This window comes from Rhizobium sp. AC27/96, assembly GCF_001692325.1.
Classification (GTDB): Bacteria; Pseudomonadota; Alphaproteobacteria; order Rhizobiales; family Rhizobiaceae; genus Rhizobium.
Genome location: NZ_LXKN01000015.1, coordinates 1 through 57,267, shown reverse-complemented (window position 1 = coordinate 57,267; position 57,267 = coordinate 1). Strand labels below are relative to the sequence as shown.

54 protein-coding genes (1 of these 54 only partly in view) are annotated in these 57,267 nt (G+C 58.0%); 26 read left to right on the top strand and 28 right to left on the bottom strand.

Annotated elements, in window-relative coordinates:
* From A6U86_RS12475 to A6U86_RS12465, 3 genes are all read right to left on the bottom strand, one after another.
* Positions 1–1,853, bottom strand: partial view of a TRAP transporter large permease subunit gene (locus A6U86_RS12475; RefSeq protein ID WP_244509900.1) — the 5' portion only. The gene continues 34 nt to the left of window position 1, outside the view; the window shows 1,853 of its 1,887 coding nt (coding positions 1–1,853); the start codon lies at positions 1,851–1,853; the stop codon falls past the left edge of the window.
* Positions 1,850–2,863 carry a TRAP transporter substrate-binding protein gene (locus A6U86_RS12470; RefSeq protein WP_068391339.1) on the bottom strand — a complete coding sequence of 338 codons (1,014 nt, stop codon included), beginning with the start codon at positions 2,861–2,863 and terminating at the stop codon, positions 1,850–1,852. The genes A6U86_RS12475 and A6U86_RS12470 overlap by 4 nt, the downstream gene beginning before the upstream one ends.
* A gap of 66 nt (positions 2,864–2,929) precedes the next feature.
* A complete protein-coding gene (locus A6U86_RS12465; protein ID WP_083196820.1) occupies positions 2,930–3,649 on the bottom strand; it encodes a 2-keto-4-pentenoate hydratase in 720 nt (239 codons plus the stop codon).
* A gap of 173 nt (positions 3,650–3,822) precedes the next feature.
* On the opposite strand from A6U86_RS12465, the gene A6U86_RS12460 reads away from it, so the two are divergent.
* Positions 3,823–4,497 carry a GntR family transcriptional regulator gene (locus A6U86_RS12460; RefSeq protein WP_077467301.1) on the top strand — a complete coding sequence of 225 codons (675 nt, stop codon included), beginning with the start codon at positions 3,823–3,825 and terminating at the stop codon, positions 4,495–4,497.
* A 119-nt stretch (positions 4,498–4,616) separates the two neighbouring features.
* Here A6U86_RS12460 and yjfF read toward each other — a convergent pair whose 3' ends face one another.
* The 5 genes from yjfF to A6U86_RS12435 all read right to left on the bottom strand — a co-directional run bounded on the left by yjfF (position 4,617) and on the right by A6U86_RS12435 (position 9,901).
* Positions 4,617–5,585 carry a galactofuranose ABC transporter, permease protein YjfF gene (gene yjfF, locus A6U86_RS12455; protein ID WP_068391330.1) on the bottom strand — a complete coding sequence of 323 codons (969 nt, stop codon included), beginning with the start codon at positions 5,583–5,585 and terminating at the stop codon, positions 4,617–4,619.
* Positions 5,582–6,610, bottom strand: coding sequence for an ABC transporter permease (locus A6U86_RS12450; protein ID WP_068391327.1), 1,029 nt, complete (start codon positions 6,608–6,610; stop codon positions 5,582–5,584). The genes yjfF and A6U86_RS12450 overlap by 4 nt, the downstream gene beginning before the upstream one ends.
* Positions 6,607–8,130 carry a galactofuranose ABC transporter, ATP-binding protein YtfR gene (gene ytfR / locus A6U86_RS12445; RefSeq protein ID WP_068391324.1) on the bottom strand — a complete coding sequence of 508 codons (1,524 nt, stop codon included), beginning with the start codon at positions 8,128–8,130 and terminating at the stop codon, positions 6,607–6,609. The genes A6U86_RS12450 and ytfR overlap by 4 nt, the downstream gene beginning before the upstream one ends.
* Before the next feature lie 130 nt (positions 8,131–8,260).
* Positions 8,261–9,223 carry a galactofuranose ABC transporter, galactofuranose-binding protein YtfQ gene (gene ytfQ, locus A6U86_RS12440; protein WP_068391321.1) on the bottom strand — a complete coding sequence of 321 codons (963 nt, stop codon included), beginning with the start codon at positions 9,221–9,223 and terminating at the stop codon, positions 8,261–8,263.
* A gap of 195 nt (positions 9,224–9,418) precedes the next feature.
* A complete protein-coding gene (locus A6U86_RS12435) occupies positions 9,419–9,901 on the bottom strand; it encodes an Lrp/AsnC family transcriptional regulator (protein ID WP_068391318.1) in 483 nt (160 codons plus the stop codon).
* A gap of 169 nt (positions 9,902–10,070) precedes the next feature.
* Between A6U86_RS12435 and A6U86_RS12430 the strand changes: the two genes are divergently transcribed.
* The 5 genes from A6U86_RS12430 to A6U86_RS12410 all read left to right on the top strand — a co-directional run bounded on the left by A6U86_RS12430 (position 10,071) and on the right by A6U86_RS12410 (position 14,163).
* Positions 10,071–10,850: an ABC transporter ATP-binding protein gene (locus tag A6U86_RS12430; RefSeq protein ID WP_068391315.1), complete on the top strand. Its 780-nt coding sequence runs from the start codon at positions 10,071–10,073 to the stop codon at positions 10,848–10,850.
* A 46-nt stretch (positions 10,851–10,896) separates the two neighbouring features.
* A complete protein-coding gene (locus A6U86_RS12425) occupies positions 10,897–11,670 on the top strand; it encodes a transporter substrate-binding domain-containing protein (protein ID WP_068391312.1) in 774 nt (257 codons plus the stop codon).
* Between the two features lie 12 nt (positions 11,671–11,682).
* Complete coding sequence (locus A6U86_RS12420) at positions 11,683–12,408, top strand: ABC transporter permease (RefSeq protein WP_068391309.1); 726 nt, start codon at positions 11,683–11,685, stop codon at positions 12,406–12,408.
* 12 nt (positions 12,409–12,420) lie between these two features.
* A complete protein-coding gene (locus A6U86_RS12415; protein WP_068391307.1) occupies positions 12,421–13,110 on the top strand; it encodes an ABC transporter permease in 690 nt (229 codons plus the stop codon).
* A gap of 63 nt (positions 13,111–13,173) precedes the next feature.
* Positions 13,174–14,163, top strand: coding sequence for a homocysteine S-methyltransferase family protein (locus A6U86_RS12410; RefSeq protein WP_083196819.1), 990 nt, complete (start codon positions 13,174–13,176; stop codon positions 14,161–14,163).
* A gap of 68 nt (positions 14,164–14,231) precedes the next feature.
* Here A6U86_RS12410 and A6U86_RS12405 read toward each other — a convergent pair whose 3' ends face one another.
* The 3 genes from A6U86_RS12405 to A6U86_RS12395 are packed head-to-tail and all read right to left on the bottom strand — an operon-like array spanning position 14,232 to position 16,724.
* Positions 14,232–14,816 (bottom strand): TadE/TadG family type IV pilus assembly protein, encoded by a 585-nt coding sequence (locus A6U86_RS12405; RefSeq protein ID WP_068391304.1) that lies wholly within the window; start codon positions 14,814–14,816, stop codon positions 14,232–14,234.
* Position 14,817: 1 nt separating this feature from the next.
* Positions 14,818–15,348, bottom strand: coding sequence for a TadE/TadG family type IV pilus assembly protein (locus tag A6U86_RS12400; RefSeq protein ID WP_068391301.1), 531 nt, complete (start codon positions 15,346–15,348; stop codon positions 14,818–14,820).
* Positions 15,345–16,724, bottom strand: a complete 1,380-nt coding sequence (locus A6U86_RS12395) for a TadE/TadG family type IV pilus assembly protein (protein WP_068391298.1) — start codon at positions 16,722–16,724, stop codon at positions 15,345–15,347. The genes A6U86_RS12400 and A6U86_RS12395 overlap by 4 nt, the downstream gene beginning before the upstream one ends.
* A gap of 989 nt (positions 16,725–17,713) precedes the next feature.
* Between A6U86_RS12395 and A6U86_RS12390 the strand changes: the two genes are divergently transcribed.
* From A6U86_RS12390 to A6U86_RS12380, 3 genes are all read left to right on the top strand, one after another.
* Entirely contained in the window at positions 17,714–17,932 is a 219-nt protein-coding gene (locus A6U86_RS12390) for a hypothetical protein (protein ID WP_068391296.1), read from the top strand.
* Positions 17,933–17,992: 60 nt separating this feature from the next.
* Positions 17,993–20,086, top strand: a complete 2,094-nt coding sequence (locus A6U86_RS12385; protein WP_068391292.1) for a bifunctional diguanylate cyclase/phosphodiesterase — start codon at positions 17,993–17,995, stop codon at positions 20,084–20,086.
* Between the two features lie 61 nt (positions 20,087–20,147).
* Positions 20,148–21,395, top strand: a complete 1,248-nt coding sequence (locus tag A6U86_RS12380) for an ABC transporter substrate-binding protein (RefSeq protein ID WP_068391289.1) — start codon at positions 20,148–20,150, stop codon at positions 21,393–21,395.
* An 88-nt stretch (positions 21,396–21,483) separates the two neighbouring features.
* On the opposite strand, the gene A6U86_RS12375 is transcribed toward A6U86_RS12380, so the two are convergent.
* A complete protein-coding gene (locus tag A6U86_RS12375) occupies positions 21,484–22,482 on the bottom strand; it encodes an AraC family transcriptional regulator (RefSeq protein ID WP_068391286.1) in 999 nt (332 codons plus the stop codon).
* 61 nt (positions 22,483–22,543) lie between these two features.
* Positions 22,544–23,575, bottom strand: a complete 1,032-nt coding sequence (locus A6U86_RS12370) for an AraC family transcriptional regulator (RefSeq protein WP_068391283.1) — start codon at positions 23,573–23,575, stop codon at positions 22,544–22,546.
* A gap of 229 nt (positions 23,576–23,804) precedes the next feature.
* Between A6U86_RS12370 and A6U86_RS12365 the strand changes: the two genes are divergently transcribed.
* From A6U86_RS12365 to A6U86_RS12360, 3 genes are all read left to right on the top strand, one after another.
* Complete coding sequence (locus tag A6U86_RS12365; RefSeq protein ID WP_068391281.1) at positions 23,805–24,956, top strand: ROK family transcriptional regulator; 1,152 nt, start codon at positions 23,805–23,807, stop codon at positions 24,954–24,956.
* A gap of 193 nt (positions 24,957–25,149) precedes the next feature.
* Positions 25,150–25,284: a hypothetical protein gene (locus tag A6U86_RS36010; RefSeq protein WP_267552291.1), complete on the top strand. Its 135-nt coding sequence runs from the start codon at positions 25,150–25,152 to the stop codon at positions 25,282–25,284.
* A 234-nt stretch (positions 25,285–25,518) separates the two neighbouring features.
* A complete protein-coding gene (locus tag A6U86_RS12360) occupies positions 25,519–26,553 on the top strand; it encodes a sterol desaturase family protein (protein ID WP_068391278.1) in 1,035 nt (344 codons plus the stop codon).
* Positions 26,554–26,599: 46 nt separating this feature from the next.
* On the opposite strand, the gene A6U86_RS12355 is transcribed toward A6U86_RS12360, so the two are convergent.
* Positions 26,600–27,637 (bottom strand): LacI family DNA-binding transcriptional regulator, encoded by a 1,038-nt coding sequence (locus A6U86_RS12355; protein ID WP_068391275.1) that lies wholly within the window; start codon positions 27,635–27,637, stop codon positions 26,600–26,602.
* 137 nt (positions 27,638–27,774) lie between these two features.
* Here A6U86_RS12355 and A6U86_RS12350 point away from each other — a divergent pair, with 137 nt between their 5' ends.
* The gene (locus A6U86_RS12350; protein WP_068391272.1) at positions 27,775–28,092 is read left to right on the top strand and encodes a MocE family 2Fe-2S type ferredoxin; all 318 of its coding nucleotides are present in this window, start codon (positions 27,775–27,777) and stop codon (positions 28,090–28,092) included.
* On the top strand, positions 28,089–29,327 hold the full coding sequence (locus A6U86_RS12345; RefSeq protein ID WP_068391269.1) for an NAD(P)/FAD-dependent oxidoreductase: 1,239 nt from the start codon (positions 28,089–28,091) through the stop codon (positions 29,325–29,327). Before A6U86_RS12350 ends, A6U86_RS12345 begins: the two co-directional genes overlap by 4 nt.
* A 157-nt stretch (positions 29,328–29,484) precedes the next feature.
* On the opposite strand, the gene A6U86_RS12340 is transcribed toward A6U86_RS12345, so the two are convergent.
* Genes A6U86_RS12340 through A6U86_RS12330 form a run of 3 tightly spaced genes read right to left on the bottom strand, consistent with a single transcriptional unit; the run spans position 29,485 to position 31,970 of the window.
* The gene (locus A6U86_RS12340) at positions 29,485–29,922 is read right to left on the bottom strand and encodes an SRPBCC family protein (RefSeq protein ID WP_068391268.1); all 438 of its coding nucleotides are present in this window, start codon (positions 29,920–29,922) and stop codon (positions 29,485–29,487) included.
* Positions 29,923–29,931: 9 nt separating this feature from the next.
* Complete coding sequence (locus A6U86_RS12335) at positions 29,932–30,765, bottom strand: phosphoenolpyruvate hydrolase family protein (RefSeq protein WP_068391267.1); 834 nt, start codon at positions 30,763–30,765, stop codon at positions 29,932–29,934.
* The gene (locus A6U86_RS12330) at positions 30,762–31,970 is read right to left on the bottom strand and encodes a Tm-1-like ATP-binding domain-containing protein (protein WP_198929058.1); all 1,209 of its coding nucleotides are present in this window, start codon (positions 31,968–31,970) and stop codon (positions 30,762–30,764) included. Before A6U86_RS12330 ends, A6U86_RS12335 begins: the two co-directional genes overlap by 4 nt.
* 105 nt (positions 31,971–32,075) lie before the next feature.
* Between A6U86_RS12330 and A6U86_RS12325 the strand changes: the two genes are divergently transcribed.
* The gene (locus A6U86_RS12325) at positions 32,076–33,476 is read left to right on the top strand and encodes a PLP-dependent aminotransferase family protein (protein ID WP_068391264.1); all 1,401 of its coding nucleotides are present in this window, start codon (positions 32,076–32,078) and stop codon (positions 33,474–33,476) included.
* Positions 33,477–33,522: 46 nt separating this feature from the next.
* On the opposite strand, the gene A6U86_RS12320 is transcribed toward A6U86_RS12325, so the two are convergent.
* Entirely contained in the window at positions 33,523–34,239 is a 717-nt protein-coding gene (locus A6U86_RS12320; protein ID WP_083196818.1) for a GntR family transcriptional regulator, read from the bottom strand.
* Between the two features lie 144 nt (positions 34,240–34,383).
* Here A6U86_RS12320 and bioB point away from each other — a divergent pair, with 144 nt between their 5' ends.
* The 5 genes from bioB to A6U86_RS12295 are packed head-to-tail and all read left to right on the top strand — an operon-like array spanning position 34,384 to position 39,413.
* Entirely contained in the window at positions 34,384–35,373 is a 990-nt protein-coding gene (gene bioB / locus A6U86_RS12315) for a biotin synthase BioB (protein WP_068391261.1), read from the top strand.
* A complete protein-coding gene (locus A6U86_RS12310; RefSeq protein WP_068391258.1) occupies positions 35,370–36,515 on the top strand; it encodes an 8-amino-7-oxononanoate synthase in 1,146 nt (381 codons plus the stop codon). Before bioB ends, A6U86_RS12310 begins: the two co-directional genes overlap by 4 nt.
* Positions 36,512–37,150, top strand: a complete 639-nt coding sequence (bioD, locus tag A6U86_RS12305; protein ID WP_068391256.1) for a dethiobiotin synthase — start codon at positions 36,512–36,514, stop codon at positions 37,148–37,150. The genes A6U86_RS12310 and bioD overlap by 4 nt, the downstream gene beginning before the upstream one ends.
* On the top strand, positions 37,147–38,406 hold the full coding sequence (locus A6U86_RS12300) for an adenosylmethionine--8-amino-7-oxononanoate transaminase (RefSeq protein WP_068391252.1): 1,260 nt from the start codon (positions 37,147–37,149) through the stop codon (positions 38,404–38,406). The genes bioD and A6U86_RS12300 overlap by 4 nt, the downstream gene beginning before the upstream one ends.
* Positions 38,403–39,413 carry a beta-ketoacyl-ACP synthase III gene (locus A6U86_RS12295; protein ID WP_068391249.1) on the top strand — a complete coding sequence of 337 codons (1,011 nt, stop codon included), beginning with the start codon at positions 38,403–38,405 and terminating at the stop codon, positions 39,411–39,413. The genes A6U86_RS12300 and A6U86_RS12295 overlap by 4 nt, the downstream gene beginning before the upstream one ends.
* A 64-nt stretch (positions 39,414–39,477) precedes the next feature.
* Here A6U86_RS12295 and A6U86_RS12290 read toward each other — a convergent pair whose 3' ends face one another.
* The 5 genes from A6U86_RS12290 to A6U86_RS12270 form a co-directional block, all read right to left on the bottom strand.
* Positions 39,478–40,515 (bottom strand): ABC transporter ATP-binding protein, encoded by a 1,038-nt coding sequence (locus tag A6U86_RS12290; RefSeq protein WP_068391247.1) that lies wholly within the window; start codon positions 40,513–40,515, stop codon positions 39,478–39,480.
* 18 nt (positions 40,516–40,533) lie between these two features.
* A complete protein-coding gene (locus A6U86_RS12285; protein WP_068391244.1) occupies positions 40,534–41,334 on the bottom strand; it encodes an ABC transporter permease in 801 nt (266 codons plus the stop codon).
* A 10-nt stretch (positions 41,335–41,344) separates the two neighbouring features.
* Positions 41,345–42,229, bottom strand: a complete 885-nt coding sequence (locus tag A6U86_RS12280; protein ID WP_198929057.1) for an ABC transporter permease — start codon at positions 42,227–42,229, stop codon at positions 41,345–41,347.
* A 5-nt stretch (positions 42,230–42,234) separates the two neighbouring features.
* Positions 42,235–43,275: an ABC transporter substrate-binding protein gene (locus A6U86_RS12275; RefSeq protein WP_068391504.1), complete on the bottom strand. Its 1,041-nt coding sequence runs from the start codon at positions 43,273–43,275 to the stop codon at positions 42,235–42,237.
* Positions 43,276–43,349: 74 nt separating this feature from the next.
* Positions 43,350–44,927: an aromatic amino acid lyase gene (locus A6U86_RS12270; protein WP_083196816.1), complete on the bottom strand. Its 1,578-nt coding sequence runs from the start codon at positions 44,925–44,927 to the stop codon at positions 43,350–43,352.
* Between the two features lie 175 nt (positions 44,928–45,102).
* On the opposite strand from A6U86_RS12270, the gene A6U86_RS12265 reads away from it, so the two are divergent.
* Positions 45,103–45,867: a DNA-binding transcriptional regulator gene (locus tag A6U86_RS12265; RefSeq protein ID WP_068391239.1), complete on the top strand. Its 765-nt coding sequence runs from the start codon at positions 45,103–45,105 to the stop codon at positions 45,865–45,867.
* A gap of 12 nt (positions 45,868–45,879) precedes the next feature.
* Here the strand turns inward: A6U86_RS12265 and A6U86_RS12260 are convergent, their stop codons facing one another.
* Genes A6U86_RS12260 through A6U86_RS12250 form a run of 3 tightly spaced genes read right to left on the bottom strand, consistent with a single transcriptional unit; the run spans position 45,880 to position 48,234 of the window.
* The gene (locus A6U86_RS12260) at positions 45,880–46,746 is read right to left on the bottom strand and encodes an amidohydrolase (RefSeq protein ID WP_158008755.1); all 867 of its coding nucleotides are present in this window, start codon (positions 46,744–46,746) and stop codon (positions 45,880–45,882) included.
* A 14-nt stretch (positions 46,747–46,760) separates the two neighbouring features.
* Complete coding sequence (locus A6U86_RS12255; RefSeq protein WP_068391502.1) at positions 46,761–47,573, bottom strand: hypothetical protein; 813 nt, start codon at positions 47,571–47,573, stop codon at positions 46,761–46,763.
* Between the two features lie 10 nt (positions 47,574–47,583).
* Positions 47,584–48,234: a flavin reductase family protein gene (locus A6U86_RS12250; protein WP_068391233.1), complete on the bottom strand. Its 651-nt coding sequence runs from the start codon at positions 48,232–48,234 to the stop codon at positions 47,584–47,586.
* A gap of 250 nt (positions 48,235–48,484) precedes the next feature.
* Here A6U86_RS12250 and A6U86_RS12245 point away from each other — a divergent pair, with 250 nt between their 5' ends.
* Positions 48,485–49,294, top strand: coding sequence for an HpcH/HpaI aldolase/citrate lyase family protein (locus A6U86_RS12245; protein WP_068391230.1), 810 nt, complete (start codon positions 48,485–48,487; stop codon positions 49,292–49,294).
* A 303-nt stretch (positions 49,295–49,597) separates the two neighbouring features.
* Here the strand turns inward: A6U86_RS12245 and A6U86_RS12240 are convergent, their stop codons facing one another.
* The gene (locus A6U86_RS12240; protein WP_068391500.1) at positions 49,598–50,248 is read right to left on the bottom strand and encodes a TetR/AcrR family transcriptional regulator; all 651 of its coding nucleotides are present in this window, start codon (positions 50,246–50,248) and stop codon (positions 49,598–49,600) included.
* A 187-nt stretch (positions 50,249–50,435) separates the two neighbouring features.
* Between A6U86_RS12240 and A6U86_RS12235 the strand changes: the two genes are divergently transcribed.
* The 4 genes from A6U86_RS12235 to A6U86_RS12215 all read left to right on the top strand — a co-directional run bounded on the left by A6U86_RS12235 (position 50,436) and on the right by A6U86_RS12215 (position 56,306).
* Complete coding sequence (locus A6U86_RS12235; RefSeq protein ID WP_244509898.1) at positions 50,436–52,556, top strand: TonB-dependent siderophore receptor; 2,121 nt, start codon at positions 50,436–50,438, stop codon at positions 52,554–52,556.
* A 10-nt stretch (positions 52,557–52,566) separates the two neighbouring features.
* A complete protein-coding gene (locus A6U86_RS12230; protein ID WP_068391224.1) occupies positions 52,567–53,688 on the top strand; it encodes an ABC transporter substrate-binding protein in 1,122 nt (373 codons plus the stop codon).
* Positions 53,689–53,707: 19 nt separating this feature from the next.
* Positions 53,708–54,829 (top strand): siderophore-interacting protein, encoded by a 1,122-nt coding sequence (locus A6U86_RS12225; protein WP_068391221.1) that lies wholly within the window; start codon positions 53,708–53,710, stop codon positions 54,827–54,829.
* A 373-nt stretch (positions 54,830–55,202) separates the two neighbouring features.
* Positions 55,203–56,306, top strand: coding sequence for a hypothetical protein (locus A6U86_RS12215; protein ID WP_141683695.1), 1,104 nt, complete (start codon positions 55,203–55,205; stop codon positions 56,304–56,306).
* On the opposite strand, the gene A6U86_RS35175 is transcribed toward A6U86_RS12215, so the two are convergent.
* Positions 56,265–56,954 (bottom strand): DUF6012 family protein, encoded by a 690-nt coding sequence (locus tag A6U86_RS35175; RefSeq protein WP_141683694.1) that lies wholly within the window; start codon positions 56,952–56,954, stop codon positions 56,265–56,267. The genes A6U86_RS12215 and A6U86_RS35175 overlap by 42 nt on opposite strands.
* Positions 56,955–57,267 lie beyond the last annotated feature (313 nt).

The following is a 57,267-nucleotide window of genomic DNA, read 5'->3' as shown; positions in this document are numbered from 1 at the left end:
TTCGTGATATCGGGCACGAACGCGATGATCAGCAGGCAGACGAAGAGGATCGCGAGGTACTTGGCGATCGGCTTGACGGTCGCTTCCAGCGGCACGTTGCCGACGGCGCAGCTTGTATAGAGCCCGAGGCCAAGCGGCGGCGCGAAAAGGCCGAGGCCCATCGCGACGATCAGCACGATGCCGTAATGCAGCGGTTCGATCCCGAAACTATGGGCAACCGGCAGCAGCAATGGTCCAAAGATGATCAAAGCCGGCGCGCCTTCCAATGCTGCCCCCATGACGATCAGGATCAGGATCGAGACAATCAAGAAGGCCCATGCGCCAGCCCCATGCGTCAAGCTGATCATCATTTCGGCCAGCATATGCGGGACCTGCGCGATGGTGATCGAGAAGGCGACCGTCTGCGAAGCGGCGACCACGAAAAGGATCATGCCGGCGAGTGTCGCCGATCGTTTGAAGAGCGCCAGCGTGCTCGCCCATGTCAGTTCACGGAAAGCCAGCGCGCCGACGATCAGAGCGTAGGCGACGGCAAAGGCGCCAATCTCGGTGGCCGTTGCAAAGCCCGAGCGATAGCCGCCGAAGATGATGACGATCACACCGAGGCTGATGCCGCCGCTTCCAAGAAGGCTGGCAAGGCTCCGGTCCGATTTCTCGACAATCGCGGGTGCGTCCTTGCGCGAAAAGATGACGACGCCGGCAATCAGCGCCGTGGCCATCAGGATTGCGGGGTAGATGCCGGCGGCGAAAAGCCCGCCGATCGAAATATTGGCGACATAGCCGAGAATGATGAGATTGATGCAGGGCGGGATCGTTTCGGCCATGACGGCGCTTGCCGCCAGAAGAGCGACACCATCGGAAGGGTTGTTGCCGGAACGACGCATCGCGGGCACCATGACCGTGCCGACGGCCGTGACATCGGCGAGCTTCGAGCCAGAAATGCCGGAAAAGAGCACCATGCTCAACACGGTGACGATGCCGAGGCCTCCCCGCCGTTTTCCAACACCGCGCCGCAGGAGCTCGATCAGGCGAACGGACATGCCATTCACTTCCATGGCCAGACCCGTCAGCACGAAGAAGGGGACGGCGAGAAGCACGACATTATCGATCCCGCTATAGGCTTGCTGGGCGAACACAGCATAGGGGATGAACCCGTCGCCGGTGATATAGAGCAGCGCGCCGACGCAGAGAGCAAATGCGATTGGAATCCCGGAAGCGAGGCAAATGGCAAAGCCGAAAAGGAGCAATGTAAGAGCGCCCGGCGCGTAGTCCGGCAGGAAGAACATCCATGCCGCAACGACGGCTCCAATGGCCAGCAGGCCACCCAGCGCGACGAGAATTGCGTGCGCGGGATAGGCGAAGAGCCTGGCTGCTGTGAAGATCGCCATGCACAGACCGCCGGCGATCAACGGATAGATGAACAGGTTCTGCGGCAGGCCCGTCGAGGTCACCTGCGTCCAGGCCGTCTCGCAATATTGAACGGCGAAGACAACGAATGCGATGGAGACGACGAACTCGACCCAGAGGCCGGCGGCCTCCACGACGATCCGGTTCCTTTCTTTCAGATTGTCCCGGAGAATGCGGATACCGACGTGATGTCCCTTGGCGACAGCAGCGGCGCCACCAAAGAAGGCGACGCCGATCAGGAGCATGCGCGCGACCTCATCCGCCCATAGGATGGTATCGTTGAATGCATAGCGCCATAACACCGAGACGATGACGACCAAAAGGTCCGCCGCCAGAAATGTGGCCGCGAGCACTTCGACGAGTGTCTGAAGAGCGCCGACGAACGGCGCTCCCCTGACGGCGGGAGCCTGCGCGCCCGGGACGACGGCATCGACCAGCATCGCGCTCATGCCTTGACGATCGCGTCGAGCACCGGCTTGGTTGCCGGATACTTCGTTGCAAAATCGTTCCAGAGCGGCTGCACCAGCGTTTTGAACGCCGCGCGATCCACCTCGTGGGTCTCGATGCCATTCTTCTTCAACGTCGCAAAAGCGGCCGTCTCGATGTCGTTCGCCTTGCCGCGCTGGAATGCCGTTGCTTCCGCGGCGGCCTCCTTGAAGGCGGGAAGCGTTTCGGCCGGAATTTTCGAAAGCGCCCGCTTGCCGATGACGATGGTTTGCGGATTGCAGATATGCTGGGTCAACGAAATGTGCTTGGCGACCTCGTAGCATTTCAGCGCCAGAATGGTCGGGGCATCGTGCTCCATGCCATCGATCACGCCCGTCTGCAGCGCCGTATAGACTTCGCCCAGCGACATCGGCGTTGGAGCTGCCCCCATCGCCTGCAGGGTCGCAACGAAGTTCGCCACGGGCAAAACGCGGATCTTCTGGCCCTTCAGCAGTTCCGGCGTATTGGCCGGCTTGCGGGCGGCGATATTGCGACCGCCGAAGCTATAGGCCCAGCTCAGCACCTCGACGCCGATCTTGTCGGCGAAGATGCCGTTGAGTACGGTGCCGGCATTGCCATCAAGGACCGGGCCAGCGGCACTCATATTGTCGAAGAGGTAACCGAGATCCAGCACGCCGACTTCCGGCGCGAGAGTACCCCAGATGGAAGAGCCTGATATCATCATGTCGACGATGCCGAGCTTCACCTGGCCGACGATATCCGCTTCCTTGCCAAGCTGATTGTCGGGAAAATACTGGATCTGGATGGCATCGCCGACTTTGGCCTTCAAGGCGCTCTGGAACTTATCGTACCAAAGCCAGTGCGCCGAATTGGGATCGGACGGCAGCGACGATGAAAGCCGCAATGCGACCGGCGCCGCAAAGGAAGGCGCCGCGCGCCCGATAATGGCAAAAGCACCCAAGCCTGCCAGCGATGCGCCGAAAGCTCGGCGTGACATTGTGATATTCCTCATGGTTCTCCTCCTTGCAAGACGCGACGTGCGTCCCTCCTCCATTGCTTGAAGTTGAATGCGCATCCGTTAGTCGGATGCTGATCTCCCCGCGATCCTGACCGCCAGCGGCGGGCAACCGTCGCAAACGGCTTCTCCGAGCTGGCCGATTTCGATCGCGTGAACCCCCGTCGTGGCGCCCGCTATGACGACGTCGCCCTTTTTTAGACCGCGGTTGCGCGTGGCCAGGTGGTTGACGAGAAACAGGAAGGCATCGAGCGGACCTCCGTTTGCGCCAACCGCAACACCCTCGCCGATCGTTCTCCCATCGATGCGCATCGCGGTTTTCAATTGGTCGATGGCCCCGCTGTCCCAACCTTTGATTTCCGTGCCCACGGCAATTCCGGAATTGTTGCCGAAATCGGAAACGATGGCCCAGGGGCCAATATCGTTGATGGTCGGGAGGGGCGAGCCGGCAATCTCCATTGCCAGATGTATACCGCCGATAAAGGGCAGCAATTCCGGCTTGGTCCACGGCGTCGAGCGCGGCGCGATATCGCCTCCAAGGACGATGCCAATCTCCGTTTCCACGGCGATGAAACCGCCTGCTATTACCGATATTTCCCCGATTTCACCCGGCTGGACCCGGATCACCGATCGGGAAAATGCAGGTCCCGACATGCGGTCGGATTTCAGCTCGGTTCGCAGGTCTGGATGAATTGCCGCAACCTTCCAGCCTGCAATTTCATCCGGCCAGAGCGCAATCGACCGTTCCTGTATCGCATATGCTTCGGGCAGTCCGGCTGGCAAATCCCCTGGGAATCCCGGGAGGGGCCTCGCTTTCCGTCGCGCCATGTGAAAGGCTTCGGCAATGGACGCAGTTGAAGACATGGACAGAATGCTCCCGAACTGGTACTAGTATGTTGTTGTATGGTAGTATTAACTCGTATTCCACTGAATGCAAGTAGCTCGGAGGACGGATTGTGAATATTGAACGCGGGCAAGGTGGTTCTGCGGCTCATCGCTTGGGCCAGGAGCTCTTGAAAGCCATCATCGCGTTGGAGCTTCCGCCGGGCATGAGGCTTTCGGAGCAGGAGATCGCCGAGCGCTACGGCGTTTCCCGTCAGCCGGTGCGCGAAGCCCTGATCGCACTGAGCCGCCAGCGCTTTGTCGAGGTGGTTCCGCAGCGCGGCACGATTGTCGTGAAGATTTCGGTTCGCGAGCTGATGGAAGCCCGTTTCCTGCGCGAGGCCATTGAAAGCGCAGTGATCCGTCGGGCTTGCGAAAGCTTTTCGCCCACGAGCCGGGGGCGTATCGACGATTCCCTCGATGCTCAACGCCGTGCCGCCGCCAAGGGCGATCACTCAGCATTCCGGCGCTTCGATGAGCTCTTCCATGTGACACTCGCCGAGGGTGCCGACTGCCCCATGGCCTGGACTATCGTCGGCGATCTGAAGGCGCATATGGATCGCGCCTGCCAGCTGACACTTCAGGGGCCTTCGGTCATGCAGGCGCTGGTGGCTCAACACGAACAGATCATTGCGGCGGTCGACGCGCGCGATCCGGAAGCCGCGGAAGCCGCAATGCGCAATCACCTGACCGAAATCCTGCGCGCGCTGCCCGAAGCCGAGCAGCGGCACCCCGAGCTGTTTGCTTGAGGTAAAGCCCGAGGGTTCAAGAACTATCGGCGCTTTTGGAGCGCCGGAGTTCTATTGCTTTCGTAGAGGAGCGCAGCTCTTCACGCGGAGATGGAGCCCACCTGCGTACCTCGTGCCTTTCAGGCATAGCGCCGGTTGAAACGGGAGAGCAGCAGCAGACCCTTCTGCAGCAGGATAAAGGCGAACAGCAACAGGCCGATCAGTATCTTCGTCCACCAGCTGGAAAGCGTTCCATCGAAGGTGATGTAGGTCTGAATCAGGCCCTGTATGAGGATCCCGATGAGTGTTCCCCCGACGAACCCCGCTCCTCCCGTCAACAGCGTTCCGCCGATGACCACCGCCGCGATGGCGTCGAGCTCGACGCCGACCCTGGCAAGCGAATATCCCGCCGATGTGTAAATCGAGAAAACGATGCCGGACAGGCCTGCGAGGAAGCCGGACAAGGCATAGATCTGGATCGTCGTGCGGCCGACTGGGACACCCATAAGCTCGGCTGTCTGCACGCCACCGCCCAACGCATAGACATTGGCGCCGAAGCGTGTCCGATGCGCTAGAACAATACCGCCGGCAAAGACCAGCAGCATGACGCCGCCGATCAGCGTCAGCCGGCCGCCGCCCGGCATCAGCCAATAGAGATCGTTGAGCTGCGAATAGAAATCATGCTCGATCGGAATGCTGTCGATCGACAGGACAAAGGCGATGCCGCGCGCCAGAAACATGCCTGCCAGGGTAACGATGAAGGGCGGCATGGCGAGATAGTGGATGATGGCGCCCATACCGGCGCCGAAAATGGTGGTGATCACCAGAACCAGGGCGAAGGCGATCAGCGGATGGATCGAGGTGTCGCGCAGGATGATCGCCAGGAAAACGCCGGTAAAGGCGATGACAGAGCCGATCGACAGGTCGATACCGCCTGAGATGATCACGAAGGTCATGCCAACGGCGGCAATTCCGATGAACGCATTGTCCGTCAGCAGGTTGCCGACGACCCGCGTCGACAGCATGGTCGGATACTGCAGTGCGCAGCCGGTATAGGCGAGGATGAAGATGACGATGGTTGCGAGCAGCGGGAGATATTTCGAATTCACTTTGCCTGCTCCTCATGGATCATTGCCGTCTCGCCACGCCGCCGCCACAGAAAGGCCGAGAGGGATTGCAGCGCGGGAGACTGGATGACCAGGATGATGATGACGATGACAGCCTTGATCACCAGATTGAACTCCGGCGGAAAGCCGGACAGCAGGATGCCGGTATTGACCGACTGGATGATCATGGCGCCGATCAGCGAGCCGACAATACTGAAGCGCCCTCCAAGCAGGGAATTGCCACCGACGACCACGGCGAGGATGGCATCCAGCTCGAGCCACAGGCCGGCATTATTGGCATCCGCGCCCTTGATGTCGGCGGAAACAATGATGCCGGCAATGGAGGCGCAAAGGCCGCTCAGCGCATAGACGGCGATCAGCAGCACCGGTGTCTGGATGCCCGACAGCGTGCTGGCGCGGCGGTTGATGCCGATAGCCTCGACCAGCATGCCGAGCGCCGTGCGCCTGACAAGCAGGATGACCGCAAGCCCCACCACCAGCCACACGACGACCGGCATCGGCAGCCACGCGAAAGATCCGCTACCGAAGAAGATCAGGCCATCATTATTGAACGTCAGGATGACGCCTTCAGTAATCAATTGCGCAATGCCGCGGCCTGCGACCATCAGCACCAGTGTCGCGATGATGGGCTGGATGCCAAGGACCGCGACCAGAAACCCGTTCCACAATCCGCATGCGATCCCGACGCCGATGGTCAGCATCAGCGTGTAGGCCAGAGAGTTTCCGGTAACGATCGTCGATGCCGCCACGGCGCCGCAAATCGCGATCACCGCCCCGACCGAGAGGTCTATGCCCTTCGTGGCGATGACCAAGGTCATGCCGATCGCAAGAAGAGCCACCGGCGCACCGCGATTGAGGACATCGATGGCGCTGCCATACAATCTGTCGTTCTGGACCTCCAGATGAAAGAAATGCGGGAACATGATAAAGTTCAAGAGAAGGATGGCTGCCAAAGCTATGAGCTGGGGCATCAATCGGAACAAGGAGGCCTTGATCTGGGAACTCATGCTTCCTCCCGGCTCTTCTGCGTTGTCGCGATTGCGTCGACAATATTGCCTGCGGTTATTTCTTCGCCTGTCAGCTCGGCGATATGCTCCCGGTCGCGCAGCACGATCACGCGAGAGCTATAGGCGACAAGCTCTTCCAGCTCGGACGAGATGACCACCAGCGACATTCCCTGCCGGCAGAGATCCTCGATCAGCCGGATGATCTCGGCATGCGCACCGACATCGATGCCGCGCGTGGGTTCATCGAGAATGAGGAAACTGGGATTGGTTGCCAGCCAGCGCGCCAGAATGGCCTTCTGCTGGTTGCCGCCCGACAGGAGCCTGATCGGCTTTTCGCGGTCGGTCGTGCGTATATCCAGCGCCTTGATGTAGCGGTCGGCGATGGCGTTCTGTTCGCTGCGCGGCACCGGCCTCGCCCAACCGCGGCGCGCCTGCAGGGCCATGACGATGTTCTCTCGAATGGAGAGGTCGCCGATGATGCCATCAGTCTTTCGATCCTCCGGACAGAAGCCGAAGCCATTCTTGATGGCGGCCCGCGGGCTGGACAGTGCGACCACGCTGCCTTCGACCGTCGCCTCGCCGCTATCCGATCGCTCAACGCCGAAGAGCACTTCCGCGGTCTCGGTGCGCCCGGACCCGAGAAGGCCCGCGATGCCGACCACCTCGCCACCGCGCACCTCCATGTCGAAGGGCTTGATCTTGCCGCGCTTGCCGAAATTCGCGAAGCGGTACTTCACCGGCCCGCTTTCGTTGGCGGTCTGCCTTGCGGCACTTTCGGTATGTGCAAGCTCGCGCCCCAGCATCATGGCGATCAGCGTTTGCCTGGGAAGACCTTCCGCTTCCCGCGTGCCGACCAGACGGCCGTTGCGCAGAACCGTGATGCGATCGCAGATCTCGTAGACCTGCTCGAGAAAATGCGTGATGAAGACTATGCCCAAGCCACGCTGCTTCAGCCGCCTGATGATGCCAAACAGCAAGGCGACCTCCTGGGTGTCGAGGCTCGCTGTCGGCTCATCCAGAATCAGGACCTTGCCGGAGAGATCGACGGCGCGGGCGATCGCGATCACCTGCTGGATGGCAACCGAGAACCTGTCGAGCTGATGACCAACATCGATATCCATGCCGTATTGCGACAGCAGATCCCTGGCCATGCCATTCATGACACGGCTGCTGACCATGCCGAAGCGCCTCGGCTGCCGACCGAGAAAGAGGTTTTCCGCCACGCTCAGATTCGGAAGGAGATTCACCTCCTGATAGACCGTTCCGATGCCAAGCTTCTGCGCCGCGAGCGTATCATGCGGATCGATCTCGGTGCCATCGAGGGTCAAAGTACCCGCATCGCGGCGATAGGCGCCGGTCATGCATTTGATCAGCGTCGACTTTCCCGCCCCGTTTTCTCCGAGCAGCGCATGAACCTCTCCGCGCATCAGAGTGAAATCGACATGATCGAGGGCAGTCGAGCCGGGGAAGTATTTACAGAAGCCTGTCGCTGTCAGAAGTCGCTCGGCGTCGTGAGCCATGAGGCGTGAATGTCCTTGGATTTGAGCCAGTATGCAAAGACGGTTGCCGGCGCATGCAGATGATGCGCCGGCATTCGATATTGAGAGACTGCATCGGCTATATACTTGCCGAATGCGGTCGGCCTTCGCCTCAGTAGCCGAGGTCTTTCTTCTGCTCGTAGACCTTTTGCGGATCGTCAGCCTGCGTGTAGAGCTTGGACTCGGTCTGGATCCACTTCGGCGGCTCCTTCTTGGTCTTCAGATAGGCATCGAGCGCATCGAAGGCGGGACCGGCCATGTTCGGCGTCAGTTCGACGGTCGCGTTCGCTTCGCCCGCCGCCATGGCCTTGAAGAGATCCGGAACCGAATCGACTGAAACGGTCAGGATGTCCTTGCCGGGCTTCAGACCAGCTTCCTTGATGGCCTGAATGGCGCCGACAGCCATGTCGTCATTGTGGGCATAGAGCGCGCAGATGTTCTTGCCGCCGTTTTCGGCCTTCAGGAAGCTTTCCATGACTTCCTTGCCCTTGGAGCGGGTGAAATCGCCCGTCTGGCTGCGCACGATCTTGAAGTTGTCATGGCCCTTGATGGCTTCTTCGAAGCCCTTCTTGCGAGCGATGGCCGGCGAAGAGCCCGTGGTGCCCTGCAGCTCCACGATGTTGCACTTCTTATCGCCCACCGTCTTCACCAGCCAGTCGCCGGCAACCTTGCCTTCATGGATCTGGTCGGAAGTAACAGCGGTCAGATAGAGATCCTTCGGCGCATTGATGGTGCGATCGAGCAGGATGACGGGGATCTTCGCTTCCTTGGCTTCCTTCAGCACGGCATCCCAACCGGTCTCGACAACTGGCGCGAGCAGGATCGCATCGACGCCCTGGGCGATGAAGGAACGGATCGCCTTGATCTGGTTTTCCTGCTTCTGCTGTGCATCAGCGAATTTCAGATCGATGCCGCGCTTTGTGGCTTCCTGCTTGGTCAAGGTCGTTTCAGCGGCGCGCCAGCCGGACTCCGAACCGATTTGTGAGAAACCGACAACCAGTTGCTTTGCCGATGCAGACGTAAACATGCAGGCAGCAAGGATCGTGGCACTGATCAGTGCAGTCTTGAACTTCATGATTTCCTCCCAAAGGCCATCTCCTCAGGCCCGCCGTCAAAAAATCATATAGTAATACTTTTGTAAATCAGCAATCGATGATGCACCGCACAATGAATGCCAAAACCTTTCGCAGTTTGTTGGGAGAGCGCTGCGGATCGACCCGTTTTTCCGCAACCGCATCAGGGCGCCGGCCACTACCATGCCGAACGCCTGTCAGTCGGCGTCACCGCCGTCGGCCAGAGGAACGAATAGTCCAAGTTTGACGTCGCGCAGCACCACGTTCGTATGCATGCGCCGGATCTGAGGATTCTCCGTCATGATCACGGCGGCGATGTCGTCATAGTGCTCGACATCGCGCGCAGTGATGATCGCAATAAGATCGACCGCGCCGGTGACATAATAGACCTGCTGGATATGATCCTGCTTTTCCGCCCAGAGGCGAAATTTGGCAAGCGCATCGTAATTGTCCCGGTCGATTTCCATCCCGGTGATGAATACCATGGGGGTGCCGGTCGTCTTGCGGTCCACGACGGCGACTTCCGCCTTGATGATCCCCTCCTCCCGCAAACGCTTCAAGCGCCGTTGCACGGCCGAAGTCGAAAGCCCTACCTCTTCAGCGATGGTTTCCGCCGTGAGCTGGCAGTTGCGTTGAGCGATATCGAGAATATCGCGATCGAAGCGATCCAGTCTTTCCATCTTTGCCCAATCCCAATGGCGAAATTGCCCGACGATGCCGGCATTCTATCACATTATATGCAACAGGAACAAATTTCCGCATATATTATGCAAAATAACTGGAATTTGCGCGCAAAAGCGGCGGCGATCCGCGATATTCTCCGCGAATTATTTTTCACCGGAATTGCGTATGACAGAATCCCCTCCCCTGACACTTCGTGTGGATGATCTTCACAAGAGCTTTGGTCCGCATGAAGTCCTCAGGGGCGTTTCGGCGCAGGCTCAAAAAGGCGATGTCATTTCGATCATCGGCTCGTCGGGCTCGGGAAAGAGCACTCTTCTGCGCTGCATCAATCTACTGGAAATACCCGATAGCGGCCGCATCACCATAAACGGCCAGGAAGTCGCCCTGAGGCGGACCCGCAGTGGGCAGATGCAGCCGGTGAGCTGGAGGCAGATCGAGCGACTGCGCACCGGCCTCGGAATGGTCTTCCAAAGCTTCAATCTCTGGGCTCACCGAACCGTCCTCGAAAACGTCATCGAGGCGCCGATCCATGTGATGGGGGTTGCCCGCCGCGAAGCCATCGACAAGGCGGAAGCCCTGCTCAACAAGGTTGGGCTCTACGAAAAGCGCGATGCCTATCCTGCATTCCTCTCCGGCGGCCAACAGCAGCGCGCCGCCATTGCCCGGGCGCTTTGCGTCGATCCCGCCGTCATGCTGTTTGACGAGCCCACCTCCGCACTCGATCCGGAACTGGTCAGCGAAGTGCTCAAAGTCATCCGCGATCTTGCCGAGGAAGGTCGCACCATGCTGCTCGTGACCCACGAAATGCGCTTTGCCCGCGACGTCTCCAGCCACGTAGTTTTCCTGCATCAGGGGCGGATCGAAGAGGAAGGTCCGCCGAAGCAAATATTCGACGCTCCATTGAGCGCTCGCTGCCGTGAGTTCACCGGTACTCTAAGCCACTGATCCTTAATTGATTTTCACAAACAACCACATCTGGAGAATCCCGCGAATGAAAATGCTCCCCATGCTTCTTGCCGGCCTCACGCTTGCGCTTTCCCCTATCGCAGCACAGGCCGAGATCCGCTTCGGCATCATGAACGAATCTTATCCGCCCTTCTTTGCAAAGGACGCCTCGGGTGCGTGGCATGGATGGGAAATCGACCTGATGAACGCCGTCTGCGAGCAGATGAAGGAGAAATGCTCGATCGTCGAACTCTCCTGGGATGGCCTCATTCCGGCGCTCCAGAGCAAGAAGTTCGACGTGATCTGGTCCTCCATGTCCAACACGGCAGAGCGCTCCAAGGTCATCGACTTCACAGACAAGTATTACAATACGCCAAGCACGCTGATCGGCCCGAAGGACCAGAAGCCCGGCGCAGCGGCCGACGACGTGAAGGGCAAGACCATTGGCATTCAGGTGTCCACCATTCAGTCGGAATATTATAAAAAATACTTCGCCAAGGTTGCCGACGAGAAGACCTACCAGACACTCGACGAGGCATTCCAGGATCTCGCCGCCGGCCGCATCGACTATGTCTTTGGCGATTCGCTCGCGCTTGACGCCTTTCTGAACAGCGACGGCGGCAAGGATTGCTGCGCCAAGATGGGCGATGTCGCCGACGACAAGGAGATACTGGGAGCCGGCGTTTCCGGGGGCTTGCGCAAAGGGGACGCGGAGCTGAAGGCCAAGCTGAATGCAGCGATCGCCGCACTACGCTCCGACGGCAAGTACGACGAAATCACCAGGAAATATTTCAACTTCGACATCTACGGCGCAAAATAAGCGATCCCAACGATGGCGAGCACTCAACAGGGTATCTTCGACCTGCTCTCTCCTTATCCACCCGGATGGGGCGGGACCTTGCTCGTGGGTGCCGTCTCGACGATCGCCATTTCCGCCGGCGCCTTTCTGATCGGTCTTGTGCTCGGGACAGGCGGCGCGCTTGGCAAGCTCTCGGGCAACAGGCCGCTGCGCCTGCTGCTCGACCTTTACACGACAGCTATCCGCGCCATCCCCGAATTGATCCTGATCGTCGGGCTCTATTATGCCGGCATGGACGGCCTCAACCGGCTTTTGGTTGCGCTTAGCCTGCCCATGATCGAGGTCAACGGTTTTCTCGTCGCGGTTGCAGTGCTCGGCTTCGTGCAGGGTGCCTATATGACGGAAGTGCTGCGCGGCGCGATTCTCGCCATCCCGACCGGCCAGATTGAGGCGGCGAAGGCCTTCGGCATGGGATCATGGCTGCGTTTTCGCCGTATCATCCTGCCGGCATTATTGCCGAACGCCCTGCCAGGTCTGGCCAATCTTTGGATGTCCGTTACCAAGGACAGCGCGCTGGTCGCCGTCGTCGGCTATCAGGAACTGGCGCTCGCCACGCGTCTCGCGGGCGCGAGCACCAAGCACTACTTCATCTTCTTCCTGGCGTCCGCTCTTCTGTATCTCGCCCTTACCCTCGTCTCCAACGCCATCTTCAATTTGATCGAGCGTCGGGTGCGGCGCGGCCAACCGAAGTTTGCCTAAGGAGTACGCCAGATGACTTTCTCATGGATAACCTCCTACTGGCCACTTCTATTGGCAGGCGCCGGCCAGACGATATTGCTGCTGCTGATATCCGTCGTCTTCGGCTTCCTCCTCGCCATCGGCCTGGCCTTCGCGCAAGTCAGCGGCGGCCTGCTCGTGCGCAACATCGCTCGAGGCTACTGCACCTTCTTCCGAGGTACACCGCTCCTGATCCAGCTCTGGCTTCTCTACTATGGCGTAGGCTCGCTATTGCCGATGATCCCCGGCATCCGTCAGAGCCTGCTTTGGCCGGTCCTGCGCGAAGGCTTCTTCTTTGCCGCCGTCAGCTTCACATTGAACTACGCCGCCTACGAGGCGGAAGTGTTGCGGGGAGCATTGCTGGCAGTGCCGAAGGGAGAATTGGAAGCCGGCCGTGCATTCGGCATGCGACCCTTCACGTTGATCCGGCGCATCTGGCTGCCGCGCGCCATTCGCATCGCACTGCCGACGATCGGCGGCGAAATCGTCATGCAGCTCAAGGCAACGCCGCTCGCCTTTACCGTTACGGTGATGGATCTCTATGCGGTCGCCAGCAAGGTGCGCCAGGATACGCTGCTCGTCTATGAGCCGCTGATCGTCGTAACGGTCTTCTATCTCATTCTCACCGCCATCATCGCGCGCACCTTCCGGGTGCTGGAGGCACAGGTGCCGGTCCGGCGCTAGCGCCACAGCAGAAAGGAGGGGCTGCCCGCGCGCAGTCCCGAAGCATTCAAGGAAACCTTACACATGAGCAAACTCTACATTCTCGATGGCGGCATGAGCCGCGAACTCCTCCGTCTGGGCGCCGAACTGAAGCAGCCGGAATGGTCGGCTTTGGCGCTGATCAACTCGCCCGATATTGTGCGAAAGGTCCATGAAGAGTTCATCGCCGCCGGCTCGGACATCATCACCACCAATAGCTATGCGCTCGTCCCGTTCCACATCGGTGAGGAACGCTTCTGGCGGGAGGGTGCAGCGCTCATCGCACGCGCGGGCCAACTCGCGCGTGAGGCGGCCGATAGCTGCGCGGATCGAAAAATTCTGGTCGCCGGCTCGCTGCCACCCGTATTTGGCTCCTATGAACCGGAAAACTTCGATCCTTCGCGGGTCCAGGATTATCTCAAGGTCCTCGTGGAAAACCTCGATCCCTATGTCGATGTCTGGCTCGGCGAGACACTAAGCCTGGTCGCCGAAGGGGAAGCCGTTCGTGCCGCAGTTGCGGCGACCGGCAAGCCATTCTGGATTTCATTCACATTGGCCGACGACGCCGCCCAGAGAAACGGCGCGGAACCGAAACTGCGTTCCGGTGAGTTGGTCGAAAACGCAGCAAGATGGGCGGTGTCTTCCGGCGCCGAGGCGCTTTTGTTCAACTGCAGCAGACCGGAAGTGATGCAGGCCGCAGTCGATGCGGTTGTTCGCGTCGTTGAAAATAGCGGATCAACGCTACAGATCGGCGTCTATGCCAATGCCTTCGAGGGGGAGCAAGGCGAATCCGCGGCCAATGAGGGCCTGCACGCTACCCGCAACGATCTGAATGACGACACATATTCGCGCTTCGCATGTTCGTGGGTGGAGGCCGGCGCAACGATTGTCGGTGGTTGCTGTGGAATTGGTGCCGGACATATCCATCAGCTCCGGAGAACACTTGTTGGGGAGAAGCAGCCCCGATCTTCTCGCGGGGATTTCTTGCAGGCCGGCATCTACGGCAGGCAGATCTCGAACGGACGGACGACCTGACCTGAAAGGCCGCTTCAATCGACCGGCAACCTCAATCTTTCGAGGCGATAAAGCAGTCCCGATCTGCGCTAGTTATAGGTAATCGTATCAGCTGTACGCGGCCGATTAAAGAAATAGCGGTCGAAGCTGTAACCACTGATCCCGGTAAAACTTCCGAGAAATGCGGAAATCGGCGTCGTAAACTTATATTGTACCCGCGTCAGAACAACCTGGACGCCCCCCTCCTGTATTTTCGCGGGCACGGTAATCGGGCTTGCCGAGCCTGCGGCAAGCAAAGACGTATTGAGTGCTGCCGACCAATTTACCGTCGCGGTGCCATTTGCCGACACATCCTCCACCGCCACGGTAATGGTCAGCCCCGTCGTGTCGTAAGGCTGCAGTATGAAGCTCATTCCCGAGAGCAGTCCGGCAACATTGGATTTTGTCCAGGTGCCTTGCTGCGAAATGACATCTCCCGTCGTGGAGGCAATTTGATCGAGCTTGCGGTTGACGGTCAATGCATGTCCGAGATCCAGGGTTGCCGCCAGCAGCAGCAGCAGAATTGGCAACAGAAGAGCAAACTCCACCGCTGAGGCGCCATTGCGATTGCTTGCGAAGCGCCGAATGCTGAAGGTTCCGATGCGGCGCTTGGGCCGGGCATGTTTGATGGTCATCTCAGGAGGGCTCGTTGCGAAACAGCACAGTCGCACCAAGTAGGTAGCGACCGTCCGCCAGCTTTGCGCTGGAATAGGTGAAGTAATTGACGACAGAGCTCCACGGCAAAAATGCCTGCACCAGCATGTAATCGCTCGCCTTGCCGGTGGCGAAGGTCTCCGTGACCTTGAGATTGCCCGTGCTGTCGATCGGAGTGACGCTGGTGACGGCAGACAGGTTGGAGATGACATCGACCCTGATCAAGAGACTATCCGAACAGCTGAAAGTAAGGGTCATATCCGCGCAGATTTTTGCCTTGAAATCGGTGAGCGTCATGTTGGCCGAGACGGCCTCTCCGGTGCGTATCATGCGGGATATCTTCTGCACCGATGCATCGAGGCTGGATGCCGCGAAGAACATCACGGAAACCTCTATGATGGCGAAGATTATCAGGGACAGCGGAAATATCAGCAGCGCAAACTCGACCGCAGCCGCGCCCTTGCGATCGGCTGACAGATGACGCAGGAGTTTCAATGATCTGGGGTGCATCATTGCGTCAGCCGTACGGATGCAAGATATTGCGTGAAGAGCGCGGACAAGCCGGACACGATATCGCTCGAGGAAGATGCGGAAATGAACAGGCTCTTGGACGACGCGCAGTCCGCGAGCGCATAAGGAATATAGTCACGCCGTGTGATGTTGGCAGCTATGCCGCTATCCATGGTGCCGCCCCAGGTGCTGCGCCAATTGGCGCTGGCCATCGTTGAGCCGACGGTATTGTTGTAGCCCCAATCGGTGGTGATCGGCAGATATTCGGTATAGAGAACCGCCATGGTGTTCGACTGGTTCTTCACGTAGGCACACCAGTCGGGATTGATGGGAGCGACCTTGTTCCAGTAGGGTCCGGCGGTCTTGATTTTAGATCCGGACCACGTCACGCCATCAGTCACCCACTCGCGCTTCGACTGGACTCCGTCCGTGAGCAACAGGACCAGCTTGAGCGGCTTGGCCAGGGAACTGCCATCTCCGCCGCTGCCCACCTTCTGCTGAAGAGCCGGCAAGGCAACATCGAAGAACGTGTAGTCTGTGGATGTCGCGCTGGTCAGCCCATAGCTATCATTCGAGAGGCGCTTACGTGCATCTGATGTCTCGAGTGTCGGAGCCAGAACCTCGGTTGTGGTGTCGCCAAGACTATAAAGTCCAACCTTGATACGGTCGTGATTGCCGTCGGCCTCATCGATCAGATCGATCACCTCGTTGACTGCATCGACGGCAACATCCGCCCGCAACTTTATGCCTTTGGCATGTGCATAGGCGTAGTTGTCGGCATAATTCACACCTCCCGAGGTATGCGCGTCCCCGGTATGGCAGGCAAACTGACAGCCGATCCCGCTATACATGGCTTGTTGACCGGCGGTTGTTGCGGCCAGCAGCATCGAGGGTGACTTGTCGACAACGATATAGACGTTCAAATAGGATGTTGCCGGGCCTTTGACCGAGCTTGCAACACTAACCGGCACATTGTCGATATTCGCAATCTTCATGAGTGTTGTCGGAACAACACCGTTCGCAATCGCCGTTATCTTATGGTTGCTGGTATCAATTGCTATATCTGAGATTGTATAACTGCTCTCGGATTGCGAACTGAACCAATCAGTAACTTTCTGTTTAAGAGCATCAGTGTCTGCGGTATCGATCTGCTTTACTGCCGCAATCAGCGCCGCGTCGAGATCACTTTGTATGCGTTGTCTGACATTGTAGGCCCGGATATAATCGAGACTGGCGCCAACGGCGAGTATCATCGGGACCATTGATAGGGCCACAACAATCGCGACATTTCCGCTTCTATTCCGAAACAGCGCGCTGATTAGAATCCACAGACGGTCGCGTGAGATGAAATATCTTTGCTTCAAAATCGGCACCAACATTTATCATACTAATGCGCAACTCAGGCCGCCTTTGGGTTAAAGAGTTGTTTACGCCTGCGTCGGGGACGGTGAAGGTCAGACCACACGGCAAGAATTATGCGCAATTTGGCCATGATGCGTTTTTTGGATACGATATTTGCCGTACTTGATGCGATAGAACAGGTTTTGCTCAACAGGCCGAGCGATCGTTACCTTGTGATATGTGTTGATCATACGACTGTATCCAGATTTTGAGTGAGTATGAGTCACAAACTCATCCGGATTATGCAGCATATATCCGGCCATTTGGCTTGCCACGCACGTATCTATATGTGGCGCTTTATATGGCCTATGTGCATTCAATAATTTCAATATTCTAAAGTATATACTTCGGGAAATAATTGTTGGCAGATTTCTGTTTCCTAAAACGTAATCGTCGAATGCAAGTGACTCTAATTCTCATCGTCCTTTTATAGGTCGCATGTAAGGCACTTTTGATGCCCTTTATGCTCGCCGGCCACGCACAAAGTGGAATCTCAGCATGTTCCAACCACACATCATAATGGACGAGTTAGCCGAATGATTGATTGGGACTTACCCTCTGCGTACCAGATTGAGACCACAAGCCGATTAGCGCAGCTGAATATCCGATTTGCGCATCCGATTTCCTTCGCTGCTCAAGAGTCTGAAATATTTAACTATTCTTCAGCAATTCGCATCGCTTTGTGACGTATGGCATTAGGTCTCACGGTTCCAATCCCTCAAGGGGGATTTGAGCCTTCCGCAGACCGAAAGCACCACCCGATGGACCAAGGCTCTTCGGGTGTTTGCCACCGGTGAAATGAATTTCGCTGGTTTAATTGATCGTCACCTCAAAGCGGCCGATCGCCCCCATGCTCCCCGTGACGTGATATCCCGCCTATGGGTGGGACAAAGGATGCCGTTCGAACGCCGCAACATCAGAAAACCAAAGCTGCGTGACGCCGAGTGCCTAGATTGAAGGATCAACAATGAGCAATATTATCGCATTCCCTCCGAGCCATCTCCGCCATGCGTCGGACCAAGATGAGATCGACATCGATCTTGCGCAAAAGCAAATCGAGAGTGCCCGCAATCAAATTAGGGCCATTTGCGAAGAACTGCTCCGCATCCAGGAGAAGCTGATAGAAATACCTGCAACTACGGTTCGCTCGGATGACATTGAGCGCAGACAAAATCAACGAATGTAACACCTACAAAAGATACTCATCGACATTTCTAGTGCTTATTTCACTTAAATTGAGTATTTTATGAAAATAAGAGATAGATACATTCACCGGAAGCCAATTCACCATTCTATCGAACACTACATCAAATCCATCGGTCGATATTACGTAGCTGCTATCGTCGTCATGACGATACTGATCAGCGCAACTTACGAGACGGTCGAGATTGCGTTGGAGCGTCATTCGCTGCAACAGGATGTCAGCTATCTTGTCGGGCGCCAATTCATCCGTTTTCAGCAGCTTGCCATCGAAACACGAGCCGTCATGCGTGCTTCGATCGATCCGAACACGCCTGACTATGTCGTGGCACCGATGATTGATGATGTTCGAAACGCAATTGCCGATATTCGAACCATGAGCAAGAAGCTGGACGAACTGAATGGCAGGATAAGCGCCAATCTTCTGGAGAAGCTCAACAAGCATGACGCAGAGTCCGAGACCTTGCGGCTCGACCTCTCCCAACGGCTTGAGGACTTCCTGGAGCGTGCCGAGCGCGTCATGTCGACAACGGCAGAGGACCGCCGGCAACGCTATTCCTTTTGGGGGCCGATTGATTTTGCCGCCTCGTCCGACAGTCTCCTTATGCGCCAGTTCAAGGCGCTGATCGATAGCGCGCATGACCGAAGCGACGGCAGCATAGATCACGCCCGTCTTATAAGCGCCGTGTTGCTGGGGCTTATTGCAGCGACGCTCATTCTGGCCACGGCAATTCTCTTCCTGCCGCTTCTGAGAAAACTCCACAGCGAGCATCGCAAGACGCTTGATTTTGAGAACAAGCTCACCCGGCTTGCCCATACGGATGCGCTCACCAACCTCAACAACCGTTCCGCTTTCAATGATTCACTGACCGAGCTGTTTGCCAATCAGGAAAAGACCGGGGCAAGCTTCTCGCTGCTGCTCATCGACCTCGACAATTTCAAATCCATAAACGATAATTTCGGCCATCCGGCCGGCGACGCGGTGCTTAGGCATGTTGCCGATGCCCTTCAAAGGACCTTTCGCGTTGGCGACGTGGTTGGGCGGCTGGGCGGCGATGAGTTTGCCGTTCTTCTCCCAGGCGTCGGCGATGGTTCGGCACTTGAGATTGCCGCGGGCCGCGCCATTGCAGCGATCACCTCGGAATGTCATTTCGAAGGCCGTCTCATCCCGGTATCCGCCAGCATTGGCGGCGCGGCGGCTCCCGCGCACGCAACAGACGAACCGGGCCTCATGCGGGTGGCGGATCTTGCCCTTTATGCGGCAAAGGTCAAACGCGGGACGGTGGTCATTTTCGATGAGGCCTCGCTTGCCCAGCGTCTGGAAGAAAACCAACTCGCAGCAGCCCTGGCGTTCGCCCCCGCGCGCAAGGAATTCGTTGTCCATTACCAGCAGAAAGTCGATTTGCGAACCGGAGAACATCTTGGATTCGAGGCTTTGGTGCGCTGGAACCATCCCCAGCTCGGCATCCTGCCGCCCGGGCGCTTCCTGCCGCTGATGGAAGGATCGCATCTCGTACGCAGCATGACGTGTTGTGTCGTGGATATCGTCGCGTCCGACATTCAAGCCTGGAAGGCGGCCGGTTTGCGGCCCGGCCCGATAGCGATCAATCTTCCGGAGGTCCTCCTTGTTGGACGGGAAGGCTATGAGCTCATCGAGAACGCCACCCGGGCGTATCAGCTCGAATGGCACGATTTCGCCGTAGAGGTCCCGGAAGACGTTTTCCTCAATCGCGGCACCAATCAGATGCTGGAAACCATCACGCGTTTCCGGCAACACGGCATGTCGGTCTCCCTCGACGATTTCGGCACGGGCTTCGCCTCGCTTGTGCATCTTCGCGATTTTCCGTTCGACGAGTTGAAGATCGATCGCAGCTTCGTCGCCGAAATCGGCAACGATATCCGGTCCGAACAGATTGTGCGGGCCATGGTCGATCTGGCGAGAAATCTCGGCAAACGGTGCATAGCGGAGGGTATTGAAACCCATATGCAGCGCGTCTTCCTCCTCAAGATCGGCTGCGATATCGGTCAAGGCTATCTTTTCGCCAGGCCCGAACCAGCGGCATTGGCAACGGCGCGGCTGCAGGCCGATCGAAGCGTCAAACGGCTGCCGACAAAGCGAATGAAGCGAACGGCCGGCTGATCAATTTCGAAGAGGCGCCACGCGCCATTACCACGCATGACGATCGGGTGGAGATCCCCAAATGAAAAAGATGATGCAGATCGCATTGGCCGCGGCTCTGGCCGCGATGAGCCCTTCGGAGCAAGCAGTTGCCGGAGACAAAATGGCGGTGGACGTCGTTCACTTCTGGGTTTCGAAAAGCGAGGCAGCGGCACTCGATGTATTTCGCAAGGCCTGGATCGCCGGCGGCAATCAATGGGCGGATGTGCCCGCGGAGAACAAGGTCGCCGTCCAGCGCATCGTCAGCGATCGCATCGCAAACGGCTATGCGCCAAGTGTGATGCAATGGAATGCCAACGAGGGGTCGCGGGAATTGCCGGAGATGGGAATCGTGCAGGACATCAACGATGTCGCAACGGCCGATCATTGGCGGGACTTCATCCCGGCCACGGTTTTCGACCGCATCTCCTATCAGGGAAAAGTCTATTTCGCGCCGACGAACATTCATGCCGAAAACTGGCTTTGGACGAGCAAGACAATATTCAACCAGGCCGGGGCCAGGACGCCGACAACATGGGATGAGATTTTCGATGCCGCCGAAAAGATCAAGGCATCCGGGCATCTACCGATTGCGCTAGGAGGGACGCGCTGGGAGATATCATTGATCTTCAACGATATCATCTATCACGAATTTGGCCCGGATGATTATACGCGCCTCATGAGCGGCGATGCCAGTCTGGTGCAGGATCCGCGAATGATCGCCTCCTTGAAGATGCTCTCGAGGCTATCGCAATATGTCGAACCACTCGAGACAAGAAAGAACAAGACCTGGGCCGATGCAACAGCCGCGGTCGGCAAGGGCGACGCCGGCATGCAGTTCATGGGTGATTGGGCCAAGGGCGAGTTTGTTGCAAGAGGTTATGAGGTCGACAGGGATTTCAATTGCAGCCTGGCTCCCGGAACCGCCATAGCCTACTTCATGGTCATCGACGCCTTCGCCTTTCCGCTCACCAATCGCGAGGGAGCAGCCGATGCGCAGCGTGCCTTTGCGCGCATGGTCCTTGATCGGGACAACCAGGTCGCCTTTAGCCGCTTCAAGGGCTCGCTTCCTGTTCGCACGGATGTTGATCCGGCGGGATTGGATCGTTGCGGCAAAATGGGTCTTGAGATGATCAAGGCGAAGAACCGGGAGGTCAGCGCTCAATCTCAGGCGATGCCATCGCAAATGTCGGAAGGCTGGATCGGCGTCGTCGGCGACTTCTTCAACAATGGAACCATCACGCCTCAGGAGGCACAAAAGCGCCTGTATGAGGTCCTGACCCAACGCTGAGGCAGGCGATCCGATATCGCTCACCTGCCGTTGGAATTCGATAGGTACGAACGCGTGACCGGCAATCACTTGTCCTGGGCCGTAGCGGTCAAGGTCTGCTGGCGCGCTTTTTCGTTTCCGAAGGATTTTCTCCGTACGTCGCCCTGTAGACGGCAGAAAATCGCCCGAAATGGAAAAACCCCCATTTCAGGCAGATTTCGCTCACAGCCCGGCTATTTTCGGGATCAAGGAGGTCTTGTCGCGCCTCTCGCAGGCGAAGCTTCATGAGGTAGGCAAGCGGTGTCGTGTCCTTGAAGGCGCGAAAGCCGAGCTGAAGCGCCCGAATGGATACTCCAGCCGCTGCCGCTACCTCGGTCATGCCGATCGGCTGGCTGATATTGGCCTGCATGAATTCGATCGCCCGACGGACGTGCCGCGGAGCAATCAGGCTCGGTTTCTGGTCCAGCAAGTGCGATAGCCGGTGAGGAACCAGACGTATGACGAGCTCGGCGAGTGCCTGCGTAAGATGAGACATAGCGATCGGAGACCGCAACAACGGACCGTTGTCCCGCATGCCGTTCATCATCGTTGCCGCCAGGTTGCCGATAGTCTGACCGACCGATGTTGTCAGGCTCAATTCAGGCAGCAGCTGCAGGGAGCCGCTGAGGGATTTTTCAAAAGTCTGATCGATGGTCTGCAGAATGACCGACCAGCTAACCAGCAATTCATCTATCAGATTTGACTGACCATACATGGTGACGCTGTCTGGCTCGAAATTATTATAGAGCAGCAGCTTCCCCTCTCCCGCCTCCGCCATGCGTGCGCCATAGGCCACTCCCATGCCACCGATTCGCGGAATGACAATGGACAGATACTCCGCGGTGTCGCGCGTTGGCTCGATCTTGAACTGGAATTCATCCTGATGATAACCGCTGAGCAAGACCGCGTTGTCATTCAGGGCAATGTCGATCCCCCAGCGAAAGTCCGATGCCTGCCCGATCGGTTCGGCACTAAAGGCGCCGAAGGCCCCGCCGAGCGTTTCAATCATGTTGTCGAACGAAGAGCCACGATATCGAAACGAGTTTGGAAGAGCATTATCGTCTGGCATGAGATCCTGGCGGCATGTTTCTGCAGCGACGGCTGAATTATGATAGTCGGGTTCGCGGTTCCTACAGCGAGGCCGCTGCTCGTGAGCGCGTATCGCTCGGGCTTTCTCCGAAAGCATTGCGATAGACGACAGCAAACCTGCCCGGATGAAAGAAGCCCCATCTCGTGCAAATCTCGCGCACGGACTGCAGATTTAAGGGGTCCCGAAGCTGGTCGTGGGCGGCCTTCAACCTTATCGCCCGCAGATACGCGCCTGGCGACGTCCCCTTGAAGTCCCTGAAGCCCATTTGCAGGGCGCGCAGCGAAACTCCGACATCGTCCGCCACCATCGATATGGTGAAGGGCTCGGTAATTCTGGCATACATGTAGTCGATGGCGCGCCGGACATGCCAGGGCGCGACCGTAGACACTTTCTTTCTTTCCAAATGCCCGGACAGACGATGGGGAGCACACCGGAGCACAAGGTCAGCGAGCGTCTCGCTCATCGCCGCGACTGCGAGAGGTGAAGACATGAGCGGGCCGTTGTTGCGCATGCCCTGCACGATCGTCATGACCAGGTTGCCGATCAATTGGCCCGAAGGCGTTGCAAGGTCCACGACGGGCTCAAGATCAAGCGTCTCGAAAACAGGAGCCTCCAACAGCGACACGAGCATCCGCCTTATGATCTTCCAGTCCAGCAACAGAGCATCCGAGCGATGCGGACCGCCTTGGAGACAGCGATTGCCTATCTCATGGTTGTTGCCCATCAGAAGATGGCCTGCCCGACCTTCAACGGCTCTTTTACCAACAGTGAACTGAAGTGATCCGGTGCGAGGAATGTAGAACGCAAGGTGCTGCGGGGTTTCATCAAGCGTGCGAACTTCCCAGGGGCTTTGATAGGTGGAATGAACCGCGGTAAAAGCGCCGCTTCTGCGCAGTTCCACCGCCCAGCCGAAGCCCCGTTCTCTCCCCAACGGCTTGGCGCCAAACGCACCATAACTGGTGGAAAAAGCTTGAACCATGGATTCGAAATCAGTGCCCTCATGGGTCGGCATAAAGCCGCCAACCGTGTGCTCGGGAGCATGTGCAGAGTTCTCGAATCTCAATAGGATCATGCAGTTCTGTTCTTTCCCTTTTATCTATTCCGCCTCGTCGGAAGTTGTCGCTATGGCGGTAGCGCCTTCCATTCCCGTCATTCGCGAAAGGCCTTTGCCACGTCTGGATTGGCCAATCTTGTTCATGTATGCAGGATCAGTAATAGGGAATTGAGCCGCTCACTTCGGTCGACTCGAAGCACCGATCAGCGCAATTCACACTTACAGTGTAAATCAAAAAGATCCGTAAATGAAGTATGATCCGTTAGAGCATGTTGCGGCCCATTTCCTGCGAGAGTCGCAACCTAAACGGGTTGCATCCCGCAATGAACGCGACCTGTTGCGTTTGATCTGGAAGTCTCCCGGGATCGAGCGTTCCGACCTGACCGAGCCGCTCGACCTTACGCAACAGTCCCTGCATAGGATCGTCGCGCAGCTTCGTGATCGAGGAATGATAACATTCACCTCGTCGGAAACGCGTCGACCCGGCCCACCCAGCCCAGGGCTCAGCCTTTGCAAAGACTGGTGCCTGACACTCGGCATCTCGATAAATGTGGGATCGATCGGCCTCTGCCTCATGGGGTTCGGGGAACCGTTGGCGAAGATGGAAATTCCGCAGGAAGGATCCTCCCTCGCCGTTGAGATGGAGCGGATCGAAACGGCGGTTGAGGATCTTCTTAGCCTCCGGGGTGCGAAACGGCAGGACATACTGGGCATCGGCCTTGCCGTCAGCGGCCACCGCATGCTGGAAACCGCTTTCAATTGCCCACTACCACTCGCCCACTGGTCATTGATCGACCTGGCACCGCTTCTGGGAAAGCAACTGGGCTTACCCGTCTGGGCAGACAATGTCGCCCGCACGGCGGCCTTGGCCGAAGCAATTTTCGGTGTAGGCCGCGAGAGCCCCGATTTCGCCTATATTGCCCATCTCCATGGTTACGGCGGCGGCCTCGTTTCCGGTGGAATGCCATTTCGCGGCAGTTTCGGGAACGCGGGTGAATTTTCCGTGCTCTTCGACCGACAGGACTACGAGAATCGCCCCGCACTTGGCAATTTGCTTGAGCACCTGCGCTCCAGAGGCCATTCGAACCTGACGTTGAAGGATCTCAAAAATGAAGGCGCGTTGAACCCGGATGCTGTCGTCGAGTGGATCGACCGCGTCACGCCAGCGCATAATCGCGCCATCAATGCAATCTGCGCGGTATTTGACCCGGCCTTGATCGTCCTTGGCGGCGAACTTCCGCACTCGCTCGCGGGGATGCTCATCGAGCGAACCGAGATTAACAATCTGCCGCGACATGGCGCATTGCGCGACGTCCCCAGGCTCGCTGCGGCAGAGGTTATCGACGCTCCGGGTGCAATTGGTGCCGCATTAATCCCTCTGTTCGAGACCGTATTGTGACGTCGCCACCGCCGCTGGGAAGTTAGATCCTTGCCGATGGCGATATCTGGTGGCCGAGCTAATCCGGTGAGGTTCAGCGAAGTGCCTATCCAGGCCATCTTCGCGGCTGTCGATAGCACCGAAATCGCCTGTTCACGGATCGCGTAAGTCGATCAACCGTTGCGCCGTGAACTTGTCCGTCACCAGCATGTCTATGACGCCGATACGAAGCGCTCCCGCGATCGCCGCGGAGCGTCATGGCCTGCTCCTGGTGACGATCGAAGACCTCCAGGCCTATCTCTCGCACAAGCGCCGCGACACTTTCACCCTGGAAAGTTCCGTCGCGTAACCAATGACAGGATATTCGGCTCAAAAGCCGGATGTCCCGTAGCGTCCGTTGGAGAAAGCATACAAGGCGAGCGAGGCAATCCAGCGAAGGATTGTACCGCTCGCCTATGCTCACGGAATGGGAAGCCCTGCCCGACGCCATCGCATGATCAATTCTCATCAAATCTCTGCTGTCGCGCCGCCTTGGCATGAAACACAGTGATGGCATGATTTTTGCCAACTGGGAGGCAGCACGATGGACGACACGCTCTATGGCAGGCGGGACAAGCGCGGAGACTGGAAGCCCAACAAGCTTCTTAAATATCCACCGGTTTTCGTTTGGCCGGCACAGCCTATCGGCTTCCTAAAATGGTTCTTCGGATACCCCGGTTATCTCATGCCCTGGAACGCGGTTTATGCCATCATCGGCACGCTCCTATGGGTCTATGCGACGCCATCGATGGAGACCATGAAGACCTTCGAGCCGGGTTGGATTGCCTATCTTCTCGTCCGCAACGCTGCCCTGGTCTTTCTGTTCTTCGGCGCGTTTCATCTGCGTCTCTATATGCAGAAGAAGCAGGGAACGACCTTTAAATATAACGGCAAATGGCCGTCCAAAGACAATTCGGCATTCCTGTTCAGCAATCAGACAATCGACAATGTGATCTGGACTTTCGCGAGCGCCATCCCGCTTTGGACGACTTGTGAAGTGCTGACTCTATGGGCCTTTGCAAACGGCATCATTCCCTATGTCGATTTTGCCGAACACCCGATCTATTGCGGCTTGATCATGCTGCTGATCCCGACATTTCGCGATCTGCACTTCTATCTGGTCCACCGTCTGATTCACTGGCCGCCGCTCTACCACGCCGTTCACAAGCTGCATCATAACAATGTCAATCCCGGGCCATGGTCAGGATTGGCGATGCATCCGGTCGAACATCTGCTCTATTTCTCAGGCGTGCTGATCCACTGGATCATACCTTCCAATCCAGTTCACGCCCTTTTTCACCTCACGCATGCTGCGCTGGCGCCGGCCCCGGGACATGCGGGTTTCGACAAGATCATTGTCGGAAGCGAAACCGCCATCGACACGCATGCCTATGACCACTACCTGCATCACAAATTCTTCGAGTGCAATTATGCCGATGGCGTCATTCCGCTCGACAAATGGTTCGGCACTTTCCATGACGGCTCCAGGGAGGCGGAAGATCGCATGAACAAGCGCTTCATGGAGAGGGCAAGGCGCCGCCTTGAAAAACAGGCGAACCGTTCTGCGGCATCGGATTGATGCCATAGGCGGCGACCGGAATTGCCAGGCGCGCCGGCATTTCCATTCAGACTGGCGCGGTGGACTGCCCGATGTTTTCTGATGTGAACGTCAGGAAGGGTACCGGATCCTGGCTGACCGGCACATCAATGATCCCGATCCTAGAGAGAACGGTATCCAGCGCGCGCCTCGCCTGGGTTTCCGGCGCCTGATCCAGAACCAGCGTCATCAGGCCGGATGCGATGAAGCGGCGGGTTTCGTCGTTGAGTTCATGCGCGATCCAGACGACTTCCTTCTTCTCCTGTTCCCGATAACGCTGAAGCACGGAGCCGACCCCCAGATTGGCGCCTCCCGCATTATAGACGCCGACGACATCCGCCCTGCGGCGCAGCGCCTGTGTCAGCATCTCGGCGGATCTCAAATCGTCATCGTGGCCGAACACGACCTCGGAAAACTGCAGCGCGGGATTCCGCTGGGTCGTGATGTAATCGGAGAAGCCGCGGACGCGCTCCTTATGGATCCGATATGCCCAGCTGTGGCAAACGGCGACGACGCTCCCGGCGGCCTGTGGGAGCATTCGTGACATATAGAAGCCCGCAGTTCGACCGGCGGCATAATTGTCGATCCCCACGAATACGTCGTCCCTGGCACCGGTGTAGGAAACGATCTGCACGACCTCGACGCCGGTGGCGCGGGCGTGTCGCAAGCTCTCCGTGATTTTCGGATGGTCAACGGCGACAACAATCAGTCCGTGCCGCCGGATTGCGCTATTGGCGATATACGCTGCGAATTTTTCAGGATCACTTTCCTCGACGAAGGTTCGATGGAGGCTGATCGAGCTGTCGAGCGATGCGGCAATCCGCTCAAACGCACGGTTAAGCCTGCTGAAGAAGGGCGTTTCAGGCCTTACCAGGATCACCTCGATGCGGATCGTCCCGCGATAGAGGTTCGGGATGACCCCCTTGTATCCCAACTGCTTTGCCGCCAGTACCACCTTCTCGATTGTTTGCCGCCTGACCCCGCCTCGTTCGTTCAGAACACGCTCGACAGTTGCAATGCCCACGCCTGCGGCGGCCGCAATATCGACCAAACGGGTTTTCTTCATTCCGCCCCTCCTTGAGGAAAAATGATCATAATCGGCGTGGAATGTGAAGCGGCAATTCGCCCATGGTCGGACCTGTACAGACGTTTGGGAAAACCGAGCACAGCTTGTGCCGGAAGACGATGGTGAGGAGGCAGGAAATGACGACATGGATAGATGCATGTGGAGCCGCGGAGATAGATCAGGAAGACGTTATCCGGTTCGATCATGCCGGACGAACCTTTGCGATCTACAGAAGTCCGGACGACGAATTCTTTGCGACAGACGGATTGTGCACCCATGAAAGGATCCATCTGGCCGACGGACTTGTCATGGACGATATCATCGAATGTCCGAAGCATAACGGCCGCTTCAGCTACAAGACCGGCGAAGCTCGGGGCGCACCAGTTTGCATCAATCTGAAAACCTATCCGGTGAAGCTGGAAGGCGATCGCGTCATGATCGGAATCGGAGCATGAGCGACGGTGCCGGGGTTGTCATCGTCGGGGCGGGAGAATGCGGCGCGCGTGCGGCGCTGAGCCTGCGGGAAAGCGGCTATCCTCATCCCGTCACCCTCATCGGCGACGAAGTGCACCTCCCCTATGAGCGGCCGCCTCTTTCGAAGCAGCTTTTGCTTGCCGAGGCAACGTCCTCGCCGCCACCAGTCCTCACGGACATCATGCTAGCTGAACGGGGTATTCGACATATCGGCGAAGCATTGGTCGAGGCAATCGATCCCGCCGGCAGGCAGGTGATCCTGTCAGATGGCCGGGCGCTGCCCTATGAAAAGCTGCTGCTAACGACAGGAGCGACACCACGGCGCCTGCCGAATGCGCCGGCGAGCCGCCGCATTCGCTATCTGAGGACCATGGACGATGCGCTGGAGCTTCGCCCCTGGATCAGGGCCGGCACGCATATTGCCGTCCTCGGCGGTGGTTTCATCGGCCTGGAGGTCGCCGCCTCGGCGCGCAGCCGTGGGGCCGAAGTGACGGTGATCGAGTCCCAGGAACGCATTCTCAAGCGTGGCGTGCCCGAGGCTATCGCTGAAATGGTCGAGACATTGCATCGGCGCAACGGCGTCGTTGTGAGATGCGGCGTGACGGTTCTTCGGATCGAGGCCGATGACCGGCGCGTCGAAATCTCCCTCTCGGATAGCGCCGGGATTTCGGCGGATGTGCTGGTCGTCGGGATCGGCGCACAGCCGCGCACCGAGCTTGCCCTCCAGGCCGGCCTTGCCGTGGATAATGGGATCGCCGTCAACGATCGTCTCGAGACATCGGCCGCGAATATCTATGCTGCCGGCGACTGCTGCTCGTTTCCGCATCCGCTCTATGGCGAACGTCGGCTTCGGCTGGAAGCTTGGCGTAACGCACAGGATCAAGGCATCCTCGCTGCGGCGAATTTGGCAGGTGGGGCAAGCCGCTATGCGGCCGTTCCCTATTTCTGGTCGGATCAATTCGATCATACCCTGCAGATTGCCGGGCTCGTCGACGAAGGGCGGACGGTTGTTCGACGAGACCTGGGCGACGGTGCCTTCATCCTGTTTCATCTTGACGGCGAACAGAGGCTGGTTGCTGTAAGCGGGATAGGCCAAGGCAACCGGATCGCTAAGGACATGAAACTGAGCGAGATGCTGATTGCAAAGCGGATAACGCCGTCAATCCATGCCTTGACCACAGCGCCGAGCCTGAAGAGCTTGCTGCCGAGAGCTTAGATTTCGTGGATAAAAATTGCCTGAGGCATCGGAGCTTGATCCGAAATCGCCGCAGGAAAATGGACCTGGTGCACCATGCCATGATGCGCGGAGCGTCCCTGCGACGCTCCGCCTCTTAGTCTTATAACACCAACCCTCTTGGCGCTTCCCGGCACATCTAGCGTTTCAACTTCTCCTGCAGCGCAGCCCAGCCTGCCGCGAAAACATGCGTGGAAACAATTTCGGCATATTTTCCGGTATGTTCCGGTTCCTCATCGAATGTCGCGAACCATTCGGCAAAGGTTCGGTGGCCTTCCGTAATCGGAAGCAGCCTTATGCCGGCTATATAGTTTTTGACCGGAAAGGCAGGCTTCACAAAGCTGTAGGACAGCGAATGATCGAGGTCGCTGAGAGCGATCAGCTGCTCGCGCACATGGGCACCGTCCGTGAGGTGAAATGAGCGGATACAGCCGACGTCGCCGCTGCTTTGGCCGCCTTCGATTTCGCTTCTTGCAATGGCCGGATGCCAATCCGGCAGACCGTTGAAGTCGCGCACAACCCTCCATACGGTTTCAATCGGCGCATCGATCATCGCGCTTGCATATGCCTTGGCCACATTCCCCTCCTAATGTTGAATGACGAGATTCTTGAAAGCCTGTGTCTGTGCAACGAGGGCTTTTTCCACCGGCAGACGTTCCATGCTGGATGCACCATAGAACCCATGGCAAGCCGGGCACCGCTCCAGAATGTAGCGGGCATCCTCCGGCTCGGCGATCGGGCCGCCATGGCACAGTACGATGATATCGGGATTGACACTGCGGGCTGCCGCGGCGATTGCATTGACTTCCTCCACGCATGCTTCCAGCGTGAGCGCGGTATCGGCGCCGATCGCTCCACCCGTCGTCAATCCCATGTGCGCGACAATGATGTCAGCTCCAGCCTCGGTCATCGCTCGAGCGTCGTCGGGTGAGAACACGTAGGGCGTGGTGAGCAGGTCCTTGCTGCGTGCCAGTCGTACGACCTCCACTTCGAGTGCATAGCCCATGCCGGTCTCTTCGAGATTGGCTCTAAACCTGCCATCGATCAAACCGACGGTCGGGAAATTCTGAATGCCGGCAAACCCCAACCCCTTCAGCTGATCGAGGAAATGATCGAAATTGCAGAAGGGATCCGTGCCGTTCACTCCGGCGAGGACCGGCGTGTGTTTGACCACGGGCAGGACTTCACGCGCCATGTCCAGCACAATCTCGTTGGCATTGCCATAGGCAAGAAGACCGGCGAGCGAGCCTCGACCGGCCATGCGGTAACGGCCGGAATTGTATATGACGATCAGATCGATGCCGCCGGCCTCCTCGCACTTGGCCGAAAGGCCGGTGCCTGCGCCGCCGCCGATGATCGGAATCTTGGCGTTGATCTGCTGGCGAAACTTGTCCAGCAACTGGCTTCTGTTGAATTTCATGCGAACGGCCTCTGACTGATTTCATGGAAATGTCGGACGATTTCGGAGCAGAACTCCGGTGAATTGATTGCGTGCGGCACCCGGAGAACCTGGCGCTCATCACTCTGCTGCACAGTGCTTTCGATGGCATCGAATAGCGCCGCATCGGCCTGCGGATCATGGAACGCTTGCCCGGGAGCATCCAGAAGAGAGACGCCTCCCTGCGGCAGCAGGAAGCGCACCGGCCCAATGCTGCGGTTCAGGCGCTCACCGATCCACTTGCCCATGGTGACGTTTTCCTCCGCCGTGGTGCGCATCAGCGTGATTTGCGGATTGTGCACATAGAGATTGCGGTGACGGTATTTTTCGGGAACTGTGTCGATCCCGGCGAAATTGACCATATCGAGCGCGCCGCAGGAGCCGACATAAGGTAGCTTTGACTGGGCCAGAAAGCCAAACCGCTCCTCGGTCGCCGGCAGAATCCCTCCGAACAGCAGATCGCAGACTTCGGTCGTGGTAATGTCCAGAACCCCGGCGAGATAACCGGACGAGGCAAGTTTTTCCATCGATTGACCGCCGATGCCGGTCGCATGGAACACCAGGCATTCGAACCGGTCGCGCAATTGCTCGACGACCTGGGTGATGCATGGCGTCGTAACGCCGAACATGGTCAGCCCCAGCGACGGCCTGCCGTCCTGCTCGGCCTCTTTCCGATTGCGGACCATGCCTGCAATCGAATTGGCGGCATTCGCCAGAACCGTTCGCGAAATACGGTTGAGCCCGGCAATATCGGTGATCGAATTCACCATGGATATGTCGTTCGGGCCAACATAGGCGCTGATATTGCCGGCAGCCACCGTCGAGACCATGACGCGCGGCGTGCCGACCGGCAAAACGCGCATGGCCTGCGTGACCATCGCGGTTCCCCCCGAACCGCCAAGGCCGATAACGCCGCCAACATCGTTGCGGGACTGGATGAAGCGTTCAAACGCCAGCCCCATCGCCGAGACTGCGGAACCCCGATCACCAGTGAAGACGGCTTCGACGCCGCCCGGATGGAAACCGGCAACCGATCTCGCATCGATATCGACATTGGCCGAGGGCGTCGCCGTCGAGAGATCGACCAGCACAGCAGGCATCCCCTGCTCCTTGATCAGCTCGGCGACATAGCGCAGCTCATCGCCCTTGGTATCGCAAGAGCCAGCCACATAAATGGTCTTCGGCATGGTCATCGTTTCCTCCTCCAGTCTTTTCTATCCCGTTCTCCGCGGACCAAGTTGCTCCACTTTGAGAGATCTGACAAAGTCCACTTGTCGAAAAGTGGATCAGGAATGAACAAGATTTCATCGGCAAGGATCAGCCGGCTCATTGGCAATTGGCGGGCGTCCGAAGGCAAAATCAGCCAGCAACTGAGCCTGGCAATCGCCAAATTGATTGCCGCGAGGGAGCTGCCCGTCGGCGGCGTGCTGCCATCGGAGCGTGCCCTCGCGACGGCGCTCGCCGTCAGCCGGGGAACCGTGGTTGTCGCCTATGCCTCTCTTCGGGATGCTGGGATACTGGATAGCCGCCATGGCAGCGGTCACCGCATCATCGCATCTGCAACCACCTCCGGTACCGTGCATACGCGTCTTGCCGGCGAGGTCCTGGCACGACCACAGGATATTGACATGACCAGCGGCGCCCTGCCGCCGTCGCCCGTTCTGACAAGAATGCTTGCGGCATTGCGCGGCGCCGACCTTGAGGGCGTGGCCACCGGCCTTGGCTATGATGCCGCCGGCCTGCCGACGCTTCGCTGGGCTGTCGCCCGCTATTATACCGACCTCGGCCTGCCGACCCATCCGGACAATATCCTGATCACCAGCGGTGCGCAGCAAGCGGTCTGGCTTCTCGCCAATGCACTGGTCGATGCGTCGGATGCGGTCGTGGTCGAAGATCCCGTCTATCGCGGCTCGCTGGAGGCGTTCCACAGACGCAATGCGAGGATCATTCCCGTCGTGGTCACGCAACATGGCCTCAACATGGAGCAGCTCGAAAAGGCCTTGAGAAACCGGCCAAAGCTGCTCTATCTGTTTCCCGAGGCGCATAATCCGACGGGACGGTCGCTGGATGAGGCAAGCCGTCGTCATCTGGTGCGACTGCTGGAACGCTACCCCACCTTTCTCGTGGAAGACGGTGCGCAAACTGAGCTTTCGACCCTGGCCGAAACGACACCACGCCCACTCGCAGGCCAGATGAACCCTGAGATGGTTGCAACGATCGGAACTCTTTCCAAACTATTCTGGGGCGGGCTCCGCATCGGCTGGATTCGCTCCGCCCCTTCGGTCATCAAACGTCTTGCAAGCTTCAAGGCGGTCGACGACCTCGGCTGTTCCATGTTCGACCAGCATATTGCCGTCGGCTTGCTTGAAAATATTGCGGAAGCGCGGATCTACCGTCACCAGGAAGTAGCCGGCCATTTGAAGATCGCCGAGGATCTTATCGCGGAACACGCCCAGGGCCGATGGCATTGGGCACGTCCAGCGGCGGGCACTGCCATGTGGATCCATATGCCCGGTGTGGATACCGTTGCACTGTGCCAGGAAGCACAGCGCCACCGCTTGTTTTTGTCGCCCGGCTCGGGATATTCCGCCCACGAAAACTTTGGTGACTTCATCCGCCTGCCCTTTGTCCGCCCGCCCGCAACCATGCAATTTGCCATCGACACGATCTGCAATCTGACAGCGGACGCATAAGCAGCCATCGGCGTTCATGGCGGCGTGCACCCCACTCCCCCGAATACTAGGCTGGCCGACTCTTGCCGCTCAGTTTGCCATTGGGCCGTGCAGAAGCTTGCCCTACTCGGGTGTTTTGAACATCAGGCTGCATTGAATCGGTGCCGTTTTCCGTCTCGGGCTGCTCCAACCGGCGAATATGGGCATCCAACATCGCGATAGCCCCGCTGATGTTCCTTTCCTTCAATGCATTCAGGATCTTCCGATGAGCATTGCTCGATACAGGCTGCCATCCTGCCGTCCGAGTCGCGGAAAAAATTATCCGCGAATTGGCGAGCTGCAAATCGTCGAGCATGGTCAAAAGCCTCGGCATTTTGCAGGGGGCGACAAGGGCCCTGTGGAAGGCACGGTTCGCCTGTTCCCACTCCGTTATGTTCTTCGCTTGGTCGCCTGCGATCAAAGCTTCTTCGATCTTTTCGTGACTGGCGGCATTCATGCGGGGGGCGGCCAGCCTGAGTGCCAAGGTCTCCAGAGATGCGCGAATCTCCACGATTTCCTGGATTGACCACCCGTCCAGCGGGGCAACCCGAATACCTCGGCGTGGCTCGCTAACGACCAGGCCTCGAGCCCGCAAAAGCTGAAAGGCTTCGCGCGCGGGCACATGGCTCGCCTCGAACTCTTCGGCGACTTTATCTTGCCGCAACGCCGTTCCCGCCGCCAACTCTCCCGACACGATTCTTTCCCCGATGACGCGCGCAATGCGCTCAGCAACTGTCTCTGCCATACGATCCCCATAGATTATCTATGATAATATAGTTTGATCGACCACTTTAGAGGTCATATCCTGATATTTGGCAGCATAATTATAGATTATCTATTAATCAAGGGCGACAATGCGCTGCCGCTCCGCCGCCCTGGGAGAATTGCCATGCCGGAGAAGGAAGCGGCCATCTCGCCACAAGGCGCACTCAAATCTTGGACACTCGACACTGCGCGCGTGCTTTACGACCTGCCTTTCAATGATTTGCTGTTCAGGGCTCACACCATCCACCGCGAGAACTTCGATCCCAATCGCGTTCAGCTCAGCAAGCTGCTCAACATCAAGACAGGGGGCTGTCCCGAGGATTGTGGCTATTGCAGCCAGTCCTCCCATCATGCCTCTAATGTGAAGGCATCAAAGCTCATAGACACCACCGAAGTCATCGCCGAGGCCCGCAAGGCAAAGGCGCAAGGCGCAACCCGCTATTGCATGGGGGCGGCCTGGCGCAGCCCGAAGGCGCGGGATGAGGCAGCAATCGTCTCGATGATCGAGGAGGTTAAAGCTCTCGGGCTGGAGACCTGCATGACGCTGGGAATGCTGTCGCCGGAGCAGGCTCGCACCTTTGCCGAGGCAGGGCTCGATTACTACAATCACAATCTCGATACGTCCGAGCGTTTCTATCCTCAGGTCGTCACGACACGGACATTCGGCGACCGGCTGGAGACGCTGGCTCACGTCCGGGAGGCCGGCATCAAGGTTTGCAGCGGCGGCATTCTTGGACTGGGCGAACAGGAGGATGACCGGATCGACATGCTGGTGACCCTGGCAAATCTGCCAACCCCACCGGAAAGCGTGCCGATCAACATGCTGATCCCGATTCCCGGTTCACGCCTGGCGGAAGCCAAGCCAGTCGATTCCATCGGCTTCGTTCGGATCATTGCTCTTGCCAGGTTGATGATGCCGCAATCTCATGTCCGCCTTACGGCCGGACGAGCGGCCATGAGCGACGAAATGCAGGCGCTTTGCTTCTTCGCCGGTGCCAATTCGATATTTATAGGCGACACCCTCCTGACGACCGCCAACCCCGGAGATGATCGCGACAACAGCCTTTTGCGCCGGCTTCGGCTTGAGCCGATGACATTGGAGGCGCATGAATGACTGTCGATTTGCGCCAGCGTTATGAGGTGAAACTCCGACAACTCGCCCAGAAGGGCCGTCATCGGGACCTCAGCCGTGACACTGGATCGGATTTCACCTCCAACGACTATCTCGCGCTGACCTCGTCGCCGCGCATGCGCGCGGCCCTTGTCGATGCTCTTGATCGTGGTGTGCCGGTGGGCGCCGGCGGGTCGCGCCTGCTACGGGGCAACCATGCCGAACACGAAGCGCTTGAACAGGAAGCGGCGGCATTCTTTGCGTGCGAGCAAATGCTCTACTTCGTCAGCGGTTACGCCGCCAATCTCGCGGTTCTCTCAACCCTGCCGCAGCGCGGGGATCTCATTGTCCACGACGCGCTGATCCATGCGAGTGCGCATGATGGAATGAGGACGGGACGGGCCGATGTGGTGTCGGTGGCGCATAATGATGCGGATGCGGTCGAGGATGCCATCCTTGCCTGGCGCAAGCGAGGGGGCACCGGCGTACCGTGGATTGTCGTCGAAAGCATCTATTCGATGGATGGCGATCGCGCGCCACTTTCCGATCTGATCGAAATTGCCGATCGCAACGAAGGCTTCCTCTACATCGATGAGGCGCATGCAAGCGGCGTTCATGGCGTTGGCGGGCGTGGCTACGCTGCAGGACTTGAAGGACGAGATAATGTCATCGTCTTGCACACCTGCGGCAAGGCGGTTGGCACCGCCGGAGCACTGGTCGGCGCCAACCGCACTCTATGCAGCTTCCTCATCAATCGGGCTCGCCCCTTCATCTACGCAACAGCACCATCCCCCTTGCAAGCCGCGAGCGTCCGCGAGGCACTGGCCATCCTCGCTGACGAGCCGGAACGGCGCCAGACGCTGCACGGCCTTATCGCCTTTGCAAACGCGCAATTTTCCGAACATTTGGGTATGCGCGGCAGCGGCACGCAGATTCTTCCTGTTATCGTCGGTGAAAACGCGCGCGCCACGCATCTGGCCGAGCGCTTGCGCGCGGACGGTTTCGATGTTCGCGCTATTCGACCGCCCACGGTTCCGCATAGGACCGCGCGGCTGCGCATCACCATCACGCTCAATGTCGACCGACCGACCATCGCAAACATGGTCGAGCGGCTCGCCGAGCTCATTGCGACGGAGATTTCATGAGCAACTGTCTCGTTGTGACGGGCACCGATACGGGCATCGGCAAGACGGTCTTTTCCGCCGCGCTCACAGCTGCCCTCAACGCCTCCTATTGGAAGCCGGTCCAATCAGGGCTGGATGGCGAAACCGACAGCGAAACGATCGCCCGACTTGGGCGGATTCCGCAGCATCGTATCCTGCCCGAAGCATGGCGCCTGAACACTCCGGCCTCGCCGCATTTGTCAGCCCGGATCGATGGTGTTGCGATAGCGCCTGATCTGTTGACACCCCCCGCGACACAATTGCCACTCGTCATTGAGGGGGCTGGTGGATTGCTTGTTCCTTTGACGCGGGAACAAACCTTTGCCGACGTGTTCGCGCGCTGGCGCTATCCGACCATTCTGTGCGCTCGGACCGCCCTTGGCACCATCAACCACACATTGCTTTCGATTGAAGCACTGGAGCGACGGCAAATACCCATCCTCGGCGTGGCCTTCATCGGTGACGCCCAGCCCGATACGATGAGTATCATCGGGGAGATGGGTCGTGTTTCCATCCTCGGCCGCCTACCGCATCTTGATCCGTTGACGCCGGAGGCATTGCACCTGACCTTTGCAGAGCAATTCGACCTTTCCAGATTTCGCGAGGTCCTGGCATGACGGCGATCTGGCATCCCTTCACCCAGCATCAGCTTGAACCGGCCTTTAAAAAAATCGTGCGAACCGAAGGAGCCTACCTGTTTGACCAGGATGGACGTTCCGTTCTCGATGCCATTTCTTCTTGGTGGGTTATCACCCACGAACACCGCCATCCCCGCATCACGAGGGCGATCCACGACGCGGTGGAGCAACTCGACCAGCTGATATTTGCTGAATACAGCCATGAAGCCGCCGAGGCATTGGCGCGCGGTCTCATTGATCTCGCCTCGCCGGGGCTGGCACACGTTTTCTTTTCAGACAGCGGCTCCACGTCGGTGGAAGTCGCCCTGAAAATGGCGCTCGGAATGTTTCACAATCGGGGGACGCCGCGCTCCCGCATTGTCGTCATGGAACACAGCTATCACGGCGATACCATCGGTACGATGTCGATTGGCGCTCGTGGAGTCTTCAATTCAGCCTACGAACCATTGCTGTTCGACGTTGCAAGCATTTCATTCCCTGTGGCGGGCCGGGAGCAGCAGACACTCGACGAGCTTGAGGCATTCTGCCGGCGCGGAGAGGTCGCTGCCTTCATCGTCGAACCCTTGGTGCTGGGGGCTGGCGGGATGAAAATGTACCCGCCTCATCTCCTGACCGAGTTTCGGCGGATAACGGCACAGTATGGAACCTTGCTGATCGCCGACGAAGTCATGACAGGTTGGGGACGGACAGGCACTTTGCTCGCCTGCGAACAGGCGGGCATTTCTCCGGACATACTCTGCCTTTCCAAAGGAATAACGGGCGGCGCGCTGCCGCTCGCCGTGACGCTCTGCACGCCGGAAATATTCGACGCACATTTGTCCGATGACCGTGGCCGCATGTTTTTTCATTCCAGTTCCTATACCGCCAACCCCATCGCTTGCGCGGCGGCCGTGGCAAATCTGGAGGTCTGGCGGGAAGAACCAGTTATGTCCCGCATCGCGGCCATCGAGGCAATGCATCGTGAATGGTTGGCGAAATTCCGGTTCGATCCACGCTTTACCGGGCTCCGCCAGCAGGGCACGATCGCCGCGCTTGATCTTGCCACCGGAACGAATGGGTATCTCTCCGAGGTTGGTCCGAGGCTTCGAACCTTCTTCCGCGAGAGAGATCTCCTCATACGACCTTTGGGCAATGTCATTTATCTGATGCCCCCTTATTGTGTGGGGGAGAGGGATTTGCGGCGCGCCTATGAAGCCATCGATGAGGCCGCCGACTTAATTGGGCTACCGGCATGAGGGCCTGGTCGAGCAGAATAGCAGGCCTCGGTCACTACGTTCCGAAACGCCGCATCGACAACGCCGAAATCGAAGCACGCCTGGGTCTGGCAGAAGGCTGGATCGAACGCAGGACCGGCATACGCGCGCGCCATTGGGCCGCGCCCGGCGAAAGCCTGACCGACATGGCGGCGCAAGCCGGGTCCATGGCGCTCGATCATGCCGGCATCGATCGTGCGGCCGTTGCACTGACGCTGCTGGCAACATCCACGCCTGATCATCTCCTGCCGCCTTCGGCACCGTTGCTCGCGCACAAGCTGGGTCTTCAGGCGTCGGGCGCAGTCGACCTCGCAGGCGCCTGTTCGGGCTTCCTGTACGCGCTGACGCTTGCCGATGGTTTCATAAGAGCCCAGAGCAGGCCCGTTCTCGTGGTCGCCGCGAATATTCTGAGCCGGCGCATAAATATGGAAGAACGGGCAAGCTCCGTGGTCTTTGCCGATGCCGCCGGCGCCGTGCTTCTCGTTCCATCGGAAGATTCACAATCAGGCATCCTGGGCATTGAGCTCGTATCGGAAGGCTCGGCCTACGATCTCATTTCCATCCCCTCCGGAGGCAGCGTCCGTCCCTTCCATCCCGGCATCGAGCCTGATTCCGTCAATATGACAATGCAGGACGGGAAAGTGGTTTTCCAGAAAGCCGTCCGCATCATGAGTCAATCGGCGTCGCAGGCTTTGAAGCGTGCCGAAATCTCCTCGCAGTGTATCGACCGCTTCATCCCCCATCAGGCGAACGTCCGAATTATCGATGCAGTCTGTGACGAGTTGGCAATTCCGCTCGAAAAATCCGTCCGCACGATCGGGGACTTTGGAAATTCATCGGCGGCGACGATTCCACTCTCAATGTCGCTGGCCAATAGTGAGCGCCCGTTCGTCGCCGGCGAACAACTGCTGCTTGCCGCGGCCGGCGCCGGCATGACCGGCGGAGCGGTTGTCGTTCGGATGCAGGAGGCTTTGCCGGCAATCTGCTGATCTTATGAAGACAGAGCCTCGTTCGATTCCGGTACCTGAGATGTTTTTAACTTCGCAAAAACCGTCAGCTATTTGTGGAATCGCCGGCGCGTTCATCGCTCGCGACGATATGCTGGTTCACCGCGCTCCACACGGCAAGTACTTCCTCCCCCCGCTGGAAATGCAGCGGGTTTCCGGCCGTAATCAAGGATGAGCCGGTGTTACCGTCGTTGAATGCCAATCCCACCTTGATGTGGGCTCCCGCGAAGGCGATATCCGTTATTCTTGCGGCTTTTGAAACCTCATCGTCGCAGCATTTACCAGCCGGCATCGTCAGCTGAACATGCTCGGGGCGAACAATGATATTCGTTCCTCGGCTTGAGCCCTCCATGATGTTGGACTCTCCAAGGAATTTCGCGACGAACAGCGAATTCGGTTTGCGATAAAGCTCCGTCGGCGTGCCGACCTGCACGATCTTCCCATTGTTGAAGACAGCGATACGGTCTGAGAGCGTAAGCGCTTCCTCTTGATCATGCGTCACGAACACGAATGTCATGCCAAGCTCGCGATGCATCCGGGCGATCTCCAGCTGCAAGCGATCGCGCAGGCGCTTGTCGAGGGCGCCGAGAGGCTCATCGAGCAACAGTGCCCTGGGCTCGTATACGACGGCGCGGGCGAGTGCGACGCGCTGCTGCTGCCCACCCGAAAGCTGTCGCGGCAAACGATTTGCGAAGTCGCCGAGTTGCACGAGGTCGAGCACATGCCTCACCTTCGTTTCAATTTCCGGCTTCGCAACACCCCTCTGGCGAAGGGGATAGGCGATATTCTGAAACACCGTCATGTGCGGAAAAAGCGCGTATTGCTGAAAGACAACCCCAAGGTCGCGCTTATGCGGCTTGAAGTGGGTAATGTCCTGGCCGTCGATCTCCACCGAGCCGGCATTGAGCGCAACAAAGCCGGCGATGATGGAGAGCAGCGTTGTCTTGCCAGAGCCGCTGGGGCCTAGAAACGTCATGAATTCGCCAGGCGCAATATCGAGCGAGATATCGTCGATGGCGGGCTTTACGGCACCCGGATAAAAGCGGGTTGCGTTCGAGATCTTGATCGAGTGCTTTTTCATCATTCTTACGAAACCGCGTTTCTAAAACTTGTTGCCGGCTCTGAGCGACACGAACAGGAAGATGATCGTCGTTGCGACGACAATCACGCTGGAGGCCGCAGATATGGTGGGATCCATATCGAGGGCGATCGAGTTGTACATCTGCACCGGCAGCGTTCTCAGCTTCGGCGTCTGCAGAAAGAGTGCAACGACGAACTCGTCAAAAGAGCTGACGAAGGCGAAAAGGAAGCCCGAGATGACACCGGATGCAAGCAGCGGGATCTTGATCCGCAGCAGTGTCGTCATGCCACCGGCACCCAGACTGGACGAGGCAAGGTCCAGCGTATTGTCGTAGCCCGTGAGGCTGGCAGCAACGGTGGTGATTACGAACGGGATGGCAAGGGCCGTATGCGCGAGAACAAGACCAGACAAGGTGCCGGCCAGATGCCATTTGAGGAATGTGGCATATATGGCGATACCGATCACCACGCTCGGAACAGTCAGCGGCAGCGAGAAGAAAAGTCGTAGGATCGCGCCTGTCCTGCGCGGGATTCGCGTGAGCCCGATCGCCGCACTGACGCCGAGAACGGTGGCGAGAATGGCGGTCAGTGACGCGATCTGGAGCGATTGCAGCAATGACGAAATCCACATGCGCGACGTGAAGAAGTTCTCGTACCACCGCAAGGACCATTCCCGCGGCGGGAATTGGAATGTCTCGCCGGCAGTGAAACTCGCGGGAATGACGACAAATGTCGGCAGAACGATCAGGATCGCCGTCAGCAAGGTCATCAGACGCAAAAGGAGGCCAGGGCCGCCTTCGCGGCGCGTCGAGAAAAAGGACATCGCGCTCACCTCACTTTCCGGCCATGTTGGGTTGCAGGTCGAGGCGGGCATTCAGTCTGCCAATCAGCGCCATCAGTGCGGCAGCGATGAGCAGAACGATAACGGCGAGCGCGCCGGCGCCGCCAAAATCGAGCAATGTGTCGACGCGTGTCGCGATGAGCTGCGAAACCAGCGCCTCCTGCGGCGAACCGAGGATCGCTGGGGTCACATAGAAACCGAGGGCTATGACAAAGACGAGAGACAGGCCGGCGATCATGCCGGGTAACGAAAGCGGCAGATAGATTTCCAGAAAGGCGCGCCATCTCGGGGAACCCATGGAAGCCGCTGCGTCCAGCAGGCGCCGGTCGATCCCGCGCATATTGCTGTAAAGCGGCAGGATCATATAGGGCAAAAGGACTTGCGCCATCGCGATCGTAACGCCGGTCGACGTGCGGACCAGCACCACGCCCGGCAAGCCAACCCATGAGAAGGCTGTTTCGATCAGGCCGCCGCGCTGCATCAATAAGGTCCAGGCAAAGCTGCGAGCGATCGCCGAGGTCCAGAAAGGCAACAAGGCTATCGTCATGAGGACGGCGCGCATCCGGGGCGTGACCAGCGTCAACATATAGGCGTAGGGAAATCCTATGAGCAGCGTCACGACCGCAACGATGGCGGCAATGCGAAGGGTTCTCACAATAATGATGATTGAGATGTCGTCGGTTAGAAGCGAGGCGTAGTTCTGCAATCCCCATTCGGGATCGGTGAAACTTCGCATCGCGATGGAAAGCAATGGATACAGAAAAGCTCCAAGCAAAAGAACGGTCGATGGAAGCAGCAGCCAGACCACGATATTGATTGGCGCCGCTGCGGCTCTTCGTCCTTCAGAGGCGCGGTTGTCGATAACTGCTTCCATCATCAAACCTATCGAGACATCCAGGGAGTGACCTTGGCGATAACCGAATTGAGGTTGGCCGCCCACCATTTCACGTTGGAAAGCAGCACCTTGTCTCCGTTTTCGTCATGCAGGCGCGGATTGAACGTCTTGTTGAGGTCGGAATAGTCAGGCGTCGCCTTGCTGGTCGCGGCGATAACGCCGGCAAGCTCCGCAAACCGCTTGTTCTGTTCCGGCTGCGAGACGAACTGGACGAAATCCATCGCAGTCGCCAGATTTGGCGTACCCTTCGGGACGATCAGCGCGTCCCAGCCAAGGATCGTCTTGTCCCAGACCGGAGCGATCGGTGCGCCGGCTTTCGCCGATGCGATGACACGGCCGGTGACGGCGAAACCCATGTCGGCCTGGCCATCGACAAGAGCCTGCTGAAGCGCACCATTCGTCTTGGTGAAGATGATCGACGATTTGATCGTATCGAGCTTCTTGAGCGCGCGATCCACGTCGATCGGATAAAGGTTCTTGGCGTCGACGCCGTCCGCCATCAGGGCGTATTCCAGCGTGCCGAGACTGATATCCGGCGGCAGGACCCGCGTTCCGGGGAAATTCTTGAGATCGAAGAAGTCCGCGAGTTTCGTTGGCGGATGATCCTTATATTTCTCCGTATTGTAGACGAAGGTCAGGGCAAAAAAGTACACGGGAAGCCCGCACTCGCTGACGGAACCCTCGGGAAACTGCGAGGTATCGATCTTGGAGAGATCCAGCTTTTCGAGAAGCTTGCCGCAGTTCTGCTCCGCAAAGGCAGCGCCCTGATCCATGACATCCCAGGAAACCGCGCCAGCCTCGACCATCGCCTTCAGCTTCGCGCCATCGGGGGGTGAATCATTTTCGAACTGGACATTCTGGCTTGCCGTGTAAGGCTGTTGCCAGGCCTTGATCTGCGAATCCTGAAGAGTTCCCTGATAGGAAACGAACGTCAGCGACTTCTCCTCCGCCCGTACCTGGTTGAGCGCAACGATCGCGCTTGTGGCACCGATCAGTGCGGCCAACACCGAATTTCTTACTCTCAACATCAGTTCCTCCTCCTTTTTGTATTCATTCCGGATCGGCGCGCATGCGCCTCCACCCATCGCTCGGCCGTATCCGCCTAGTTGTTTGATGCCATCATGCTATCGACCGCACCCCGATTGCTTTCGAGCCGTTCCAGCAAAGGCTGCACATTCGGTGGCCTTTCCCCAGCCGCTGCGAAGGGTATTGCCTTACGGGCAAAGGCGAATAGCTCTCCCGTCACCCTGCCAAGCGGTGTTCGTCCACGCAGCTCGGCGGCTTGAGCGGCGACCATCAATTCCATGGCGACGATGGACGTGCCCAACTGTGCCAATTCCAATCCGCGCCGGCCACCAAGTGCGGCGAGCGACGCCCGATCCATGACGCCGTTCGAGTGACTTGAGCTTGCCAGTTCGCCCGCCAAAGGCACCGTCAACAAACGGGCTTCCGAAGTAATCGACTTGTGAAACAGGGCAACGCCATTGAAACCCGGCGCACCGATGCCGTCCTCTTCGATCAGGCCGATTGCAAGACCCGACCAGGTCGTGTCGACGAGTTTTGCAAGCCGCTCCGTCGAGCTCGTGAAGACCGGCGCGAAAGCCTGCCGCATGACATCGAGCGCCATGCAAAGCGTGACCATGTCGAAATTCGCAACGGCAGCCAGGCCGCCATGCTTCAGCGAAATGACGGGATTGCCCTGGCTCGAATTCAGCTCACGCTCGATCTGTTGCTTCGAAAAAGAAAGGTTGTCTTCGACGGCGCCATGGATCAAAGCCATCGAACGGAAGGATAAGGGATCCTGAAGGTTTCTAGGGCCACCTTCGGCGAGGATATAACTTCCATCAATATACGCCCTTATCGCCGAGCCATGCCGATGAAGGCCCGCGAACGGACGTGATTGCAAGGCAATGTCCGATACGATTGAGGGGTTGGCAGCGTAGCCTTCCATGCTAAGCGCTCCGACCAAGGTCGAAAGCTGCAGCAGGCGGTGAAGATCGACGAAAGACAGAACCGCGACCGCGGTCGACATGGCGCTGGAATTGAGGAGCGCAAGAGCTTCGCCCGCTTCAAGGTCGATATCGTCGAACAGAGCCAGGGCGATATCGGCCATCGACGACATGTCGCTCTGCCCCATGGAACCCCATAGATGCATGGCGATTGGCCGATCAGCATTCAGGGCATCGACAAGCCGTTCGGCCAGGGCCGGCCGTGCGCCGGTGGTGCCGCTCGCCAGCGAGTTCAGAAGGTTGACCACGGTCGCGCGCGTCACATCCTTGGCGGCGACAGGTCCGTGCCCGGCATTATGGGTCCGCAGCAACCGTCGACTGAACTCGGCGGTGTTGGCCTGATTGATGCTCGCCGAGGTTTTCGGTCCGACGCTGGTGGTCGCGCCGTAAATGCGTTCGCCGCGGCGGATCGCCTCTTCCAAAATACTGCGGCCGCGCGCCATGCGTTCGCTGGCGTCGGAGCTCAAGACTACCTTGGTGCCATGACGGGATATGGAAATGACCTGCTCGATGGTCAGGTTCTGACCGGTGATCTCGACGACATCTTGGCGCAATGGTTGCATGTGGAGCGGCCCGCCTGCCCTGCCTGGAATGGTTTGTACGGGACTTTCGCCCCCTTGCGCGCAGCCGAGATTGATCTCCTGCGCTATCGTCGTGGATGGGTAGGGCATTCAACGTCGGCGAACAACAGCAGAATCAATCCGTTTCAATGGATGAAACGAACTGCCGATCAGCCGACACAGCTCTTGCCTAGAGTTGGGGTAAGGATCTAATCGGGAGAGGGAGGCCGGTCCTGCCGAACTGCTTGTCAGCTCGCGCAGCATTTCGGGCCATAGGAGGTTTCAGATGCCATTCGCGCCCGTTCAAGCGGTGACGAAAGCCCTTTCGGTACTCGCAACCGTAAACCAGGGCGGTCTCGTGAGCGTAAGGGAAATCCACTCGCGGACGGGTATTCCAAAGCCGACAGTCGTTCGGCTTCTCCAGACGCTGATCGCCGCCGGCTATGTCAATCAGGATGAGAAAACCCGCGGCTACCATGTCACCTCGGCAATCGCCAATCTGAGTTCCGGATTTCACGGTGCGCCGAAGGTTATCGAAGTGGCGCGATCCTTCGCCGACAAGCTGACGAAGGAGATATTGTGGCCCTGCGCCATCTGCACGCTGGATATCGATGCCGTTGTCATCAACTACAGCACCATCCCGGATAGCCCGATTTCACCATTCCACGCGTCGCTGGGGCGCCGCTTGAGCCTGGGCGGCCGCGCCCTCGGCCGGGCCTATCTCTGCTTCTGTCCGCCGGACGAGCAGCGAATTCTGCGGGATGTCATGCGGGCCTCCAAGGACCCGGAAAACAGCCAGATCAGCGACGGCACTTTCGAAAGAATGATCGCACGTACGAGAGCGAAAGGCTTTGCCGAGCGGAATCCGGAGCTCGAGCCTAAAAGTTCAGGCACGATCGCATTTCCGATCCGGTCCGGAGAGCGGGTGCTCGCGACATTCGGGGTTACCTACTTTCGATCCGCCCTGCGCGGAAACCAAAACAGGAAAGTCATTGTCGAGGCCTTGCGCGAGACCGTCACCGCCATCGAGGCTCAACTTCAGGCCCCCTGAAATGAGGCCGGATCACCGTTCGCTCAGGATGGTTTCGAAACCGTATCGTTCAACCGGGTTGCAAAAGAGAATTTGCTCCCTCACCTTGCTGTCTGGAACCCAACTGCGGAATAGCCCGAGCAGATGATCGATGGTCGGCGGAGTTCCCGCAAACCGTACGAACGGGAAATCCGTTGCCCATAACAGGCGCTCGCTATTGGCTTCCACCAACGCATCATGAAAGGGCCTGATAGCATCGTAGCCGATACCGGCCGCGCGACGGCACAGCGCAAGCTTGACCCAGACGACACCTTCCCTGAGCAGAGCGAGAAGGCGCTGAAAATGCGGATGCTCAAGGCCAAGTTGCGGATCGAAACCACCCATATGATCAAGCACGACGGGAACCCGCGCCTTTTCCAGGTCCCGCCACCGTTCTAGCGTAACAGATAGCGGCGTCCAGATCTCCGCATGCATGCCGACATCGGCCATGGCCGGTGCAAGCTTTTGCAGGAGGACATCCAGAGGCACGGTTCCAGGCATGCGGCTGCCATCGGCAAGCAGGTTTTCGACGAACCGCAACCCTGCAACACCCTCCCCTTTCAAAGCTGCAAGACCTTCAGCATCGATAGATGCATCGGCCACTCCCACGCCTCTCGCCTTCGCACCCAGCACCTTCAGCGTTGCCCTCAACAAGTCGAGATTTCGGCCATAAGGCGTCGGCTGAACAAGGACGACACGGGAGACACCGGCTTGTGTGGTCTCCGTCAGAAGGGTGCTAGCCGGCGAGAAGGGCGGCGCATAGGCCGGAGCGTTCTCGAAGGGAAACCGTTCCGGATCGTCAAACACATGAACATGGCAATCGCAAACGCCATGTTGGAAGAGAAGTGGAGTGTCCTTCATTTCGGCTTGCCGCCTCATCGTGCCCGGTAGTCACCGGCATTGAAAACCCAGCCCTTGGCGATGAAATCGGTTCTTGGTGGAGCAAATACGTCGATGAGAATGTGTTGTCCCGCGCCGACGCCTTCCGTCGTGTGAATAAGCTCGGGCGGAATGACCAGCATGCTGCCAGCCGATGCCTCTATGTGCTGATCCTCGCGCCATTCCTCGGCATTCGACGCCCATGGCGTGCGGATGTGGTGCACGAAGTCGCCCGCGATCGCGAGGGAGCCCTGCTCGAAATCCTCATGCGCATGCGGCGACAATTTCGTTCGGTCCCGCTGCCCATCATATTCGACCCAGTTGATGCTCATCGTTGCGCTCTGGAAGAACTTCAGCCGCGGATTGCCCCCGGGAAAAGGAACCGCATCCACCTGATAGACGTGGATGCGCTCGGCATCTTTCGCCAGCCGTTCCGTGGGCTTTGCAACGGGAACCACACGTTCGTCGGGCACTTGATAGTCGACCGAATTGATGACATTGCCAGCATCCACGCCGGTACGGCCGGTCGTCAATGCAAAGGCACGGGCGCCTTGCCGCAGGTGAAGCCGAAGCGTACCGGCCGGCACAATGGCGATGGAACGGGGCGCAGTCTCCACCGTCTCGAAATCCGTCATCAACGTCGCGCCACTCTCGGGCAGGATGAGGATCGTTTCCACATCACTTTGAATCGCATGGTTGGCGTCATCAGCGCCCGTGATGCATTCGACTGTGAAATTCTGGCCGCGGATGATCGAGCTTCCGGCGGGGCTCTTGGAGAAGTATGAAAGCGAAGCTGGGCGTAAAATCATCGTCTGGACCTCAATAGGTGCTTTCATCGGCGCGTGTGAATTGCCGCTGCAGTTCGAAGCTGGGCTGGGAAATGGCGTATTCGGCGCCGCCAAGGCGCGTGACAGGTTGAGCAAGAGCAGTGTTGAAATATCCGCCTTCGTCAAGGAAGCCGGGCTGAATATGCATGCCGACTACCTTTCCGAAGGTGACGTTGACGTTTGCATTGCCCGTTTCGTCGGTCAGCCTGACAATCTCGACGACCTTGCACTCGAGGGCTGCCGGAGATCGCGCTACGCGCGGTGCCCTCACATGGATGCATTCCGCCTTTTCGAGCCCAGCATATTCGAATTCATCCATGCCGACGGGGATTGGCGCGGATGTCATGTTCATCTCTCTGACCAGATCGTAGCTGACCAGATTGAACACGAACTCACCGGTTTCACGGACATTTTTCAGCGTGTCCTTGGCGGTGCGATCTTCCGGTGTATTGCAGGAAAACGCCAGGATCGGTGGCTCGTTGGACATGATGTTGAAGTAGGAATAGGGCGCCAGATTGGCATTACCTTCGCTGTCCACCGTGCTCATCCAGCCTATCGGTCTCGGAGCGATGATCGCGTTCAGGATGCCTCGCTTGTAGGCTTTCAGCGCGATGTCGACAAAGACGGGCTCGGTATTGGCCATAAGAACTTCTCCAGCTGCGACGGTACCGATCTACGCTGCGATCTCGCGGGGGCTTGAGAACATGGCGCAATTGATGGGTAAGGTGTGGCACCGTTTTGCCGGACGCTATGCAAGACGATATTTCCGGACAAGTTCTGAATGCTGCCGTTTCAGCTGCTGAAATGCGATCGCAAATCGTAAACAGGAACAGTCGGAAGGTATATTGCTTCCGCTACAGATCGAAAGCTTGTCGTCATGTAGGAGTTCGAAAATGGGCGAAACTGATCCTAACCTTTCATTGAGGGCGCGCATTGCAGGCCATCAGAAACTGATAGGCAGCTTCGTCAAGATTTCCGGCCCGGCTTCGATCGAGATTTTGGCAGGAGCCGGCTTCGATTTTGTCGTCATCGATCAGGAGCACGGAGTGTTCGATCGCGCCTCAACGGATCTGGCTCTGCTTGCCTGTAAGGCCTCGGCGATATCGGGCATCGTCAGAGTTCCCGTGTTGACTGCAGACGGCATACTTTCGGTGCTCGATTGCGGCGCAATGGGCATTCTCGCTCCGCATATCGACAGTGTCGACAGAGCAAGGGAACTCGTCGCGGCATGTCGCTACAGAGGCGGCCGCCGTGGTTTCTCTGCGGTAACACGCGCCGGCGGCTATGGCGCAAAACCCGTGTGGAAACATGTTGATGAGGCAGATGCCAGCGTCGCTGCTATCGCCATGATCGAGGACCCGGCCGGCGTCGAAAACATAGACGAGATTATTGCCGTCGAAGGGCTCGATGCCGTGTTCATCGGCAGGGGAGACCTGACCGTTGCCTATGGCGCAGCCACAAGAGACGACCCGGCAATCGTGTCCGCTGTCGATAGAATCATCGGCGCGGCCCACCATGCGGGCAAGCCGGTATGGATGATGGTCGAGACTGCCAAGGACATGGAGCCATTGTTGGCAAAAGGTGCATCTTCCTTCATCGTCTCCTCCGATCAAGGCATGCTTCGAAACGCCGCCCGGGACACGATGGACAGAATCCGCACGCTTACGAGAGGCAAGGGCAGCCCTTCCGAAACACCGGTCTGATCGATTTCCCCTGCTGCTGACCGTCATGAGCCACGACAATGCCACCTGCTCACCCCAATTTCCAACGTGAAATCGTTCAATCCAGATTCGATGATCTTGGCAGGAGTTGGAATCCGTATGCTCCTGAAAAGGTAAGAACTTCTGGCTGCGGAATCCCAAGCAGTTTTCGCCTCGATTTTCACTCAGCGCTGCCCCACCCAGCCGTCGAAAAACTCGAGCTTGATTCAGCTTGGGCCCGATCAGCAACGTCGGACGTAGGTGCAAAAGGGGATCAGGAAGACCCCAAAATTGGCAGACTGGCCATCAAGTTCTCCCCCCAGTCAAACCGTTGATGAGCCAATGCCAGGTTCTCTCAAAATGCGCTTCGACGTTGCGGCGCAAATCAAAGTCATTACTGCCCATCATTGCCGCGGCCGTCGGCAGCGCGACCATACAGTGAATGAGGTGACTGGCAATCTCGGCAGCGTCTCCTGCATCAATTGCGCCAACCTCTTGCGCTTCGCTGACCGCCTTGATCAGCTTCGCCATGATCGGATCCGGCTGAGGCGGTATCGGGTCATTCTTCTCGAAAACGACGGCCTCGCTGAAGGTGATGCGCTTCAAAGCGATCAGCTCGGGCTTCATGTTGACATGGAGAAGCTCGAGGACGAGAGCTCTCAGCCTTTCCAGCGGATCGCCTGATATCGGGGGCATTTTCTCGAGCTCGGCAACGGCCTGCTTGTGCGCATGGACCACGACGGCTTCGAACAGGGCGACCTTCGAGGGAAAGCGACGATAAACGGTATCCTTGCCTGCTCCGCAATGAGCGGCCACCTGTTCCATCGAAGTGCCTGCAAACCCCCTGCCCGCGAAAAGCTCCGTAGCGGCCGCGATGATTCTTTCCGCCGCCATGTCCTGATCCGCCTTCGGAGGACGGCCAGCTCTTACGACCGTGCTCATGCTTTTTGCTACCATCATTTTCTCCGTCTTTCCCCTTCCAGCCACTCTTAGAACGCTGCATACGCTTGCCAACACAAAAGTTGACGAACACATTCATATTAACTGGACAGGACGTACCCGTTTGATTTAATCAGCTATCAAAACTTCGAAGCTTCGACCATGGGGATTATTCGTGAAGCACAGCCTTTTATTAAGACATACTTTGCTCGTTTCCACTTTCCTTGTTCCTGTCGCGCAAGTCGCGGCTCAGGAGAGCAGCACGCAGCTGGCGCCGATCGTCGTCCAGGGTGCGACCAGCGGCAGCGACACATCCACCAAAACCTTGGCCAAATCGACGCGCTCCGCGACCAAGACCGACACGCCCGTGCTGGAGACGCCGCAATCGGTCACAACGGTCACCCGCAAGCAGATTGACGAGCAGAACCCGCAGACCGTCAGCGAGGCGCTTCGTTACACCGCCGGCGTCCTTTCCGACCGCGATACCAACTCTCGCTACGATTCCGTATTTCTTCGCGGCTTCGGCAATTTTGGAACCGCGACCAATTATGTAAGCTATCTCGATGGCTTGAAACTACAGCGCGGGCAGGCTTTCGCCACACCGTCCATCGATCCGTTCTTCCTCGATCATATCGATGTCCTGAAGGGGCCTTCGGCTCTTCTTTACGGGCAGATCAGCCCCGGCGGCCTCGTCAATCAGGTGAGCCGCGAACCCTCGAGCGTCCCGTCGAACGAGCTGCGCGTCGAGGGTGGAACGAATGGCCGGTTTCAGAGCGGCCTTTTCTCGACAGGCCCGCTCACCAGCGACGGCACCTGGCAATATGGTGTTTCGGTCGTCGGCCGCACCTCCGGTACACGTTATGACCATGTGGATGAAAAGCGCATCGGCGTTGCGCCCTCGCTGAAATGGGAGCCGGACAAGGACACGTCGCTCGTCATTTCCGGCTATTATCAGCGCGATCCGGAAGGCGGCTATTTCAACTCGGTCTACCCGACGTTCCTCGCACCCGGAAACCTCAGCCGGTTCCTCGGCCCCAAGTTCAATATCGGCGACCCGTCCTACGATTCCTTCGAGCGCAAACAATATGGCGCCGGTTACAGGTTCGAACACAGCTTCAACGATCAGGTGACCGTCCGTTCGAACTTCCGATATTCCGGTGTCGATGTCGATATGCAATCACTTCAGATGAACGGGCCGATGTCGGCCACGGGCATCATTCCACGCTGGGCCGTTCATTCAATCGAAGAGGCCAAGGGCTTTTCCTTCGACAACCAGGCCGAGTTCAAGTTCGACACCGGCGCTGTAAAACATACATTGCTCGCCGGCGTCGACCTTCAGCACTCCGACAGCAGCTGGAAATATCTGATAGGCGGCGCGACGCCGATCGACGTCACCAATCCGGTCTATGGCCAGCCGGTTGGTCCGTTCATGACCTATTACAATAACGACCAATCCCTTCGCCAAACAGGCATTTATCTACAGGACCAGATCGAACTCGATCGTCTCCGAGCCGTTTTCGGGGTGCGTCATGACTGGGCGGATCAGGACACCCGCAGTCTTGTCTCCGGGACATCAGCAGAGCGATCTGACAACGCGACGAGCTACCGCGCCGGCCTGCTATATCTATTCGATAACGGCATCGCGCCCTACGTCAGCTACGCCACCTCATTCGAACCGTCCACCACCACAAATGCGAGTGGCAATCCGTTCAAACCAACGGAAGCGCAGCAATATGAAATAGGCGTCAAGTACCAGCCAACAGGGCTGGATGCACTCTTCACGCTCTCGGCCTTCGATATTCGCCAACGAAACGTCGTTTACTACGATGCCGCGTCGATTTCCTACCAACAGCAGGGCGAGATCCATTCCCGCGGGCTGGAATTTGAAGCCCGTGGCAACGTCACCAGCAATCTTGAGCTGATCGGCGCAATTTCCCTGCTCGACACGGAAGTCTCAAAATCTTCCGATACGTCGATCATCGGCAACCGGCCGCAGGCGGTGCCGCGCTACTACGGCTCGCTGTGGGCGAACTACACGCTAGATTACCCGGCGCTTGAGGGCCTGAGCGTCGGCGGCGGCGTCCGCTTCGTCGGCGCCAGCTATGCCGACGATGCCAACAAGGTGAAGGCCGACGGATATACCTTGCTGGATGCCGCGGTGAAGTATGATTTCGGCGCCAAAAACCCGAAATTCAAGGGGCTGGAGGCAACGCTGAACGTCACGAACCTGCTCAACAAGGAATACTACTCCAGCTGCAGTTCCAACTACTATTGCCAGTACGGAAATGGCCGCACGGTCATCGCCGGCCTAAGGTACAAGTGGTGAGGCGTTATTCATGATAACGCGACGCCAGTTCTGCACATCCATCGCCACTGCGGCAATCCTGTCGCGGGTTACGCCGGCTCTGGCAGAACCATCGTTTAAGGTCATCGACCTGGCAGGGCGCGAGTTGCAACTCGCCTCCCCGCCGAAAAGGATCATACTGCTTGAAGCGCATGATCTCCTGACGATGTCGTTGCTGCATCCAGATCCCGCATCGTTGGTTGTGGGCTGGGCGGCCGTCGACAGAATCGACAGCGAACAGTTGCAGACACGTCTTCTGAACGGTCATTCGGTCAGTGTCGTCGGCAAGCAGACACCTGACACAGTCTCTCTCGAAGGATTGATCAGCCTCTCGCCCGATCTCGTGGTGACCAATGCCTTCATGACGCCCGATGGCGACAGCAATCCGATGGTGGAGAGGCTGAAGCAGCTGGGCATTCCCGTGGCATACAGCGATGCTGCGAGCAACAGCGCGGCCAGCGGGCAGGCAAGCGATCCCGTGGCCGAACTCAAGGCATCCATGCAAATGTGGGGCACGCTGCTGAATGCCACGGCAAAGGCGGAGGCTTTCACGTCCTTCTTCGACCGGGAGCTGGCCAAGATCGCCGCCCTCGTGAAAGACAGCCCACCCGTGACAACCTATCTGGAGGTCCAGTCCACGCTGGATGACTGCTGCTGGGCGGCCGGACGGAAAGTCTGGGGCGAACTGTTGGCGCTTGCCGGCGGCCAGCCCCTGCCCGGCGTGACCGCGCCGTGGTACCAGCAACTCTCTCTCGAATATGTCGTGTCCACACCGCACGACGTCTACATCGCCTCCGGTGGCGGCTGGGCTTCCGGCAGCCGTCCCGCCATAGGTCCGGGGATCGATCCGAAACTTGGCCGCGAAGGCCTGGAGCGCTTGATCCACGGCCGCGTTGGCTTCGACCAGCTTTCAAGCGTTCGCAGCAAGCGCGTCTACGGAATCTGGACCGGGCTGATTTCCAATCTGCCGTTGAACGTGCTGTTCGTCGCCGCGGCAGCCAAATGGCTTCATCCCGAACAATCCGCCAACATCAATCCCGATGCCATCCTGGAGGCGATTAACAAGGACTTCGCGGCCTTTCCAATCGAAGGGCCTCTATGGGTCTCGATCTGATTTCATGGGGACAATTTCAATGAGTTCAACGGCCAGCAAACGCTACAGCGCGAGCGCAGTGGTGCAATTTGCGAAGATCGACGACTATGTCGATCCGATCATCGAGGCCATCGCAACCCACGACATGACGATTGAAGAGCGCGGGGGAGTTCACCATATCGGGTCCCCTTTCGGGGAAGCTACATTCGAACCCCTGCAAGGCGGCTTCAGACTAACCGTCGAGGCCGGTGAGGCCAGCGGAATAAACTGCCTCAAGCATGCGCTGGTCGGACCGATATGCTTCATCGCCGCCCGCGAAAAGCTGAATATCGAATGGGAGGGCGACAAAACGCTGCCCACTCCTCCCGATGATCTCCGACTGTTGTATGTGCGATCGATAGAGGACATTTCGCCCGGCTTTCGCCGTATCATCTTCAAGGGCGAACATCTGGAACGCTATGACCGCCACGACCAGCTTCACTGTCGGCTCATCTTCCAGCCACGCGGGATCACCAACCCACCCTGGCCCATGCTCAACGAGCTGGGCCACATCGTCTGGCCGAAGAATAGCGTGGTTCCAACCCGCGTCTACACAATCCGGCGGATCGACATGGAGCAGCAGGAAATCACCATAGACTTCGCTCTTCACGAGAATGCCGGTCCGGCGACGCGATGGGCGATGGAGGTTCGGACAGGAGATCTGGTCGGTATTCTGGGACCTGCGGCCAACGGACCGAAGCCTGCAAAATTTTATGTGCTCGCCGGAGATGAGACGGCCCTGCCGGGGATTGCGCGAATTCTTGAATCCTTCCCCCCTGACACCAAAGGCCATGCCTTTGTCGAGGTGGACAGCAAGGCCGATGAATTGCCATTGACTTATCCTCCGGGCGTGACGGTCCACTGGCTTCATCGCGATGGCGCCGCCGCGGGCACGACCACCCTGTTGGAAGATGCCGTCCGCTCGGTTGAGTGGCCGCCAAACCGTGAGGAGGTGTTTTTTTGGGGTGGCTGCGAGCACAAGGCATTCAGCGCTATCTATCGCCATCTAAGACATCACATCGGCCTTCCGAGGGAAGGCTTCGTGCTTTACTCCCATTGGCATAGATCTCTCAGTGAAGAGCAGATCATTGCACGGGGCGCGGAGGCTTATTTGCCCCAATAAATCGCGGCCCCGCCAGGATATTCGACCTGAAAGTGACCAAATACCGGACCTGCAAAACGAGTGTCATCGCCCATTTCGACCCGAAGGTGTTCGGCTTCGTCTTTTCGATGCGAATCTCAAATTGGCGAAGGTGCACAGCAACGAGATCGAATCCCACTGCCCGATTGGCCGGTGGCGGATAGTTGCCATAAACAGACGAAGAAAATTAGCAGACGATCTATTCCGCAAATCGCCATCCCTGCCATTTGGCACTATAATTTGTCTTTGGTCATCCTATACAACAAACATAGGTTGCATCCAGAACATACGACATCCAAATGAAATGGTATAATTCAGCCGTCACCCTGGCGGCTAAACCCTATTGTGTGCGAGAATGAGCTATATAGACCCAGCCTTGCGCGCCCAACTGTATGAAGCCGCGTTTATCCCCGAATACTGGGAGAACGTGCTCGATGAATTTCGCACCGCAATCGCGGCGGATGCGGGATATCTGTACAGCGTTGGACAACAACGCGCCGTACATACCAAGCAGCGTCTGTTGCCTGCCAACGAAGATCGTAGTCTTTGGGGCGTCGACTTCCATAGCTGGGTTCGAAAAAGCGCGCCGGACGCCGCTTATGAGCGCTTTACCCTTGGTACGGAATACGCTGCCGAAATCCCGGCATACCTCAACAAATACGTCGAACTTAGTCGGCGGCATTCCTTTGGTGATGACATTGCCACCATTGTTGCTCCGCCCAGCGGAGATATGATCGTCTGCGGCTTCGACCGGCATGTCCGCAGCGGTCATTTTAGCGAGCAGGAAGGCGATCTCCTCAACCACTTTTATCCTGACGTGGTGCGATCGGTTTTCGTTTCCGCTCGCTTGCGGCTGCAGCAGTATCAAAGCATGGTCGACGTCATGGAGGCCCTGGGCGCCCCATGTGTGGCAATTGGCGGCCGCCGGCGCATTCAAACGATGAACAAGCAATTCGAAACCCGTTTCGGAAACCTGTTCTCCGGCGCCTGGAACCAGCTCAACCTGGGCAGCGCCAACGAGCACCTGGAAGCGATCCTCAGCAAGGTCGAGGCCGACCAGGACTACGCCCCCGGCTCCTTCGGCCTGCGCGATCGGCAGGATGCTCCCATTGTCCTGCATTGTTTTCCGATCCGCAGGGCGGCACACGATATCTTCACATCCGCCTCCTGCTTCGTCTTCATCACTGAGATGAACGGCAATGGCATCGGGCCGGAGCCCGAGCTTCTCAAGGCTCTCTTCGGCCTGACAAACAAGGAAGCGCAGCTATCCAGCGAACTGACCGCCGGCTATTCGCTGCAACAGGCGGCCGCCAACCTCGATATCACTTTTGGCACTGCGCGTGCCTATCTCTTGCGGATCTTTCAAAAGACCGGCACCGCGCAGCAGTCCCAACTCGTCGGCCTGCTCAGCAGGACATCACCCGCCTTCGTAAAGCCCACCAGCATGGGAGACTATTGAGGGCCTCGGAGAACCCGCTACCGCGTGATTGAGTACCAGGGTGGTTTTGAATCGGTCATCGAAGCCAGGCATGCGCTCACGGAGAACCGTCGCCTCTGCGAACCGCTCTACCTCGATTGTCGGCATCGTAAATAGTTCGAACCGCTCTATTACAAAGCCATCCTGAACACGATCGACGCATGTATCGAGACGATTGCCGCGCTTGAGTTCCATGAGCGGTTCGCCGATGGCCGGCGATATTCCTTTCGACCAGGCTGGCACTCGGGGCCTCCATCCATGCAGGTTCCAAAGCGCCATGTCGTCACTGGCAACATTGAACTCCTCATCCAAAATCACGTACCGCACATAGTGCGTGACCGTGCGATCGATCTCAAAACCTGGCTTTGGCTCAAACCTGACCCGCCAACATGTCAGGGTACTAAAGCACTTCACATGCCCTGGTGTTTCCAGGAGAATGCCATCGGCAGACTTAGACTCGTTATTTTTGCAAACGGCGAGAACATCTATGTCGCCGCGAATTCGTCGTGCGGTTACCTCGAAACCGCTATGAGCATGAAATCCAAATTCGGGTATCTGTAAATCGACCAAATCAACGCGAGCAGGCAGATCTCGGCTTAACAGGAAGCGAGGTCGGACATGAATTATCAAAAGCAATTTTCCTTATCATTCCGGCATCAATCAAAAAGTGCTCAAACATGGATGAACTGCTTGTGGTGGCGATTTCGTAGCCCTCATGAAGAACGGCTTGACCCCGATATGTCATACAAACGTTAGGCACCCATGGTTCATTGAAGCGGCATGCCCCATGTGTTGATTTCCGGTAGGAACTGACCCGTTGGTGGCAGATATTTCCATTGAGAATTGGCTCTGACGCACATTTGCTGCTGTGCAGGTCTACGACGCACCGATCAACCGCGCCTGCAGGAGATCGAGTTTTGCTCTTCCGTACATCTGGCGCTTA

Coding starts and splice junctions, on each gene's coding strand:
- A6U86_RS12470 (WP_068391339.1), bottom strand. CDS start 2,863: ATGAGGAATATCACAATGTCACGCCGAGCTTTCGGCGCATCGCTGGCA.
- A6U86_RS12450 (WP_068391327.1), bottom strand. CDS start 6,610: ATGAGTTCCCAGATCAAGGCCTCCTTGTTCCGATTGATGCCCCAGCTC.
- ytfR (WP_068391324.1), bottom strand. CDS start 8,130: ATGGCTCACGACGCCGAGCGACTTCTGACAGCGACAGGCTTCTGTAAA.
- ytfQ (WP_068391321.1), bottom strand. CDS start 9,223: ATGAAGTTCAAGACTGCACTGATCAGTGCCACGATCCTTGCTGCCTGC.
- A6U86_RS12435 (WP_068391318.1), bottom strand. CDS start 9,901: ATGGAAAGACTGGATCGCTTCGATCGCGATATTCTCGATATCGCTCAA.
- A6U86_RS12430 (WP_068391315.1), top strand. CDS start 10,071: ATGACAGAATCCCCTCCCCTGACACTTCGTGTGGATGATCTTCACAAG.
- A6U86_RS12425 (WP_068391312.1), top strand. CDS start 10,897: ATGAAAATGCTCCCCATGCTTCTTGCCGGCCTCACGCTTGCGCTTTCC.
- A6U86_RS12420 (WP_068391309.1), top strand. CDS start 11,683: ATGGCGAGCACTCAACAGGGTATCTTCGACCTGCTCTCTCCTTATCCA.
- A6U86_RS12415 (WP_068391307.1), top strand. CDS start 12,421: ATGACTTTCTCATGGATAACCTCCTACTGGCCACTTCTATTGGCAGGC.
- A6U86_RS12410 (WP_083196819.1), top strand. CDS start 13,174: ATGAGCAAACTCTACATTCTCGATGGCGGCATGAGCCGCGAACTCCTC.
- A6U86_RS12405 (WP_068391304.1), bottom strand. CDS start 14,816: ATGACCATCAAACATGCCCGGCCCAAGCGCCGCATCGGAACCTTCAGC.
- A6U86_RS12400 (WP_068391301.1), bottom strand. CDS start 15,348: ATGATGCACCCCAGATCATTGAAACTCCTGCGTCATCTGTCAGCCGAT.
- A6U86_RS12395 (WP_068391298.1), bottom strand. CDS start 16,724: ATGTTGGTGCCGATTTTGAAGCAAAGATATTTCATCTCACGCGACCGT.
- A6U86_RS12390 (WP_068391296.1), top strand. CDS start 17,714: ATGAGCAATATTATCGCATTCCCTCCGAGCCATCTCCGCCATGCGTCG.
- A6U86_RS12385 (WP_068391292.1), top strand. CDS start 17,993: ATGAAAATAAGAGATAGATACATTCACCGGAAGCCAATTCACCATTCT.
- A6U86_RS12380 (WP_068391289.1), top strand. CDS start 20,148: ATGAAAAAGATGATGCAGATCGCATTGGCCGCGGCTCTGGCCGCGATG.
- A6U86_RS12375 (WP_068391286.1), bottom strand. CDS start 22,482: ATGCCAGACGATAATGCTCTTCCAAACTCGTTTCGATATCGTGGCTCT.
- A6U86_RS12370 (WP_068391283.1), bottom strand. CDS start 23,575: ATGATCCTATTGAGATTCGAGAACTCTGCACATGCTCCCGAGCACACG.
- A6U86_RS12365 (WP_068391281.1), top strand. CDS start 23,805: ATGAAGTATGATCCGTTAGAGCATGTTGCGGCCCATTTCCTGCGAGAG.
- A6U86_RS36010 (WP_267552291.1), top strand. CDS start 25,150: ATGACGCCGATACGAAGCGCTCCCGCGATCGCCGCGGAGCGTCATGGC.
- A6U86_RS12360 (WP_068391278.1), top strand. CDS start 25,519: ATGGACGACACGCTCTATGGCAGGCGGGACAAGCGCGGAGACTGGAAG.
- A6U86_RS12355 (WP_068391275.1), bottom strand. CDS start 27,637: ATGAAGAAAACCCGTTTGGTCGATATTGCGGCCGCCGCAGGCGTGGGC.
- A6U86_RS12350 (WP_068391272.1), top strand. CDS start 27,775: ATGACGACATGGATAGATGCATGTGGAGCCGCGGAGATAGATCAGGAA.
- A6U86_RS12345 (WP_068391269.1), top strand. CDS start 28,089: ATGAGCGACGGTGCCGGGGTTGTCATCGTCGGGGCGGGAGAATGCGGC.
- A6U86_RS12335 (WP_068391267.1), bottom strand. CDS start 30,765: ATGAAATTCAACAGAAGCCAGTTGCTGGACAAGTTTCGCCAGCAGATC.
- A6U86_RS12330 (WP_198929058.1), bottom strand. CDS start 31,970: ATGCCGAAGACCATTTATGTGGCTGGCTCTTGCGATACCAAGGGCGAT.
- A6U86_RS12325 (WP_068391264.1), top strand. CDS start 32,076: ATGAACAAGATTTCATCGGCAAGGATCAGCCGGCTCATTGGCAATTGG.
- A6U86_RS12320 (WP_083196818.1), bottom strand. CDS start 34,239: ATGGCAGAGACAGTTGCTGAGCGCATTGCGCGCGTCATCGGGGAAAGA.
- bioB (WP_068391261.1), top strand. CDS start 34,384: ATGCCGGAGAAGGAAGCGGCCATCTCGCCACAAGGCGCACTCAAATCT.
- A6U86_RS12310 (WP_068391258.1), top strand. CDS start 35,370: ATGACTGTCGATTTGCGCCAGCGTTATGAGGTGAAACTCCGACAACTC.
- bioD (WP_068391256.1), top strand. CDS start 36,512: ATGAGCAACTGTCTCGTTGTGACGGGCACCGATACGGGCATCGGCAAG.
- A6U86_RS12300 (WP_068391252.1), top strand. CDS start 37,147: ATGACGGCGATCTGGCATCCCTTCACCCAGCATCAGCTTGAACCGGCC.
- A6U86_RS12295 (WP_068391249.1), top strand. CDS start 38,403: ATGAGGGCCTGGTCGAGCAGAATAGCAGGCCTCGGTCACTACGTTCCG.
- A6U86_RS12290 (WP_068391247.1), bottom strand. CDS start 40,515: ATGATGAAAAAGCACTCGATCAAGATCTCGAACGCAACCCGCTTTTAT.
- A6U86_RS12285 (WP_068391244.1), bottom strand. CDS start 41,334: ATGTCCTTTTTCTCGACGCGCCGCGAAGGCGGCCCTGGCCTCCTTTTG.
- A6U86_RS12280 (WP_198929057.1), bottom strand. CDS start 42,229: ATGATGGAAGCAGTTATCGACAACCGCGCCTCTGAAGGACGAAGAGCC.
- A6U86_RS12275 (WP_068391504.1), bottom strand. CDS start 43,275: ATGTTGAGAGTAAGAAATTCGGTGTTGGCCGCACTGATCGGTGCCACA.
- A6U86_RS12270 (WP_083196816.1), bottom strand. CDS start 44,927: ATGCCCTACCCATCCACGACGATAGCGCAGGAGATCAATCTCGGCTGC.
- A6U86_RS12265 (WP_068391239.1), top strand. CDS start 45,103: ATGCCATTCGCGCCCGTTCAAGCGGTGACGAAAGCCCTTTCGGTACTC.
- A6U86_RS12260 (WP_158008755.1), bottom strand. CDS start 46,746: ATGAAGGACACTCCACTTCTCTTCCAACATGGCGTTTGCGATTGCCAT.
- A6U86_RS12255 (WP_068391502.1), bottom strand. CDS start 47,573: ATGATTTTACGCCCAGCTTCGCTTTCATACTTCTCCAAGAGCCCCGCC.
- A6U86_RS12250 (WP_068391233.1), bottom strand. CDS start 48,234: ATGGCCAATACCGAGCCCGTCTTTGTCGACATCGCGCTGAAAGCCTAC.
- A6U86_RS12245 (WP_068391230.1), top strand. CDS start 48,485: ATGGGCGAAACTGATCCTAACCTTTCATTGAGGGCGCGCATTGCAGGC.
- A6U86_RS12240 (WP_068391500.1), bottom strand. CDS start 50,248: ATGGTAGCAAAAAGCATGAGCACGGTCGTAAGAGCTGGCCGTCCTCCG.
- A6U86_RS12230 (WP_068391224.1), top strand. CDS start 52,567: ATGATAACGCGACGCCAGTTCTGCACATCCATCGCCACTGCGGCAATC.
- A6U86_RS12225 (WP_068391221.1), top strand. CDS start 53,708: ATGAGTTCAACGGCCAGCAAACGCTACAGCGCGAGCGCAGTGGTGCAA.
- A6U86_RS12215 (WP_141683695.1), top strand. CDS start 55,203: ATGAGCTATATAGACCCAGCCTTGCGCGCCCAACTGTATGAAGCCGCG.